This is a genomic window from Deltaproteobacteria bacterium (assembly GCA_020848905.1).
GTDB lineage: Bacteria > Myxococcota_A > Polyangia.
The window spans coordinates 57,672-115,342 of record JADLHG010000004.1 but is presented as its reverse complement, the minus strand read 5'-3'; the positions used below and the strand labels follow the sequence as shown (position 1 = coordinate 115,342).

Below are 57,671 nucleotides of genomic sequence, written 5' to 3'. Positions count from 1 at the left end.
GGCACGGTCGTCCTCGCCGACAACAAGAGCAAGACGGGCGTGTACGTGAACGGCGAGCGCATCGACGTTCGCAAGATCAATTCGTTCGACGAGATCACGATCGGCTCCTTCCGCATCAAGCTGGCGCTCATGGGCTCCGAGGAGGAGGACCACGGCTTCGGCCACGAGCGCAGCGCGACGGACACCCAAGGGGGGCTGCACCCCGACCTCCAGGAGGCGGGCGACGACGAGGGACGGACGCGCGTCCGGGCAGCGCCCGAGCCCGAGGAGGCCCGCACGGGGGCCACGGTTCCCCGCATCACGCCCGCCGCGCGACGGAAGAGCCCGTCAGCCGTCGTCGGTGAGAGCGACGCGCCCGCCCGGGGTCGCCCGGCCGAGCCCAAGGGGCGGACGCGCGCTGCACGAGGCGACCAGGGGGCCGAAGAGGAGTTCGCAGCGGATCCACGCACGCGCCGGGAGGGTCCGGGCAAGAAGGCCCGCCCCGCCGCGCGACCGCCAGCCGACGAGACGGACGAGCCGGCGGCCAAGCGTAAGAAGGGCCTTTTCGGTCGCGCGCGCCCCGAGGAGGACGAGGAGGAGCTGGCCTCGGACCACGGGCAGGACACTATGGCCGAGCTGGATCTCGGCCCGGCCCCCGCCGACGTGGCCCCACCGGGCGGCGCCCTCGGTGACGACGAGGACGAGGACGAGGCCTGGGTGCCCCCCTTCTCGCTGCTCGAGAACGTCGTGCGCGAGCGGTTCAAGACCCAGCTCTCGGCCGCGGGAGAGGAGATCGTCGAGGTCATTCGCTACCGCGACGGCGACATCCTCGACCTGATGCGCGCCGAGGCGGGCAAGGGCGTCTCCGTCGGCCACGACGACTTCACCCTGGTGGTGATGGAGCCCGACGGTCGCGCGCAGCTTTACTTCCAGAAGGGCTTCTCGGGCACGGTGGTGAGCGGCGGGAAGGCCCGGCCGATCAAGAAGCTCTGCGTGGACAAGTATCTGGTGAGCGAGAAGGACGAGCTCTACGCCGTCGAGCTGCAGGACAAGGACTACGCCCAGGTGATCCGAGACGAGGCGGGCTACCTCGTTCGGTTCGTTCGCCCACCGCTCGTTCCGCAGGCCCCGTTCAAGCCGCACTTCAGTCTGCAGGGGGTCCAGGCCTTCGTCGGCAGCCTGGCCTTCCACTTCCTAGTCTTCGTACTCCTCGGGTTCACCTCCTCGAGCAGCGAGGAGCTGAAGGTAGCGGACGACGCCGAGCGCTTCGCCCAGGTCGACATGAAAGACCTGAAGATGGAGAAGCCGCCGGAGGAAGAGAAGAAGCCGGATCCCGAGCCGGAGCCGGAGCCCGAACAGCCGCCCGAGACGGTGCCCGAGAAGCCGAAGAAGATCGAGCAGCCGAAGCACACGCCGAAGAAGCCAGTGAAGGTGGTCCGGCAGCCGGAGCCGAGGGAGCCCTCCCCTCCCCGCCCGAGCAAGGAAGAGCGGGCGCGCGCGGCAGCGCAGCAGAAGCAGGTCGGGAACGTGCTCTCGGCCCTGCAGAACATCAAGCCCGCGGGCGGCCCCGGCCGCGCCGACCTGAAGTCGCTCGCCAGCAACATCTCCGCGGTGCGGGCCCCCTCCGGCACGGCGTCCGACTTCAAGGTCTCGGGGGTGATCGGCAAGCTTCCCGGCAACGCGGTACGACTCTCCGGCGGCTTCGGCGGATCGGGCGGCCGCGACACGAAGGTGGGAACGCAGCTGCTGCGCGGGTCGAACGTGGGCTCGATCAAGGCCATCGCCGGCACCGGGACGCGCGTACGCGGCCGGGTCGGCAAGGCGCCGACGCGCGCTATCTCTGCGACGGGCGGCGTCCTCTCGCGCGAGGCGATCCAGAAGGTCGTGGCCGAACACATGGCCGCCATCCAGGCCTGCTACGAACGCCAGCTCATCCACAATCCGGGGCTAGCCGGAAAGGTCGTCTTCGATTGGGTCATCTCCACCTCGGGCAGCGTGTCCTCCGCGCGCATGGTGTCGTCCAGCGTGGCCAACCCCGCGGTGGCCTCGTGTATCTTGGGTGAAATCCGTACCTGGCACTTTCCCCAGCCCCAGGGGGGCTCGGTACAAGTTCGCTACCCGTTCGTCTTCCGCATCCAGGGCTTCTAGCAGACCGGGGCTTGCGCATGGCTAAACGCTTTCGGACGCACACGCTGGCGGTGGTTGCAGCGCTCGTCGCACTTCCCACCGCGACGCTCGCCAAGGGTACGGATCCCGACTGGGAGGAGACCGACAAGCTCCCGGCGGTTCAGAACCGGCGCTACCGCATGGAGCACGAGTTCAACCTCGGCATCGGAGTGCTGCCCGTCGACGCCTTCTACAAGGGTCTTACCGCGTCGGGGGGCTACGCGTGGCACATCACGGACCTCTGGGCCGTCGAGGGGCGGGGTTACTACTCCCAGAACTTCAAGACCTCGCTCCGCGACAAGCTGGAGAACAACTTCGGCGAGCCGCCGAGCAAGTTCGCCCAGGTGCGCTGGTACGCGGAGCTCGGCCTGCTCTTCAAGCCGCTCTACGGAAAGCTCGCCTTCCTCAACAACCAGCAGGTCTACGGCGAGGTCTTCCTCTCCGCCGCCGCGGTGGTCTCGCGCATGGACGGCGGGAAGGCCACGGAAGCCGAGCCGCAAGGACAGGGGCCGCGCATGGCCTTCGGGGGCGCTCCGGGCTTCGGGTTTCGCGGCTGGCTGAGCGAGCGGTGGTCCCTCCGCTTCGACTTCCGCTCGCACATCGTCGCCGCCGCGGGCGAGCTCTACTACCCGATCACCCTCACCCTGAGCCTCGCCCTCTCCACCAGGAGCGACCTATGATCGGGCGAAAGACCGCCGCGGCGACAATCCTGCTGTCAGCCGTCCTCCTGGCGAGCGCACCCGCGTCCGCCGACGTGACCAGCGAGCAGGGGGGCGAGCTCTACTCCATCGAGCGCCGAAACCTAATGGGCAGCCACGAGATCTCGTTTCTCGTCGGAGTCCTGCCGATGGACGCCTTCGCGAAGGGCCTGACCCTCCAGGGCGCCTACACCTATCACTTCAGCCACCTCATCGCCTGGGAGATCCTCGGCGGCACCTACTCCTTCAACCTCGACACCGGCCTCGAGAAGCACCTGAAGGAGACCTTCGACGTGCAGCCCGAGAAGGAGGGGCAGCTGTACGCCATGCTCCAGTCGAACTTCGTCTTCAAGCCGCTCTACGGCAAGCTGGCGCTGGCCAACGACCGCTTGCTCGCGACGGAGCTCTTCTTCGAGGTGGGTCCGGCGCTCGGGTTCTTCACCGCGGCGATCCCCGTCGGCTTCAACGCCGGCGTGGGGCTCCGCTTCTTCCTCGGCAAGTACTTCTCGCTGCGGTTCGACATCCGCGATTACCTCTTCTTGCCCGACTTCAAGTCGGTGAAGAACCATCTCTACCTGTCTTTGGGGCTGAGCCTGACCTTCGGCTTCGCCGACGAGGTGCCCCATGAGGAATAGGCCCACCCTCGCGCTGCGCCTCCTCCCGGCGCTCCTCCTCGGCGCGCTGCTCGTCGCCGCGCCTACGCCGGCGCGGGCGCAGAAAGCAGCGGCCCTCTTCGCGCGGGCGAAGGAGGCCTTCGACTCCCGGCAGTACGCTCGGGCGGCGCGCCTCTGCTGGCGCTACATCGCCACCAACAAGGAAGCGGCCGAGAAGTACGAGAGCGCGCAGTTCTTCCTCGCCGCGTCGCTCGAGAAGCTCGGCTTCTATCATGGCGCCGTGGAGTACTACTTCCAGGTCGCCAACAACCGGCGCACGCCCGAGCTCCTCCCGCGCGCCATTCGCGCGCTCGAGGCGCTCAGCCTCTCGCGGCCGATCGACGAGAGCCTGATCCTGCGGGATCTCGTCGGCGACACGGACTTCGGCGACCTCCCCGACGACCTGGCCGACTTCGTGAACTACTGGCAGGGGGTGAGCAACCTCCACCGCGGCCTCGACGACTGGGCCGGTGAGCGCTTCAACAAGATCGGCCGCCAGGGCTACTACTACTTCGCGGCGCTCTACGTCGCGTCGGTACGGCTGCTCCACCCGAGTGACGACCAGCGCAAGGAAGCCGCCGTCACCTCGTTCGCGCGCCTCTTCGGGCCGCTCGACCTCGGCTCGGCCCTCGAGGCGGTGCGTCGCCGGGGAGAGGGCGACAGCAAGCTCGGGTACGCGCTCAAGTCCCTCATCAACGACGACAACATGCTGGCCGTGCAGTACGGCAAGCTCCCGAAGGGCTGGGAGGACGAACTGACGATGCTCGGGCTGGCGCGCGTGGCCGCCGAGACGGGCGCCCTCCTCGACCGAGCCAAGGAATCCGACGAGGAATCGCTCGGTCGGCCCTTTGCCTACAACGTCGAGATCGGCGGTATGCCGGTCTACCGCCGCGCCCCGCGTTTCGAGGCCCGCGCCGGGGCGATCCGAGCCGTCGCGGCGCGCCTGCTCCCGGTGCGGCAGATCCGGGGCCAAGCCCTCCACGCCCTGGCCCGCCTGCTCTACGAGCACAAGCGCTTCGGCGCCGCGTACGAGACCCTCGGGCAGATCCCGAAGAACACGGAGCTCAGCTCGGAGATCCTCCTCGAGCGCGCGTGGGCCAAGTACAAGGCGGGCGACCCGCACCGCGCGATGGGACTCCTCTACGCGCTCGACGCCCCGGTCTACAAGGCCCTCTTCGCCCCGGAGAAGTACGTCCTCCGGGGGCTCATCTACCGCCGCTTCTGCCACTTCCGCGCGGCCAAGATCGCGGCGCGGCGCTTCCGGATCCACTACGCCAACACCCTGCGCGACATCCGCCAGGGCGACGAGGTGCGCGACATCGGTCGCGTCCGTGCGGCGGCGCTGCGGCGCGTGCAGTCGCGCAAGCTCCACCTCTTCGCTCGCGCGCTGCGCGAGGAGATCCGCAAGCTCGACCGCCAGGAGGAGGAGTGGGGGAAGATCGGGCTGCTCAAGAACCTGCACACGCTCTATCGCCGGAAGGACGAGCAGGCCCGCGCCGAGCTCGACCGCTCGCTCGACGTCTCGGCTCGCGAGGTGGCCGAAGAGATGCTGAACGCCGAGGAGCAGGTCAACCTCCTCGAGTACGAGGTCGGCCAGGCCATCTTCCAGCGGGTCGCGGACACCACCGGCGTCGCCCGCGGTCAGAAGAAGGCGGCTAAGGTGCCGGTCTCCTCGGAGCGCATCTACTACCGTTTCGGCGGCGAGTACTGGACCGACGAGCTCCCCAACTACAAGTTCAACATCGAGGACCGATGCGTAGAGTAAGACGAGTCCTGGGCCTCCTGGCTCTGCTCCTCGCGCTGTCCCCCCTCGCCGCGTGCGGGCCGGCGGTGCGCCGCGTCTCCGTCGAGAACATGGTCGAGCGGCTGAAGCGGGACGTCGGGAAGGTCCGTTTCGCCATCCGCACCACCAAGACGTTGCTCGCCCGGGCCCGCGGGGCGCGCTACTCGCCGGAGCTCTACAACCGCCTGGCCGAGCTCTACGTCGAGGAGGCGCGCTACCACTACCAGATCGCGTACGAGCAGCAGCGCAGCAAGTCGCTCGGCGTCGTCTCGCTGCAGGCCCGTCTGCTGAAGAACCAGGCGATCGCCACCTGGCGGCGGCTCCTCGCCCTCTTCCCCGAATACGTGGACGCGGACAAGGTCTACTTCTTCATGGGGCACGAGATGCGCGAGCTCGCCGAGTACGAGGAGATGCTCAAGACCTACCAGGAGCTCGCCGACAAGTTCCAAAAGAGCGAGTACCGGCTCGAGGCGCTGCTCGTGATGGGCGACTACCACTTCGACAAGGCGGACCTCGACTCGGCCGAGAAGTACTACCAGCAGGTGCTGGATTCGCCCGAGACGCGCGTCCACGCGATGGCGCGCTACAAGATGGCCTGGTGCAAGGTCAACCGCGCCGACTTCAAGGCCGCGCTCAAGCTCTTCGAGGGGTCGATCGCCGCCGCGCGCCGCTGGGTCGCCGTGGCCGGTGGCAAGAGCCAGGCAGGGACGACCAAGATCGACCTCCGCCGCGAAGCGCTCGTCGACTCGGTGTACTGCTACACGGAGGTTCACAAGCCGGACAAGTCGCTCGAGTACTTCCGCGACCGCGCGGATTCGAAGACCACCTACCTCGCCGCGCTCGACAAGCTCGGCAACCGCTACTACGTTAAACAGAACTGGAAGGCCACGGCGCAGGTCTACCGCGAGATCCTGTCGATGACGGGGGACGTGGAGGACGCACTCGAGTACGCGCACCGACTCTTCGAGTCGGTGACCCAGGGCAAGATCTACGACCACGGCGCGCAGGACGTGGAGGCGCTGGTGCGCGTGGTCCGGCGACGCTTCTACAACCACGCGCTGTCGGCCAAGGAGCGCACGCAGCTCATCGACACCTTCGAGAAGTACACCCGCGACATCGCCACGCGCCTGCAAGACCTCGCGAACCAGAAGAAGGAGGACGAAACCTACCTCGCGGCTGCGCACGCCTACCAGGCCTACCTCTCGTTCTTCGACAAGCACAAGAACGCGACCGCGGTGCGGCAGAACCTGGCCGAGTCTTTCTACGCGGCCAAACGCCACCTGGCCGCCGGGCAGTTCTACGAGAAGGCCGCCGAGCACATGAACGGCAAGGAGCACAAGGACGCCGTCTACACCGCCGCCGTCGCGTACTTCGAGGCGCTCACGGGCAAGCACGAGCTCAGCCGATTGCAGGTCGTGCAGGGCCGAGCGGGGCTGCGTCGCGTGGGCCGCATCTACGTCAAGCGCTACGCGAACGAGCCGAACATCGGGCAGGTGAAGTTCAACATCGCACGCACCTACTACGACGCGGGCGAGTTCGACGAGGCGACGCGCCTCTTCACCGCGCTCATCGACCAGTTCCCGACCAGCAAGGAGGCGCCGGTGGCAGCGCACCTGGTGCTCGACGGGTACCGCACGCAGGAGGACTACGAGGGGCTCATCGAGGCGGGCAAGGGCTTCCAGCAGACCGCGAGCCTCGGCGACTCCCAGTTCAAGAGCGAAGTGGCCGCGATCATCAAGGGCGCCGAGGACTCGCTCCTCCGCACCGAGACGCTCGCCGCTGGTGACGAGGGGGGCGAGGGAACGGAGCAGCTCGAGCGCATCGCGAAGAAGTACGGCGGCGCGCTCGGCGAGAAAGCGCTGCTGAACGCCTTCGTCACCGCGCGCGGGGCGAAGGATCCGGAGAAGGTCTTCGAGGTGGGCGACAAGTTCATTCGGGCCTACCCAGCCTCGGACAAGCTCTCCGACGTGCTGGCCACCATGGGCAAGATCGCGATGGACTCGCTCCAGTTCTCGCGGGGCGTGGCGTACCTGGAGGCGGCCGCGCGAAGGAGGAGCGGCCCCGCGGGACTCGAACTCTACAAGGCCGCCGCCACCATCCGCGCGGGACTTGGCGATCGCTCGAAGGCCGAGGGGAGTCTTAACGTGCTCCTGCGCGCGGGGATCCCGAGCGAGGAGAAGGCCCAGATGGCCGTGAAGGTGGCGCGGCTCCACACGCTCGCCGGGGACTGGAGCGCGGCCGCGGGCGTCCTGCAGCGCGCCGCCGCCGCCGGCGCTTCCTCGGCGGAGCTTCATTATCTGCTCGGGTACTCGCTCTTCCGCCAGGGCAGCGACGCCCAGGCGCAGGACGCGCTGACGCGCGCCATCAACCTCGGCAAGGACAGCTCCGGCGACGCGCAGGAGGCCGCGGCAGCCTCGCAGTTCTATCACGCGGAGATCGCGTACAAGGTCTTCGAGAAGGTGCAGCTCAGCAGCGACCTGAGCCAGCTCGGGCCTTCGCTCCAGAGCAAGATCGGTCACCTGACCCAGACGAGAAACCTCTACCGCGCGGTGGTGCAGATGGGCAGCGGGGTCTGGAGCGTCGCGGCGCTCGGGCGTCTCGCCAACGTCGAGGCCATGGCGGCCGCTTCGCTGCGCAACCTCCAGCTCCCGGCGGGGCTCCCCGCCGAGGCGGCGAATCAGGTGCGCACCGCGCTCGCCAGCCAGGCCGCCCCGCTCGAGAGCGAGGCCAAGGAGGCGATCCGGCAGTGCGCCGCCACCGCGAAGAAGCTGAAGGTCATGTCGCTGGCGGCCAAGGCCTGCCTCTCGGGCAAAGCGCCGGCGGGCGACCCGCAGGCCGGCCTCGAGCTCCCGACCGTCAACCTGGTCGAGCCCCAAGGCGCAGCGCCGCTGCAGCGCGCACTCGCGGCCAATCCGAAGGACTTCGACGCCACGGTGAAGCTCGGCAAGCTCTACCTCGCCGCGGGCAACCTGCACATGGCCCGACTCATCCTGGGCAAGGCCCTCGAGCTGCGCGAGACGGCGGAGCTCGAAAACTACGTCGGGGTGGCCACGGCGCGCCTCGGCGAGCACCAGGCGGCCTTCGAGCTCTTCGCCAAGGCGCTGAAGGAGGACTCCGGCTTCGCACGTGCGCGGCTGAATCGGGCCTCGCTCCTCGCGAAGTTCGGCTACCGATCCGAGGCCCAGGCGGAAGCCGCCAAGGCCAGAGGCCGTCAGGGGCTCGGCGAGAACGACCCCGGCCTTCTGCCCGGCGCCGCCCAGCAAGGCGGGGGAGGAACGCCATGACGCCCTGTCGGCACCTCGCGCTCGCCGCGATCCTCTTCGCCTTCCTGGCCGCCGGCTGCGGCGGTCCGCGCATCTCCCACACCGTGGACGAGGGCAAGCTGAAGGACATGTCGCGCCAGGGGCAGCTCTGGATCTACGACGCCGAGAACGAGATCGTGGTCGCGCTGGATCGCATGGACGAGGCCCGAGACGAGCTCGCCGAGCTGAAGCAGAAGATGAAGGAGGCGGAGAAAGGCGTCGAGCGGGCGGAGAAGCGCGGGCGCGGGTCCGCCGTGGAGGTCGCGGAGGGCTGGCTCGTCTACCTGGAGGCCATGGAGAAGTGGGCCAAGGCGAACATCGCGCTCCACGAGCTGGGGGTCATCGTGGCGCGCGGAGCCGTGGAGCTCGCGAAGGCCCAGGTGATCCAGCGCGAGGACCTCCTCGGGGGCAAGGATTTCGCCGTCGTGACCTTCCAGGAGCAGTACAACGAGCTCAAGGCTGTCTACGACAAGCGAACCAAGGCGGTGACCCGGCTACGCAAGGAAGCTCGCCGGAAGGAGACCCGCTGGTGGACCCTGCGGCGGCGCTTCACGGCCCAGACGGGTGATCACGACTCGGGCTTGTGGATCGATTGATGTCCGGGGCGAGGGCGCGAGGCATGGAGATGCGCGAGCAACGTAGCAGTCCTTTGACGCCGCGCTGGCGGCCGGCCTTCGTGGGGACGCTGGCGCTGGTGCTCCTCGGCGCCGCCCCCACCGCGGCGCAGGTGGGCAAGAAGCCCGGTGGCGCCCCCCCCGCCAAGCGGTGGGAAGGGATCAAGGGCATCAGCGGCAAGCTGACCAAGTACACGCAGGAGGGGCGCGGCAGCGACCCCGTTCCCAAAGAGAGCGACGTCACCGAGAAGGAGGGTGCCGACGCGCTGCTGCCGACCACAAACCTCGAGAACCGCACCCAGCTCGAGGCGGAGCTGAAGCGGCTCAAGCAGGCGGCCGAACAGAACCCGCAGGACCTCGCCGTGCAGCGCCAGCTCGGCGGCGTCTCGCTGCGCCTCGGGGACCTGGACACGGCCCTCCCCGCCTTCCGCCTCGTCGTGGCCCAGAAGCCCGATGACGCGGCGGCGCGACTCGAGCTGGGGGTGGCCTTCTTCCGCCGCAACCGGCTACGCGACGCGGCGGCCCAGTTCCTCAAGGTGACGGACCTCGCGCCCAAGATGTACCTCGGCTGGCTCAACCTCGGGATCACGAACTCCCGTCAGGGACTGCCCAAGGAGGCGGTCTACGCCTTCTCCGAGGCCGCCAAGCTGAAGCCCGACTCCGCGGAGCCGGCCTTCTACCTGGCCGAGGCGCACGCGCACTCGATGGATCGCGACCGCGCGGAAAAGCAGTATCGCGCCGCACTGGCCCTCGATCCCAAGTACGTCGCGGCGCACAACAACCTGGCCAACCTGCTCCTCTTCTCGGGCAACTCCAAGGAGGCGCTCGCGAGCTACGACCGCGCGATCGCGCTCACCCCCACCGATGCCGACCTCCACTACAACAAGGGGGTCTGCTACTTCCGCATGGGCCGATTCGCCGAGGCCGTCGCGGCGTACCGCCAGGCGACCAAGCACAAGAAGAACTACGCCAGGGCCTACAACAACCTCGGGGTCGCCCTCGGACGCCTCGGCCAGCGCCAGGGCATGCTCGCCGCCTTCCACCAGGCGCTCAAGGCGGACCCCCGCTTCGCCTCGGCGATGCTCAACCTGGGGGTCGCGTCGCTCCAGCTACGCAGGTGGAACGACGCCATCCGGCTCTTCAAGGACGTGCTGATCATCGATCCGAACATGGCCGAAGCCCACAAGCTCCTCGGCGAGGCGTACCTCCGCACGGGCAAGATCAACGAGGCCAAGGGCGCCCTGACCCGCGCCATCGAGCTCCGTCCGGGTGACGCCGACGCCCGGCGCGTGATGGGACTCGCGCTCGCGCAGAAGGGGGATTCGGCCCGTGCGATCCGAGAGCTCGAGGTGGCCGTCCGGGCCAAGCCCACCGATGCGCAGGCGCGGCTGGTGCTCGGCCAGCTCCTCGCCGCGGGGGGAAACGCGAAGGAGGCCATCGAGCAGTACAACGAGGCACTGCGCATCGAACCCAAGAACGCGGACGCGCACTTCGCCCTCGCCGAGGTGCTCTTCGCGATGGGCAAGCAGACCACGGCGATCATGCACTACGAGGCGGCCGTGGCGGCCGATACCCGGCACGCGGGGGCGCAGTTCCGGCTGGGCGAGGTCTACCACGGGCGCAACGAGTTCGAGAAAGCCATCACCGCCTACCGGTCGGCGGCGTCCGCGGATGCCGCGCTGGCGGCCGAGGCCCACTACAAGATCGGGGACGTGTACTTCCGCCTGAAGAAGACCTCCCTCGAGATCGGCGAGTACCAGCAGGCGCTGCGCATCAACCCCAAGCACGCGCGAGTACGCATCGCGCTCGGTTTCGCCTACGGCCGCATGGGGATCCTCAAGAAGGCGCTCGACCAGCTCGACCAGGCCGTGAAGCTCGAGCCGACCGAGGAGCTGGGCCACTACTATCGTGCGACTATCCTCTACAACTCGAGTCGCGTCGAGGAGGCCATCGCGTCGTACCAGCAGGTCGTGAAGCTGCGCCCGCGCTTCGCCGAGGCGCACTACCATCTGGGACAGATCTACGCGGAGCGCGGAGAGCGGGAGAAGGCGCTGGCGCACTTCAACTCGGCGGTCGCCGCGAACCCGAAATACGACGCGGCGATCCTGGCCCGGGCGAAGCTGCAGAAGGCACCGTAGGCGAACGCGCAACCCATGCACAACGGCACGCATCTCATCAGCGACCTCGACGCGCCCGCCCTCGCGGTGCAGAGCTATCGCGTGGAGGTGGTCCGTGGACCTCAGGCCGGAGAGAGCTGGGAGGTCGGAGAGCAGGTTCGCGTCGGCAAGGGGCCCGAGAACGAGGTGGTGCTGGTCGACGCCACGGTCTCGCGCAACCACCTGCTGCTCGAGCGCAGCCCGCAAGGCTTTCGCGTCCGGGACCTGGGCAGCACGAACGGCACGTTCCTCGACAACGCGCGCATCGTCGAGGCCTTCATCCGCCCGGGGATGGAGCTCCGCGTGGGCGAGGTGCTGCTCAAGCTCAAGGCCGTCCACGAGGGGCTGTCCATCGAGCCCTCGGGCGAGCCGACGTTCGGCAACCTCGTGGGCAAGTCGGGGCCCATGCGCAAGATCTTCGCGCTGCTGGGTCGCGTCGCCCCGACCGACGCCACGATCCTGATTCTCGGCGAGACGGGGACCGGCAAGGGGGCCGTGGCCCGCGCGATCCACGACCGTAGCCCGCGCTCGGGGGGGCCGCTCGTCACCGTGGACTGCGGTGCGATCTCGCGGAACCTGATCGAGAGCGAGCTCTTCGGTCACGAGAAGGGCTCCTTCACCGGGGCGGTGGCCCTGCGGCGGGGCGCGCTCGAGATGTGCAAGGGCGGCACGCTCTTCATCGACGAGCTCGACGACCTGCCTCTCGACGTGCAGCCCAAGCTCCTCCGGGCGCTCGACGAGCGCGAGATCTGCCGCGTGGGGTCCAACAAGCCGATCAAGCTCGAGCTGCGCGTCGTGGCGGCCACGAAGAAGGACCTGCGACGCGAGGTCGCTGAGGGGCGATTTCGCGAGGACCTTTACTTCCGGCTGTCGATCGTCACCCTCGTGCTGCCGCCGTTGCGCGAGCGACTCGAGGACCTTCCGCTCCTCGCCGACCGCTTCCTGACCCCCGAGAGCGGGTGGGACCGGCTGCCGCGGCCGCTGAGGGATCGCCTCACCTCCTATCATTTCCCGGGCAACGTGCGCGAGCTCCGCAACCTGCTCGAGCGCGCCTCGTACCTGGAGGGCTTCGACGCGCTCGACCCGACGGCGTTCCCCACCGAGATGCGCGGGCCGGGGGCTCCGGACTCGGAGTTCAAGCTCACGGCCGACTACATGAAGCCCTTCAAGGACGCGAAGGACGCCCTCATCGAGCGCTTCGAACGCGAGTACCTCAAGCGCCTGATGGCGCGAAACGACCACAAGGTGGCCCGGGCCGCTCGCGAAGCCCAGATCGACCGCAAATATCTATATATGCTCCTCAGCAAGCACGGACTCGAGCTGGCTGGGGACTAGTCGCGACCCTGGAGATAGCATGCACGCACCTACGTATCGGTTGGTCCTCGCTCTCGGCTTCGTCACGCTCGCGGCGGGCGCCTGCTCGTCGGACCCGGAGAAGAAGAAGTGCCCGCCCAAGGGCATCGGCGTGGAGGCCTTCGAAGGGGTCAGCGCGACGGATCAGGTGGCCAAGTACAAGGAGTACGACTGCGCGGAGCCGCAGATCTGCCCCGACGTGGGCGGACGCAACGTGCGCTACCCCGTGGATCCCGCCGAGGCTCCCGGCGAGGTGTCGTTCCTCCTCACGAACTGCGCCACCTCGGGCCCCAAGCTCGAGATCTCGAAGGTGGTGGTCTACGGCGACGACCGTTGCTTCTACACCGAGGGAGAGGTGGCCGAGAAGGCCGTCGACCCCGGCAAGGACTCCGTGGTGCGGGTGAGCTACAAGCCGACCGCCCCCGGCAAGGACGACGTCGAGCTCCACGTGAAGTCCAACGCGAAGAACTTTCCGGACTTCAAGCTGGTCGTGTGCGCCGAAGGGGTCGTGAAGAGCAAGGACGCTGGCGTGGCGGCGGCCGATGGAGGGCCGCCGACGCGGCAGGACGCCGGCGGAGCTCCCGCCGTGCAGTGCAAACCCACGGGGCTCCGGCTGAACGGCAAGTGCCACAAGGAGTGACCGCCGCCGAGGAGGATGGACCGCGGTTCGTGTGACCATGTTCGAGGCCTGCGTGAGCCTTCCGCGCTACCGGCTGTGGCTGGTCCCGTCGATCCTGCTCTGGTCGACCATCGCACGCGGCGCGGACCCACCGCCCGTCGTCCAGATCACCACCCTCACGAACGTCCCCGGGCTCCTCGGGCCGCTCCACCAGGAGCTCGGCCGGACCTCTCGCTTCCGGCTCCTCCCACTCTCCGCGCTCATGCCGCTGCTCCGGCAGCACGACGAGCACGGCAAGGTGCTCTCGCGAGGACGAGCGCTCGTCGAACAGGGGCGCGCCGCCGTGGTCTCTCTCGACAACGAACGAGCCCGCGAGCTCCTCAGTCGTGCCCTGACCACCCTGGAGGGGGGGTTCGTCCGCTACTACGAGCCCACTGAGCTGGCCCAGGCCTACGTCCTGCGCGCGGTGGCCGCCGTGCAGAGCGCCCGGCCAGACCTCGCGCGGCGAGACTTCGTGGCCGCGCTCCACCACGACGGCCTCTTGAAGCTCGGGCCGTACTATAGCCCGCAGGTTCGCGCCGCCTTCTCGGAGGCCTCCCAGGGCCTTCCTCCTCGGCCGCCCCCCTCGGCTGACGAGCTCCAGCGCCTCACGGCAATCGCCCGGTCACGCTTCGCCGTGGTGATCAGCGGCGAACAGTCCTCGGATGCGGGGCAGCTCATGATCAAGGCCGCGCTCTTCGAGAGCCAGCTCCGCCGCTACACCGACGTGGAATCCGCGCTGGTCGAGACGGCCGATCGGGGCGCCGGACGCCAGCAAGTGCGCGAGCTCGGCCGGAAGGTGCGCGACGTGGTCGAGCGCCGCTTCCCCGTGGAGCTCAGCGTACCGGTGCGCCCAACGAAGCCACCGCTGCTGCCGCCCCCCATCCCCCCGCTCCCGGTCAAGAAGCGCTGGTACCGTCGCTGGTATACCTGGGCGGCCGCAGGGGCCGCCCTCGCCGCGTGCGCCATCGCCGTGCCGCTCGCCCTGCGACGCGAACACGTCGACCTGAGCGTGAAGTGGCCCGTGGGGAGATGACCGTGTGGCGCGCGGCACGCCCCTCGCGGGCTCGGCGGGCCTCCCGACCCTGGACGCTCTCCGTGGCGCTCGCGGCGCTCGCGACGGCGCAGGCCGGTTGCACGGCGGGAGTAGGCGAGCTCAGCGTCTCGATCCTCGTCTCGAGCGAGCCGGACGAGGACCCGCTGTCCCGCATCGCCGCCTTCGTGCGCGTGCGCGTGGACGGCCCGGCCGGGCGCGCCGGCCCCGAGGTCTTCCCGCTCCGTGCCGGCGGCGGCACGATCTACGGCGTCCCGACGGGGGAGTCGCAGGTCGTCACGGTGGAAGGGCTGGGACCCGAATCGAACCCGGTCAGCAGAGGGCGCACGGTGCCGATCACCCTCGGCCCGGGGGCCAACCGCGTGGCGCTCTTCGTGGGACTCATCGACACCTTCTCGCACGTGCCGCGGCGCTTCGACGACGGCCGCCCCACCGGGATGCGAGAGGCGCGCGCCTTCCACACGGCGAATCTCCTCGGCGACGGCTCGGTGCTGATCGCGGGCGGGACCGGCGCGGCGTGGCGTCCCGAGGACGCCGAACGCCCCCTCGGGCTGCGGACCGTCTCGCTGGTAGATGGCAACGCGCTCAGCGCCGACGACTCCACCTGCGGCGGGAGCGACCAGCGCTGCCTCCGCGGCGAACGCGTGGCCCACAGCGCGACCCTCCTGCCGAGCGGCAACGTGCTCATCGCGGGAGGCCTCGGAGGTAAGGTGCCCGTCGCGTCCACCGAGGTCTACCAGGCGACGAGCCGCACGATCTACCCGGGTCCGCCGCTGCGTCAGCCGCGCTTCGGCCACGGCGCCGTGCTCAGCGACCAGCGCGTCCTGGTCGCGGGGGGCCAGGGGACGGCGGGGACGCTCTCCTCGGTGGAGACCTACGACCAGGGTCAGGTGAACCCCGCTCCGCAGCTCTTGCAGGCTCGCCGCGCCTTCGCGTCCGTCGCGCTCGCCGACGGAACCGTGGTCGCCATCGGCGGCCTCGACGACAAGGGCGACGCGCTCGCCACGACCGAAACGCTGGCTCCGGGGGCGGCCCAGTGGCGCGCCGGCCCCGCTCTCCGCGTGCCGCGCGCGTACGCCACGGCCACGCGGCTCGCCGACGGAGGCGTGCTCGTCGTCGGCGGCCTCACCAAGGGCGGGCAAGCCACCGCCTCGGTGGAGCGGCTGGACCTCGCGGCCTCCACGAGCCGCGAGCTCGGCGAGCTGAAGCTGCCGCGCTGGGCCCACACCACGACCGCCCTGGCCGACGACCGCTTGCTCGTGGTCGGCGGGTTCGCGTCGAGCCTCACCGGATCGCCCGTCGACCTGGTAGAGGAGCTGGTGCTCGGCAGCGCGACCGGCCTCAACGTCCTGCCCCGCTACCGGCTCCGCGAGGCGCGCGCGGGTCACGCGGCCACGCTCCTCCCCTCGGGACTCCTCCTCGTGACGGGCGGCCTGAGCGCCGAACGCCCGACCGCCTCGGCCGAGGTCTTCGTCCCCTGAATCACCGCCGCGGGCGAAAGAGCTCGTGCGCCGCGCCGAGCGCAACGATGCGGTCCGCCACGCGCAGCGCGTTGGCCTCGATGGTCAGCGTGTTCGGCACGGCACCGCTCGTGGGCATGAAGCTGCCGTCGGTCACGAAGAGGTTCGGCGCGGTGCGCGAGCGGCAATCCACGTCCAGCACCGAGCTCTCCGGTTCCGCGCCGAAACGGCAGGTGCCGCCCTGCAGGAAGTAGGTCTGGCGCCCGCGCGCGCTGACCCGCACGTCGCTCGCCTTCATCGCCTTCAGCACCCCCACGGCGCGGTCGACCAGCACCGAGTTCACCTCGCGGTCCATCGCGTGCTGCCGCACCTCGAAGCGCGCCACGGGCAGACCTCGGCGGTCCTTGACCTCCGGATCGAGGGTGACCCGCGACCCGGCCGTCGGGAGCGTCTCGGAAAAGACCTCGAACTCGAGCGCCCGGATCTCTCGGGCGCGCCGCCGGAGCGCGTCCTTGAGCGCCTTGCCCCACAGAGGCTCCGCCCGGCCGAGCACGGCGAGCTGCTCCGCGGCGTGGATCGGATTGTAGTGCGGCAGGAGGAAACCCACCGTGCCCCCCTTGCGGGGTCGGTCGGTCCCCCGGTCGAGCACGTAGAGGTCCTGAAACGAGCGGTTGACGAACGGCTCGCGCCAGTCGATGGCCGAGATGCGCGGGTCGTCGCGACGAAACTCGGCCTCGCCGCCGCCGAACCCAGCGAACATCAGGTTCCGCCCGACGAGTCCCGTCTCGTTGGAGAGGCCCTCGCGATGGGCCGCCCCCCGGGAGAGGAGCAGCAGCCGCGCCGACTCCACGGCCGAGCACGCGACGACGACCACCGCCGCGCGCAGGCGCTGCTCGCGTCCCTGCGGGTCGAAGTAGCGCACCCCCACCACCCGGCCCGAGGCGTCGGTCTCGAGCCGGTGCACCATGCACAGGGGCCGGATCTGGCAGCGACCGGTCGCGAGCGCCTTGGGCAAGAGCGCGGCGAGCGCCGAGGACTTGGCCCCCGTCTCGCACCCGTAGCTCCCGCAGAAGAAGGTGCGCCGGCACGCGGCCCGCCCCTGCCAGGCCTCGGAGAGGAGCGCGCGCGGGGTCGGGTAGCTGTGGAGTCCGAGCTCGGCGCAGGCGCGGTCCACGAGCTCGGCCATGCCGTTTTCGGGGAGCGGCGGCAACGGGTACGGACGACGCCGGCGCTCGAAGGGGTTTCTTCCCGCGACCCCCGAGATGCCGAGCTCCACCTCGGCCCGCTCGTAGTAGGGCTCGAGCGCCTCGAAGGTGATCGGCCAGTCGGTGAGCGTGCTCCCCTCGACGGGCCCGAGGAGCGACCGCAGCCGAAGGTCCTCGGGGTGCAGCCGATAGGTGAACCCGCTGAAGTGCACGGTCGCGCCGCCCACGCAGTTGGCGGTCCACGCCTCGTTCGTCTTCCTTGCGCGGCCGTCGGCCTCGACCTTGACGTGCGGCTCCTCGGTCACCGCCGGGACGAAGAAGTCCCGCCGCGAGGTGCGAAGCTCGTCGCGAAGGAAATCCCGCGCGTCGTAGGCCGGCCCCTTCTCGAGCACCACGACCCGATACCCGGCGCGGGCGAGGGTCATCGCCACGGGCGCACCGCCGGCGCCGCTACCGATCACGCAGGCGTCCACCTCGCCCCCGTGCGCCACGTCGGGTCCGAGCGGCGTGGCCCAGCGCGCCTCGGTCATCCCCGTCCCCGGTAGGGGCAGCGCGGACGCGGCTCCATGGGTTCGAAGCGCACCACCTTCCAGCCCGCCTCATTGCGATTTCCACCGTAGACCGGGTCGCTCAGAAATCCCTCGAGCACCAGCGACACCAGCACCCGCATGAAGTGGCTTCCCGTGGCCGTGCGGCTGAGCCGGAGCCGTTGGAACTGCCGGAGCACGCCGTCCTGCGCCTCGGGAGCCAGCTCCGCGAACGGGCGCCCCTGGCGTCGGGCGAGGCCGTCGATGCGCTTCAGCGCGACGCTGAAGTTGTGCCGAAAGCTGTTCGCCGGCGGCACCTGGAGCTGCGACTCGATGTACGCGGTCACGCCCGCCTCGGTCGCGCCGGGTTCCTCGTCCGTGGGCAGCACCCGCGCGCACACGGCCTCGAGCGTGCCCCGCTCGTGGGGCGAGAGCGGCGCAGGCGTCGCGTCCGCGGAGACCGGGGCGCACTTCGGACCGGGCGCAGGAGGCGCTGGCCGTCGCTTGCACCCTGCGACCCCGAGGAGCGGGAGACCCGCTGCGTAGCGGAGGAAGACGCGCCGTCGCATGAGGGTCGATCATCCGAGGGTGCGGTCGTCGCGTCAAGGCGTTCGACGGACGTTCGGCGAGCGGCGATCCACGCGGCGGCGTGCTCGCGGCGGGCTGTTCGTGGCACCCCGGCTCGCTTGCCCCGACGGAGCCGCTGCCGTACACTGCGAACGATGCGGCCGGTCGCCCTCGCCTTCGCTCTCCTCGGCCTCGCAGGCTGCCTGCCCACCACCTCAGAGGCCTCCTTCATCAGCGGGCGCGACGAGCTCCTCTGCGACGGCGTGTACCCGGTGTGCAAGGGCAAGTACGCCGGCTGCGTGCTGCGCGAGGAGCAGTACCTCCGCGGGAACTTCCCCGGCTCGCGCAAGTTCCTCGTGGAGACCACGCCCGGCGACTGGGTGATCCGGGTGCTGGTCTTCCTCGAGGAGCGGCTCTCCCCCGGCACCGAAACGACCGTCTCGTGGTTCGAGCCCGGCTGCGCGGACCAGTACCGCTACCAGAGCTCCAAGGACAAGCTGACCGGCGACATCTTCGAGAAGGCGGGCCGCGACCAGGTCCTGGAGATCGAGCACGCGGTCACCGAGCCCGGGGACCACCTGATGGAGATCTACTCGGACGCCACCTGCCGCTACGACCTGCGGGTGGAAGTCGTCAAGAAGCAGTGACCACCCCCCGGCGGGCCGGCCTTCGTCCTCTGCAAAATCCAATATTTAGCTCATCTCAGAAGGCCACACCCCGCAGGTGGGGGGTCCATTCTACGACCCCCGTGCACAGCTATCTCATTGCCTTCATTAGCTCTTTCCCCGAGGCCTCCCCGTTCGCCCAAGAGTCTGTGGAGCAGACTCTACAACCGGACGTGGCGTCGCCCCCCCGCGACGCCCGCGCTCGGCCCCCTGCCCTACAGGATTTCGCGCACTTGAGAGGCATGGCCGGGTTGGCCCGCGCTTCGCATTAATCCCCCGACGGATGCACTGTCTGACTCACCAAGAAGGAGGAGCCACCATGGTACGGAAGCTTCTGGTCGTTGCAGCCCTCGCAGGAGTTGGGCTGCTGGTACTGCCCTCGGGCACGGCGTATGCGGCGGGCGGCGAGTGTAGCGGCGGGAAGTGCGGGACCCCCGACACCTCGGGCGGTGGCTGCGGCTGCGGCTGCGGCGGATCGATCCTCGTCAACAACACGGACGAGGGCGACACCTATCAGTACGCGGACGACTTCGACGCCGACGGCGCCGAGGACGACTTCGACAACTGCCCCTTCGTGGCCAACAAGGGCCAGGCCGACGCGGACGGCGACGGCATCGGTGACTCGTGCGACGCCTGCCCCAAGGCGGCGGACCCGAAGCAAGCGGACATCGACGGTGACGGCATCGGCGATCAGTGCGACACGGACCAGGACAACGACGGCAAGCTGAACGCCGCCGACAACTGCCCGCTCGTCTCCAACATCGCGCAGATGGACGGCGACAAGGACGGCAACGGCGACGCCTGTGACACCGACGACGACAACGACGGCGTCCTCGACGTCAAGGACAACTGCCCGCTCGTGGCCAACCCGGACCAGAAGAACACCGACCCGAACCTGTACGGCGACGCCTGCGACGCCGACCAGGACAAGGACAACATCCTCGACAGCAAGGACAACTGCCCGGCGGTCGGGAACGTGGACCAGAAGGACGCGGACAAGGACGGGATCGGCGACCTGTGTGACCCCGACCAGGACAACGACGGCGTGGTGAACGCGAAGGACAACTGCCTCGCCACGGCGAACCCGGCCCAGGTGGACGCGGACCGCGACGGCAAGGGCGACGCCTGCGACAACCGGTTCTGCTACACCGTGGGCCGCGACGAGCAGAACTGCCTCGACCCGACCACGACCTTCAAGCTCTACTCGCCGGACTCGAAGGTGAACACGGGCGACCCGCTTCGCCTCCGCCTCTTCGCGAACCGCGCCGACACGGCCATCCGCTACAAGTGGATCGTCGAGTCGAAGCCGGCCGGCTCCACCGCGACGGTCGAGAACCCCCAGGGTACGGTCCGTCAGTCGAGCCCCTACGAGTACTTCTACCTGAAGGGGAACGTCGCGACCTTCACCCCGGACAAGCCGGGTGAGTACAAGATTCGCCTCGTGGGCGAGATGGTCTTCGCGGACACGGTGAACGCGGCCTTCCCGAAGGCGAACCAGTACGTCATGACGGTGGTGGCGGCGGGTGAGTCCCAGGGCGGCTGCTCCGTGGGTGGCAACACGGCGGCGGGTGCGACCACGGGTCTGATGCTCCTCGGCCTGCTGGCTCTGGTCCTGGTGCGCCGCAAGCGGTAAGCTTGGTCCCGTTCGGACAGTGCTCCACCCCTGCCGGCCCGGCTCCCCGGGTCGGCAGGGGTTTTTTCGTTGTCGGTCCTTCGCCCACGTTGGGCGGAATCCAGCCTCGCGAAGACGCGTCGTACTCGAGGAGGTCTCGATGAGAAGGATCTGGGCAGTCGTGCTTCCGGTCTGCGTGGCGTGTTCCGATGCCGGGCTTCAGCCCCTCGACGACACGCAGCAGAAGGTCGTGGACGATCGGCTCGACATCACGGGGGACGTCTGCACCGCCGACCCCACGGAAGCCGTCTTCCCGGTCAAGATCCTCTTCATCGTGGACTGCTCCGGTTCGATGCAGTTCACCGATCCGTCGAACGCCAACACCACCACCGACGCGCAGGGCAACGCCATCAACGCGCAGGCCGAGTGCATGGCGAGCTGCCAGGGCACGGGGGCTGTCCCCAACTGCGCGCAGCTCTGCGCGGGCGCCGCCAACCCGGGCCGCCAGACGGCCGTGCAGAAGGTAGTCGACCGCTTCAAGAACAACCCGGCGGTCTCCTTCGCGATGGTTCGCTTCAACGGCCGCGTGACGATCAACGGGTCGGCCACCTCCGGCTCCGAAGGCTTCACGAACAACCCGGCCGTGCTGAACACCGCCATCGCGGGGCTGGCCCAGGCGGACATCACCACGGACTACCAGGGGGCGCTCACGTCCGCCTACCAGCTCCTCGAGCGGGACATGGTCGAGTCGAACCCCGTAGACCGCATCCGCACCAAGTACGTCGTGATCTTCGTCTCCGACGGCGCCCCGGACCCCGTCTGCAAGGAGGGCTGCGGTAACGACGTCCAGGACCTCGGGATCCCGGGCGTGGTGCTAGATAGCTGGTGCGACGTCCCCCGCGACCGCTGGTGCGACAACTTCAACGTGAGCGGCCAGCTCTGCAAGAACATGCAGCAGTGGTATCCGTCGATGGCGGAACCCTGTAAGGCCTACAACACCGAGACGCAGATCGTGCAGAAGGTCACCGAGATCATCGACCTCGGCAAACAGTACGGGGTGGGCGAGATCCGCATGCACACGGCCTTCCTCTTCGTCGCCGGCCTGCCCCAGGTCATTCTCGACCTCTTCAGCGCCGACCCGGTCAAGTCCGAGCGCGTGCTCCGCGCCATGGCCAAGGCGGGCGGAGGTCTCTTCCGCAACTTCACCTCCGGCCAGTCGATCGACTTCCTCGACATCAACTACTCGTCGGTGGCGCGCCCCTTCGGCATGACCAACTTCATCGTCACGAACCCGAGCGCGCGCCCGTGGGTGAACAAGCTGGTGGTGGACTCCGACGGTGACGGGGTGGACGACCTGTCCGAGTTCGAGGCGAAGCTCGAGATGAACGAGCAGTCCGCGGACAGCGACAACGACGGCTACAACGACAAGCTCGAGCTCGACCGCTACAAAGCCGGCTTCGACCCGGGCAAGGCCAACATCCCCGCCAAGCCCTGCCCGCCCTCCGAGCGCGTGGACCTGGACGGAGACGGCCTCAATAGCTGCGAGGAGAAGATCGTCGGCACCGACCCCAAGGTGCCCGACACCGACCGCGACCGCATCCCCGACGGAGTCGAGTTCTTTGCGGGGACCGACCCGACGCGGGACGACAGCAAGCTGGACGTAGATTTCGACGGCAAGCTCTCCGGCGAGGAGATCAACACGCACTCCAGCCCGACCGTGGCGGACCCCGAGGTGCACGCCGAGCTCAAGTACCTCTACGACGTGCACGAGCAGGCCGAGAGGCCGGACCGGAGGCGCTGCTACGACTTCAGCGTCAAGCAGGTCCGGCTGGTGACCACCCTCGGCAAGAATCGAGCGGGCAGCTTGGGGTACAATGAGATCATGATCTACTTCGGTGAAGGCCCCGCGGACGACCCCCGCGACTTCGGCAACTTCAAGGCCGCCTGCGTGCGCGCGCAGTACGTGACGCCGAACTTCAAGTTCCCGGCCGACGGCAAGGTGCACGTCCCGGCCGCGAAGTTCATGCCGCTGCACGAGCTGATGAAGGCGCGTGCCGATGCGGCCTCGGACCCGACCAAGGACCCCTGCGTCGGAGCGCCCCTCCCATGAGGCTCCGCTTCCTGGCTCTGCTCGGGGCGACGGTCTCCTCGTTCCACCTGGCCTGCTCGGAGGTGGACCTGGTCCGCAACGTCGACATCTCCACCGCGGTCTACGACAACCGCCTCGAGCTCACGGGCAACTTCTGCACCTCCGATCCCTCCGACCTGGTCTTCCCGCTGAAGGTGCTCTTCGTCATCGACACCTCGCAGAGCATGAACATCAACGACCCGATCGACGCGACGATCCTCGACACCACCGCCAACACCGGGCGCAACCGCGCCATCCGGCAGGTGATCACGAAGTTCATCGACCTCGGAGTGCAGGTCACGAACACCTACTGCAACACGGGCACCGCCGGCTGCGAGAAGGGCAAGGTCGGCTGTGGCCCGTGCGGCGCGGCGGGTCTCTGCGTCGGCCCCGACTGCTGCAAGGCGCCCCCGTGCAAGGGCGTGGCCGCGTGCCCTCCGCCGACCCAGACGAACGGCGTCTGCGCCCCCACCTGCGACGTGAAGAAGCCCGGGTGCACCTCCGGCGAGAAGACCTGCCCCGATTGCCCCAATCCGAACGACCAGTGCATGAACGGCATCTGCGGCAAGCACCTCGACCCCGGCGTCGAGTTCGCGCTCATCCGGTTCGGGTCGGCCAAGCAGACCCTCACGCTGAATCCGAACGGCGTGGAGGGGTTCACGAGCGATGCGAAGGAGCTCGTGACCGCGCTGCCGCAGATCACGAACGGCGGCAGCGTCACCGACTACGAGGGGGCCCTGACGATGGCCTTCAACGTCCTGTCGCGCGACATGTCCGAGATGCAGCGCTCGAACGCCGGGGCCGTGGCCCGCAGCAAGTACGTCGTCGTCTTCCTCTCCGACGGGCAGCCGGACCCGCACATCAACGACGGCGACGACTGGGACACCATCCCGGCCGACCTCCAGAAGGACCTCCTCGGGCCCGGCGGCGATCCGAACGTGATGACCGAGTACAACGTGGACACGCGCATCCTCCGGCGCGTGAAGGAGATCATGGGGCTCAAGGCCATCTACCACGTCGGGGACGTGCGTTTTCACTCGGCCTACCTCGCCGGTCAGAACCCCTCGTGGGCCCAGGAGCAGGCCACCTTCCTGCTCAAGCAGATGGCCGACGTGGGCAAGGGGACCTTCCGCAACTTCCCTAACGGCGAGGAGATCAACTTCCTCCACGTGGACTTCTCGACGCTCCGGCGCGTCTACCGGCTGAAGAACTTCATCGCCACCAACCTGAACGCGCAGCCGGCCGACGGGGCCGTGATTCCGGACAGCGACGGGGACGGCCTGAGCGACAAGGCCGAGCTGAACGCCGGGACCAACGCCGCCTCGCTGGACACCGACGGGGACGGGTTCAGCGACACGCTCGAGCACTTCTTCCGCAGCTCGGGGTGGGACACCCTGGACCCCAAGGATGCCGACTGCTCCATGGCCGCGAGCGACGCGAACGGGGACGGCAAGCTGGACGATAGCGACGGGGACGGGCTCTACGACTGCGAGGAGCGCTTCCTCGGCACCAACAAGGACCTCTTCGACACCGATGCGGACGGGATCCCCGACGGCGTCGAGGTCCGCTTCGGCACGAATCCCACCGACCCGAAGGACGTGGAGGGGGACCTTGACGTGGACGGCATGCCCTCGGGAGACGAGATCCGGCTGCACACCGACCCTCGCGCCGACGACGCGTCGCATCGCTCGCGCGCCAGCTACCGGTACGACGTGCAGCGCACCGGCACGGGGATCCAGCTGCAGGGCCTGACCTGCGCGAAGGACGAGGATTGCCCCAAGGGGACCTGCGGACAGGGGTACTGTCGCTGCGCCGACGACGGAGGCTGCTCCACCGTCGCGCCGTGCAAGACCGATACGGAGTGCCAGCGCCCCGGGGAGACCTGCAAGCAGGGGGCGTGCACGAGCAAGTGGACCTGCCAAAAGGTCCCCGACGTGCCGGGCGAAGAGAAAGCCTGCGCCCGTCAGGCCCACATCACCTGCTACAGCTTCCGCGTCGAGAACGTCCAGCTCGTGACCCCCAAGGCCGGGCTGACGGAGACGGAAGCGGGCTGGAACAACATCTACCTCTACTTCGGCGAGGTGCCGTTCGACAACCCGGAGGACTACGGCAACTTCACCATGGCCTGCGTGCGAGCGAACTACCAGATGTCGACGGGGGCGAAGCTGCCCGCTACGGGCAAGGTCAGCGTCCCCGCGTCGGCGTGGAAGATCCCGACAGCCTTCAACGCCACGACGGACTGCCTGTGCCCCGACGGCTCGACGGGCACCTGTCTCAAACGGTGAGCGGAACGGCGCGAGTGCGCTAAACTGAGACGTATCGATTAACCGATTAACCTCAGCCTAGGAGACTCGATGGGACGGCTACGAACGTTCCTCCTCGTGACGGTGGCGTGCGGCAGCCTCGCGGCCTGCAAGAGCAGCGGCAGCTCGGGGGGCGACGGCGGCGCGGAGGATGACGGCGGAGGCGGCACCGGCACGTGCACCGGCGGGGTCGACAAGTCCATAGACCCCGACACCGCGATAGACCTCGCCGCGACGAAGGCGGAGAAGGGCTACGTCTGTCCGCAGGGGGACCAGGACTACTACAAGATCACCGTCCCGCAGGGCCACAAGCTGGCCCACATCAAGCTGACCAACACGGCGGCGCTGCCCGTGGTCAACCTGACCTACCTGCTCCTCGATCAGAACAAGAAGACGGTCGCAGCCGCGCCCACGATCACGGGCAAGGTCTTCGACGTGGCACACTGCGTCCCCGGCCCCGGGACCTACTACCTCATCGTCAAGGACGACGGCGACGACGCCCGCGACGGCAAGAACCCCTACGAGCTCTCGTACACCACGGAGGCCGACAAGGACGCGAACGAGGACAACAACACGCAGGCGGCCTCCAAGCCGGCAGCCGGCGGGCCGCGCACCGGCTACATCTCGTGCGCGAAGGACGTCGACTTCTTCGACGTCACCGTCGCACAGGACCAGCTCCTGGAGATCAAGCTCACCACCCCGGGGCCGACGCCCGTAGATCTGAAGTACGTCATCTACGACGCGAACAAGCAGAAGGTGGGCGAGGACGCCGTGGCCGACGGGCAGAGGGCGGCGACCAACCTGACCACGGTTCACGCCATGCCTGCCCCGGGGAAGTACTTCATCGCGATCCAGGACGCGGGCGACGACGACAGCGACGTGGCCGTCGCCTACACCCTCTCGCTCCAGACGCGCGCCGAGCAGGACCCGCAGGACAAGGGGAAGCGAAACGACACGGTCGCCACAGCCACGGTGCTGGGCGCCGACAACGTGGACACCTCCATCACGGGGCAGATCGGCTCTAAGGCCGACGTGGACTACTTCAAGGTCAACGGCCTCGGTGACCTGAGCGAGAACAACCCGGGCGTGATCGAGATCCAGGTCACCTACAACGGGGCCGCCCTGGTGAACCCGTCGGTCGAGCTGATCTACGGGCACCAGGGGTCGCCCTGCACCAAGGACGCCTGCTGCTCGGTCATCAAGGGCCCGAAGCCCTCGTGCACGAGCTCGCTCGACTGCGTGCGGTACAGCTACAACTGCGTGGCGAAGGGGGACATCTTCTGCACCGACAACGCCTGCGAGGCGAACCCGACCTCTCTCTGTGCGACGGACAAGATGTGCGCGGGCGCGGTGGCGTGTCTGCCGGACAAGGTCTGCGGCGTGCAGCAGGTGGTGCGGTTCGACGAGAACCCGAAGGACACGACCGGTGCCATGGTGCGGACGGCGCAGCCCCTGCTCCACCCGGGCCCCTGGTACATCCGCGTCAGCGACCACAAGAGCGACGCCTACGAGTACGGCAAGAACTACACCCTGACCGTGAAGGTCCGCCGCGATCCGGACGGCGCGAAGGAGCTGAACAGCGAGTACTTCCCCGACGTCTTCATCTCGCCGTCGCTCACCAACCAGGTGCGGGCCATGCACGTGGCCGCGGCGAAGAAGAAGAACATCCACATCTCCTCGGGTGCGGCCGTGACGGGCTACATCTCCTACGAAGGGGATCAGGACTGGTACGTCGTGGACAACCCGTGTACCGCGGGGGACTGCGTGCTCAGAGCCGACTTCAGCACCGGGCCCGGCTGTCCCACGGGTGCCGACGGCAAGGGCCTCGAGTTCATCTACGAGTTCCGCCACGACGACGGCAAGGTCCTGCACTCCTGGCCCAAGGCCCCGGCGCCCGGCAAGTCCGGCTGCTTCGGCAACAACTGCGACGGGTGCTTCTTCGCGCGTTCGAAGGACAAGTACTTCCTGGTCGTAACCGACAGCGGCCACAACAACTGGTCCTGGAGCTGCAGCTACACCATCTCGCTGACGGTGGTCTCTCAGAGCTGCACCGCGCCGTGCGCCACGTACCAGGGCGAGTGCTATTCGCCCTAGACGCCTGTCCTGCGGCAGCGGTTCTTCACCTGGAACTAGCATAGGAGACGCAAGCGATGCGACGATTCCTAGCCTTCGGCCTGGCCGCGACTGCGACGGGCCTGCTCGCGACGGGCTGCGGTGAGAAGGCGCCGAGCCGGGGGGACGGGGGCGGCCTCGCCGACGGTCTGACCCGCACGGATGGCGGGGGACCACCTCCCGGCAAGGCGCTCAAGTTTCTGAAGAAGACGGTCGACGAGGACCGCGGCGGCACGCAGGCCTACCTGGGGAGCAACGGCTCCGTGATGGGGGTGGGCTACTACAAGAAGCTCCCCTCCCCCATCACCGTCACCTGTCCGGCGAGCGGAGGAGGCGGCGGATCGACGTCGAAACCGCGGCCCGCGGCCGACGTCATGTACTCGCACTTCAACGGCACGGATTGGGGCGCTCCGGTGAAGGTGGACCAGTACATCGGCTCCGACACCTTCGGGCTGTCGGTGGCCATCGACGCCTCGGGGAAGATCTCGATGGGCTACGTGGCCGGGGCGAACAACCAGAACCGCTGCGACAGCGGGGACGCCATGGTCGCCACCTCGACGGACGGTCAGGCCTTCTCCAAGTCGGCGGTCTTCACGCGCGGCGGCACGGGAGACACCGTCGGGCACTGGATGGGGATCGCCTACGACGCGAGCGGTCAGCTGCAGTTCGTCAACCGGGACGTCCATTTCGGCTACTACGAGCAGGACGGGGACCAGAAGGCCGACGTGCGCTACGGACCGACGGGCGAGGCGATCCTCCCCGGCAAGGGGGGCGGCCTCTACAACGTGCTGCTCTTCAACCAGCGCGCGCAGCCCGTGGTGATGTACCAGAAGACGATCCAGGGGGGCGCGGGCGGCGGCATCGAGATCGCCGTGAAGGAGGGCACGGCCTGGACCGTGCGCGGCGTGGCGAGCGGCAGCAACGTGGAGCGCCCCGACTTCGACACCGACGGACGCGGCGTGTTCGGCATCGCCTACTACTCGCAGGGGGACAAGTCGCTGCGGTACCTCGAGTCCACCGACACGAAGACCTGGGCTCCGGCGGCGGTGGTCGACACCAGTCTGACCAACAACGGTCACTTCTCGTCTTTGGCCTACGACTCGAAGGGCAACCCCGCGATCAGCTACTACCGGTGCGGCCCCTCGACCAGCGGCTCGTGCGACCTGGCCAACGACGCCCTCATGTTCGCCTATCGCGTGAACGGGAGCTGGAAGACCTACGAAGTGGATACGGGCGAAGCCTATCGCTGCGGCGTCTACACGTCGCTCGCCTTCACCAAAGAGGACAACCCCGTCATCGCCTACCAGTGCGTGGCGCTGAAGAACCAGGGGAATGAGTTCGTGGACACGCTGAAGGTCGCGCGAGGGGTCTGGCAATGAGGCACGCTCGCTTGACCATGCTCTCCGCGCTCCTCCTCGTTGCGGCCTGCGGCGGCGGCGCGGCGTCGGGGAATCGGCTCTTTGGCAGCGCCGAGACCCAGTACGATCTCGTCTTCGATGCGGTGCAGATCCATCGGCAGGAAAGCCGGGGCCAGATGGTGGCCATGATCGTGACCTACCTGCGCGGACCGGGGACGAACAAGCAGGCCATCCCCGTGAAGGTCGTGGCCAACGCCCCCGTGGCCGAGGGGCAGGAGAAGGACCTGATGAAGGAAGGGGCCCTGACGCGCGTGATGCAGGACGCCTCGCAGTTCTCGGAGATGAAATCCGGGAAGGTGATCTTCGATACCCTCGGGGGCGCCGGCTCCGCTGCGAAGGGGCGCTTCTACGTCACCTTCGTGAAGGGGAGCACCTTGAACGGCGAGTTCTCCGGGACAGTCGAGCTTCTGCAGTAGTCCCCGCGCGCGCCCCGAGGCACTGGGGCGTTCTGCCGTAGCGAACTGCGCCGCACCGATTGCCCGCCCTGTAGCGCGATGCTACGCTGCAGAAAAATGCCTCACGCGTTCTTCACGCCATCGCGCCCGCAAGGCGCCGCCGGACCGTGGCGGACTCTCGGCGGGGGACACTCATGAGCATTGCGAAGAAGATCTCCTTCGTCGCTTCCCTCCTCGCGGCGCTGCTCCTCGTCGGATCGGGCTACGCCGGGCGGGAGCTGCAGGAGCGCGCGCTCGAGCGTCAGGTCGAAGCCCAGGCGACGGCCGTCGGCCAGCTCCTGGCCAGCGTCGCCGAAGCGGGGGTGCGCGACCGGGGCCAGCTCGCGCATATCGCTGACCATCTGGCGCAGCAAGGCAGCGTGGAGGTGATCTTCTACGGCGCCGACGGGCGCGCGGAGGTGCCGGTCCCCGAGGAAGAGGAGCCGGTGACGAACGCACGGGCGCGCCGGGTCATCGAGAGCAACCGTCCCGAGGGAGAGCTCTTCCGCAAAGGGGGACACGCGGCCTACGTCTACCGTGCTCCGCTTCATCTGCGCGGCAAGGCGGTCGGCGCGCTCGAGCTGCGGCTCGAGCTCCAGGCCCTGCGCGAGGGGCGGGGCTTCCACCTCGGCCTCGCCATCGCCGGAGGGCTCCTGCTCCTCTTCGCCCTGCTCGTGGGGATCTTCTCGCGTCGTGCGATCGGACGCCCCATCGGCCAGCTCATGGACGGGATGGACCACGTCATCCGCGGAGACCTCTCCCACGCGCTGCCCCTCGATCGCTCGGACGAGATCGGACGGATCGCCTACCGCTTCAACGAAATGACCTCCAGGCTCCGGGCCGCGCAGGACGAGATCCTCCAGAGCGGCGCGCTGAAGCTGGAGCTCGAACAGCGCCTCCGTCAGAGCGAGAAGCTGGCCACCATCGGGCAGCTCTCCGCCGAGATCGCGCACGAGGTGGGCACGCCGCTGAACGTGATCGGCGGGCGGGCGCGAGCGCTCGAGCGAAAGGCCGAACAGCCGGCAGAGGTCCTCAAGAACGCGAAGATCATCGCCGACCAGGCCTCGCGCATCACGAAGATCATCCAGCAGATGCTCGACGTGGCGCGGGCCCGAGCTCCGAGGCGCGGGAGCGTCGACCTCGCGCGCGTCCTCGACGACGCCCTCGCTTTTCTCGAGTACCAGATCCAGCGGGCCGGGATCGAGGTCCAGCGCGAACTCCCGCCGGGCCTGCCGCCCGTGATGGGGGACGCCGACGGGCTGCAGCAGGTGGTGCTCAACCTGCTCGTCAACGCGATCCAGGCCATGCCGGGGGGGGGGACCCTGACGGTTCGCTGCACGCTCGACCACCGCCGCAAGAGCGGCCTCGACCTCGCGCCGCCGCAGCGCTACCTGCAGGTCCTGGTGGCCGACAGCGGACCGGGCATTCCGGAGGAGACGCGCGCGCAGATCTTCGAGCCCTTCTACTCCACGAAGCCCCAGGGCGAAGGCACGGGACTCGGGCTCACGGTGGTTCACGGAATCGTCAAGGAGCACGACGGGTGGGTCGAGGTCGAGACGGCGCAGCCTCACGGCGCCGCCTTCCGCGTCTACCTGCCGACCGAACCGGAGGCCGCCGTCGAGGCGGAGAGTTCCGACGCGGAGACGCATTCGGCACCACCGCACCGAGGGGAGACCGACGCGGCCGCGATCGAGCGTCCCTCGGGGAGGGAGGCAGCTGCGGGGTCCTCGAGCTCGCCAGGTCGCACCTCACAGGCAGGGAGCTAGCCCATGACCGAACCTCTCCATGGCCGGCACACGATCCTCGTCGTGGAGGACGACGCGGCGATGCGCGAACTGGTCGTCGAGTCGCTGACCGAGGAGGGCTACGCGGTGCTCTCGGCGGGAGGGGGGCGCGACGGCGTGGCGCAGGTCAGGACCCACCAGGTCGATCTGGTCGTCACCGACATCCGCATGCCGGACATGGATGGCCTGGACATGGTGCGCGAGCTGTGCACGCTGCCGGCACGCCCCGACGTGATCACCGTGACCGCCTTCGGCAGCATCGAGACGGCCATCAAGGCGGTGAAGCTCGGCGCCTCCGACTACATCACGAAGCCCTTCGAGATCGACCAGCTGCTCTTGGCCGTCGAGCGCACGTTGCGCGAGCGGGGGATCCGTCACGAGCTGGCCCGCCTGCGAGAGGCGGTGGCCGACAAGTACCGTTTCGACAACATCATCGGCCGAAGCGCGGCCATGCAGGAGGTCTTCGAGCTCATTCGCCGCGTCGCCGATAGCCCCGTGAGCGTGCTCATCACCGGGGAGAGCGGCACCGGCAAAGAGCTCGTCGCGCGGGCCCTGCACTTCAACAGCTCGCGGTCGAGCGGACCGTTCATCGCCGTGAACTGCGCGGCCATTCCACCGAACCTCCTCGAGAGCGAGCTCTTCGGGTACAAGCGGGGCGCCTTCACCGACGCCACGACCGACCGCAACGGGCTCCTCGTGGACGCGAACGGCGGGTCGCTCTTCCTCGACGAGATCGGCGAGCTCCCTCCCCCACTGCAGGCCAAGCTCTTGCGGGTGCTCCAGGAGCGCGAGGTCAAACCCCTGGGGAGCAGCCGCAGCGTCCCCATCGACGTGCGCATCATGAGCGCCACCAACCGGGACCTGCAGGCCATGCTTCCCACGGGGCACTTTCGCTCGGACCTCTATTACCGGCTCAACGTGGTGCAGATCGCGATCCCGCCGCTGCGCGACCGCCCCGAGGACATCTTGCCGCTGGCCACGCACCTCCTCGCGCAGGCCGGCCGGCGCGCGAACAAGCAGGTGGAGCGCATCGACGCGCAGGCGGCGAAGCTCCTGCTCGCGTACGCCTGGCCGGGGAATGTGCGGGAGCTCGAGAACGTGGTCGAACGAGCGGTGGCGCTGAGCCAGACCCCGCAGATCGAGGTGGCCGACCTGCCGCAGCCGCTCCGCGAGCGGCCTGCCGACGACCACCTCGTCTCGGCAGCCTCCTCGCGCAACCTGACGCTGGCCGAGCTGGAGCGCGAGTACATCCTGCAGGTGCTCACCCAGGAAGAGGGGAACAAGAGCCGCGCGGCGAACCGGCTGGGACTGGACCGCAAGACCCTCTATCGAAAGCTCGAGGAGTACCGGAAGGACGACGACCCGGCGCCGTCGGGGCGGCGGTGAGGTGCGCGCCTACTGATACCGTCGCGCGCCGCGGTGATGCCGCCTGTTGTGCTTGACGCGGCGCTTGCCCGGCCGCTCGAGACCGGAGGGACGCCGCTCGCGAAGGGTCCCCGTGGCGGCGGCCACGACGGGCAGCCGCTGCTGCTGAAGCGGCCGCAGGTGGTGGTTGTTGTCGTTCGAGATGCGCGCGGTGCGGCGCCGGACGCGTCTGCCGAAACCGCCCGAGTAGCCCCAGGACCCGCCCGCCTTGCGTCCCGGGCGATAGGCTGCGTTGAGCGAGCCGTGGTGGCGGTCCTCCCAGCCCACGCTCCCCGAATAGGTCGTGAAGCCCGACCCGCCGTGCGTACCGAGGGACGAGATCGGACGGCCGCGGCTCCCGATGCGGCCCATCGAGTCGAGCGGCGACCGGAAGGTGTAGGTCTTCGGCTTGGCGAGCGAGTTTGCGGACGCCCCGTCGTAGGCCATCGCAGGGGCGATGGGGACCAGGAGGAGCGCGGACGCGAACGGCAGGAAAAAGCGACGTTCCATGCGTACCTCGAGCTGCGGCGTCTCGGCCCGCCCCGCGCAGCCCCTACCGGGTCGTCGCAGCGAGCGCCTGACTCATATAGCCGATTGTCGCATACTCTGCTAGACGGCACGCCCCCGGCGGCCGAAAAAGACGCCGCGCCGCGTTCAAGAGGACGAGAGCCATGCCGACCGCTCCCCCCGACCCCACCGCGATGGCCGCCGCCATCCGCACGCTGCTAGGCGCCGCCGGGCTGGACCCTACGAGCGAAGACCTCCGCGGGAGCCCCGAACGCGTGGCGCGGCTCTGGCTGGACGAGTTCCTCTCGGGCTACGCGATGGACCCGGCGCAGATCCTCGGGGACGCGGTGGTCGGGGAGGCCGATCCCGCGGAGGTGTTGCTCCGGGATCTCTCCTTTCACTCCCTCTGCCCCCACCACCTGGTGCCCTTCCGGGGGCGGGCCCACGTCGCGTACCTCCCGGCGGGAAGACTCCTCGGCTTCGGGCGCATCGCTCAGCTCGTGGCGTGCTTCACCCAGAGGCTCACTCTGCAGGAGCGGGCCACGCAGCAGGTGGCGCAGGCGCTCGTGGACCTCCTGCCGTGCCGCGGCGCGGCCTGCGTCCTCGAGGCGGAGCAGCTCTGCCTGGCCCTCCCCTCGGATCGGCACGAGGGAAGCCGGGTGGTGACCACGGCCTTCGTCGGGGACTACGCGGCGCGGCCCGAGCTGCAGTCGCAGTTTCTGGCCCGGCTCGGGCTGCGGTCGTAGGGGCTGCAGGGGGGCCGGCGCAAAGGACGCGCCCGGGACGGTCGGTCAGTCGCCGAGGAGATGCCCCATCCGGAGGCGCTTGGTTTCCATGTAGCGCTCGTTGTCCTCGTGGACGCCGATCTGGTGCGGCTCCCGGCGCTCCACGACGATCCCCGCCTCCTGCAGTCCGAGCACCTTGTCGGGGTTGTTGCTCATGAGCACCACCGACTGGGTCCCGAGGTCTCGCAGGATGGCGGCGGCCACGTCGTAGCGCCGCAGGTCCGGGGCGAAGCCGAGCGCCACGTTCGCCTCCAGCGTATCGGCCCCCTTGTCCTGCAGAGCGTAGGCCCGCAGCTTGTTCAGTAGGCCGATGCCCCGGCCCTCCTGACGCAGGTAGATCACGACGCCGCGCCCGACCTCCTCGATCCGCCGGAGCGCGAGGTGGAGCTGCGGCCCGCACTCGCAGCGACGCGAATGGAACACTTCACCCGTCAGGCACTCCGAGTGCACGCGGCAGAGCACGCCCGTCCCTCGGACGTCCCCTTTCATGACCGCCAGATGCTCGAGCCCCTCCGCGTCCCTGTAGGCGGCCATCGTGAAGGTGCCGAACTCCGTCCGGACACTGGCTTCCCCTCCACGGGACAAGGCGAACCGGTTGGAAAGCTGGGCAAGCTGGGCTGTCACGCGCATCGGTTGCATCCTCGCCGTACGGCCGAAGCATTCCCCGACACTTGATTTTCGTCAAGGCACAACACGCGTCGGCTGTGCATGTCGCGTCGGGTCAACTCAAAATATAAGCGGAGTCGGCCGGTTGTCAATCAGCCGCCGAGAAAGACGCTCGGGCGCGTTCGGCTGCGGGGGCGCGATTTGACAGCACCGCAAAAGCCAATGAATACTTACGAGCGCCGCGCGCAGGCCGGCCGGGCCAATTTGAGGTCCGAACGACCCGCCGGCGGCGCCGCCCGAAGCAACGCGTCATCGGGTGCAGCCCCGCTTGGTAAGGATGTATTCATGGCCATCCGCCCCATCTTGAGATACCCGGACCCTCGCCTGCAGAGCCAGTGCCGCACGGTCGGCGAGCGTCTCGACGGACTCGAGGCGCTGGTCCGGGACATGACGGAAACCATGTACAGCGCGAGCGGGGCCGGACTGGCTGCGATCCAGGTGGGTGAGCCGATCCGGCTCTTCATCGTGGAGAGCTCCGTGGCCGGGCTGGGACCCCAGGCCGCGCCGATGGTCTTCATCGACCCGGAGATCGTGGAGCTCAGCGCCGAGAAAGAGCTCGCCGACGAGGGGTGCCTCTCCTTCCCCGGAGTCTACGTCCCGGTCGAACGGTCCTACCGGGTGCTCACCCGTGCACGAAACCTCCGAGGGGAGCTCTTCGAGGTGGCGGGCGAGGGGCTCTTCGCGCGCGCCATGCAGCACGAGAACGACCACCTCAATGGTCGCCTCCTCGCGGACTACGTCGGCCGACTCAAGCGCCAGCTGATCCGCCGCAAGCTCGAGCGCGAAGCGGCCGCTCGATCCAGCGACTAGCGCACCGATGGCGGGTGCAGCTCGAAGGCGCACCGCCCCCCATCCCGACGCGCGCCGAGTGGTTGTAGCCACCTTGCTCGGGGCGCTCCTCCCGGGAGCCGGCCACCTGCTGATGGGCGCCCGCCGGCTCGGGTGCGCGCTGCTCCTCGGGGAGCTCGTGGGAGGCGCGGCGGCGGCGTGGCATCTGGCCTCGGGGCTCCAGCCCTTCGAATCACCGCAAGGGTCGTTTCTCTTCGGCGTGCTCCTGCGCGGCCTGCTCTGCTTGCACGGCTACGCGGCCATCGACCTGTCGTTTCGAGCCAGCGACGAGCCGGGGGGGGAGGGCCCCGGACGCCGGCTCGCGCTGCTCTGCCACCTGCTCCTTCCCGGAGCGGGCTATGTGGTGGCCCGTCTCTGGCTACGCGCTGCACCTGGGATAGGCATCAGCGGTCTCATCGTCGTGCTCGCGTCGCGCGGGCACCATCGCCTCCTCGACCTCATCTACGTCGGCGCGCAGCTCGCCCTGGCGGCCGGCCTCTACCACCAGCTCCGCCTCCGTGAGGCCCGGCGCCTCGGGGATACGCTGCCACCCCCGCCGCGCCCCGGGGTCCCTGCCGCCCAGATCGTGGCCCTCGTCGCCTTCCTGGGGGTAACCGTGGGCTGCGGGTACGTGGTGGAGCGACGCATGCCGAGCTATCCGTTCGAGGGGCTCACGCCGCAGGACGTGCGCGTCACGCCCTCGCGCCACGGCGTTCGCGTCCAGGTCCCACGCCTCGAGCTCTCGCTCATCGCCGCCGGCGAGGGCTGGTCGGCCGAGGAACATCGTCCGGGGATCCTTTTCGCCGCGCGCCATGCCCAGGGGGCGAGCCTCCTCGTGGGCGCCGAGCCCATCCCGCCCTTCGTGCGCGCCGACCGCTACGTCGAGCACCTGCGGCGCCGCATGGTGGACGAGGGGTTCACGCACCAACGGACGCTGCCCCTGCTCCTCCACGGGGTCCCCGCCGTGCAGCTTCGGTTCACGGGGATGCAGGGGCCTTCCCACCCGATCGACCAGTGGGCCATCGCGGTGCCTCGGCACGACTTCGCCTACGTCCTCATGGTGAACTGCCACCGGCGCCAGTGTCCGGCGCTCGCACCGCAGCTCGAACGCACGCGCGACAGTTTTCGCGTACCGTGAGTCAGGGCCGAGAACCGGCTCTCAGACCGACGCCCCCCCGCGCCGGGCCGCAGCCACCGAACGCATGACGCCTCGCACGCCGTGCAGGACCACGCGTCGGTTCACTGGCTTGGCCAGAAGCCCATCCGCTCCTCCGTCCCCGACCAGGCGACGACTCCCCTCCGCCTGCCGCGAGCTGAGCACCAGGATCGGCAGCCCCCGCAGCGTCGCGTCCTTGCGGCACTTCGCGATCAACTCGGCGCCGTCGAGCCGGGGCATCTCGAGGTCCGTCATCAGCAGGTCGTAGGGCCGGCGCTGAAGCTGCTCCCAGGCCTCCCAGCCGTCGCTCGCGAGGTCCACCACGTAGCCCGCGTCGCGCAGAAGTTGAGCCACCGCCTCGCGCACCGTGCGGGAGTCGTCCGCCACGAGCAGCCGCGGCGGCGAGAGCCGCGCCCGGTCGACCTCCGTCGCCAGGCTCCCCGCCCCCGCTCCCGCCCCCGGCGCGGGCCGGCGGGCGAGCTGAGCCAGGGTCATCACGTCGAGAACGAGCTGCACCTTGCCCGACCCGCTGACTGTGCCCCCCGAGAAGAGGGGCAGCGGGGCCAGCAAGGGTCCGAGGCCCTTGATCACGATCTCCCGCGGCCCGATGACGCGGCGGACGGCCACCCCGAAGCGGAACTCGCCCAGTCCGAGTACCAGGATCGCCGTCCGCTCCCCCGAAGGGTTCGAGGCGTCCCCGCCCCCTGGCGTCAGCGGAGAGGTACCGAGGACCTGCGACAACACGACGACCGGCAGGCGCTCCCCCCGGTGCTCCAGCTCCAGCCCGCGCCCCGCAACCGACCTGAGCTGTGGAGGCGCCGCGGCGACGCTCTCGAGAACGTGGGCGATGGGGATGGCGTAGACCTGCTCCCCCTCCTTGAAGAGCATGGCCTGCGTGATCGCCGTGGTCATCGGCACGCGGAGCGTGAAGCAGGTCCCGCCCCCGTCGCGCGTGCGCACTCCGATCGTCCCTCCCAGGGCCAGGACGTTCTGGCGCACGACGTCGAGGCCGATGCCGCGTCCCGCGTGCCGATCGGCCTTCGCCCTCGTCGAGACACCACTCGCGAAGATCCACTCCAGGAGCTCCTCGTCGGAGAGCGGGGATCCCGCGCCCACGTCGCCCGAGAACGCCGTGACGGCGCTTCGCAGGCGTCCCAGGTCGATCCCCGCCCCGTCGTCGGCGACGTCGAGCAACAGGAAGTCCCCCTGATGCCGCGCCGTGATCTCGACCACGCCGGCTTCGGGCTTCCCGGCCGCGCGCCGTACCTCGGGTGACTCGATCCCGTGCGCCACCGCGTTCCGCACCAGGTGGATCAGCGGGTCGGTGATCTGCTCCACGATCGACCGATCCATCTCGGTCGTCTCCCCCTTGGTCAGCAGCACGACTGTCTTGCCCTGCGCGCGCGCCATCTCCCGCGACGGACGCTGGAGCCGCGCGAAGAGCCACCGAATGGGCATCATGCGCACCTTCGTGAGATGCGCCTGGAGGTCGCGCGTCGTCCGGCGGAGCGCCTCGGAGTCCTCGAGCAGAGACGCGGTCGCCTGCTCGAGATTCGCGACCACGTCGGATAGCTCCCCTTCGACCTCGGAGAGGGTCGCAAGCGCGGGGTGTTCGAGGAGCGGGCGCAGCAACCCCACACCCCCGTGGAGGGTCTGCCGACTCGCAAGCAGGTCGCGCGCCAGGGCCTTGAGCACCTCCAGGCGACGCTCCACGCGCGTCCGGTCGATGACGAGCTGCCCGACGGAGTTCATCAGCTCGTCGATGTGAGAGACGTCCACCCGGATCAGATGGTCTTCGCCCCGCCGCCGATCGTTTCCCACCCGCCGTTCGCGCCCCGTGGCAACCTTCCCCGCGTCGCGAAGCGACACGACCCCCACCTCGCGCGCCTGCCGGCCGGTCGGCTCCTGCTCCTCCTCGTGCTCCGGGTCCGTGTCCGCCGCGGAGGCGCTCTCCGCGGCGCCGAGCCCCTGCCGCAGCCGCCCCAGCGCCACCTCGGGGGGAGTCGTCGCCTCCGCCGAGGCGTCGGTCCCCTCGACCATCCCTCGAATCAGGTCCGTGGCGCCGAGGAGCGCGTCGATCGCCGCGTCGTCCACCGGCAGCCGCCCGTCGCGGAGCGCGATGCAGCGCTCCTCCAGCAGGTGGACGGCGTGCTCCACGTGGCGGAGGCCCACGGTTCCCGCCGATCCCTTGAGCGTGTGCGCGCGCCGCAGCACCTCTTGCAGGCTGTCCGGAGTGCGCAGAGCCTGCAGGAGACTCGCGGTCATCACCTCCAGGTGCTCGTGCGCCTCGGCTGCGAAAAGTCGGCGCAGCAGTGCGGCCGTCTCTGGGTCCCAGTCCTCCTCGAACGCGTCGTTCTCCGCCCCTTCCGTTGCCTCAGCCTCGTACGGCGCGGCGAGCGCCTCGATGGCGTCGCGCAGGCGAGCTAGCTCCGCCTCCGAGCCCGCGCTGGCCACGCCCAGCTCGAGGATCCGGCGCGCGCTCGTCGCCAGGGCCGGAAGCCCGGACATCACCGCGGCGTCTCTCAGCGCCTCCACCGCACGACGTCGCCCCTCGGGAGAGAGGTCGGGGGAGCGGAGCAGGCGCAGCTGCGTCCGCGCCTCGCCGAGGAACACCTCGAGCAGCGACGCGTCGATCACGGGTCAGCCCGGTCGACCGGTCGGAGGGCCCGCCCCGCGGTCACGGTTCTCGGGGTCCCCCCCGGGCTCGTCACCCGGCCGCGCGCTCCGGACCAGTGCGGACTCTGGAGCGGCGCCGGCGCCCGGCTCTTCCACGGCCTCGAACGACGGGCCCCCACCCACCGCTCGAAGCGCCTCTTGCACCTCGCCGAGGAGCGCCACCAATCCCTCCTGGACGGGGGGAGCGTCTACCCCGGGCGTCGCCGCGAGCTCTCCCAAGGCCGCGAGCGCCCGGTGCAGCTCCTCGCGCTTCTCGTCGAGGAGCTTGGTGATCGCCGCCACGTCGGCCCGCTGCACCTTGAAGCGGGCGATGGCTGCGCCCAGCTGGCGCGCTGCCTCCGCCATCTGGTCCGCCGCTCGCGTGGTGTCGAGCGCCCCGTCGGCCGTGGCGCGCGTGACCGCGCGTATCTCCTCCATCGCGACCACCGCCTCCTGCGTGGCGTCCCGGATCAGGTCGATGAAGGCGCCGATGTCCTTGGTCGCGCTCGAAGAGCGCTCGGCGAGCTTGCGCACCTCGTCGGCGACCACCGCGAACCCCTTGCCCTGCTCTCCGGCGCGGGAGGCCTCGATCGCGGCGTTCAAGGCCAGCATGTTGGTCTGCGCGGCGATTTCGTCGATCAGCTCCACGATCTGGTTGATCTCGAGCGAGCGCTGCCCGAGCGCGCTGATGCGCTCCGTCACCCGGTCGAGCACCGCCGCCTGCTGCGCGGCGCCGCGGGTCATCGCACCGCTGGCCGCGATGATGCGGTCCGCAGCCGCCGTGACCGCGGCTCCCCCGCCTCGAACCTGCAGCACGAGCTTGCCGATGCTCTCGAGCATGTGGTTCATGGCCTCCATCACCGAGGCCATCTCCGCGGAGCCGACCCGGCCACGCACCGTCAGATCCCCCTTGGCCGCCGTCGAGACGAGCCCGAGGAGCATGATGACATCTCGCTCGAGGCGTTGCTTATCCTCGTCGCGGCGGATGAGCCCCACGATGCGATCGAGCATCGCGTTGAACGACCTGGCCAGCAGGTCGAGCTCGTCACCCGTCTGTCGAACCGACGCCCGCTGGTCGTAGCGCCCGAGGCGGATCGTTTCAGCAAGCCCCCCGAGCTCGCGGACCGGCTGGACGAGCGCCGTCCGGAAATACGAGATCGTCGCCCACGTCACGCCGAGACACAGGAGCAGGAGCGGCACGAAGGCCCAGACTAGGCTCCGCTGAAAAGCACGCACCTTGCGCTCGAGCTGCGCGGGGAGGAGGTTCAGCGTCGCCCCGACCTGACGGTGGCCCGCCTCGGCGGCTCGCGCGACCTCCCGCAGTGCGTCGTTCACGTCGGTGAGCACGGCCTCGTGGGTCCCTTCGAGGTCGGTGGCCGCCACGAAGGTCCACCGCGTGTTCGCGAGCGGCGTCGCGACGAAGACCGTTGGCTGTCCCGGGGTGCGCTCCCTGGGCACGAGCATCTCGACCAGTCGGTTGTCGGCCAGAAACCCGCCACGGTGGCGCGCCCGCGCCACCGACTCGGTCCAGCGCAAGCGCGCCAGATGGGCCGCGAGCGCGGGGTAGTGGCGAGAGAGCGGCTCGCCCTCCAGGTCGGAGGAAGGATGCACGGCGATGGTCCCTTCGCCACCCGCGCGGTGGTCGAAGAGGAAGATGAACCCGGCGCGACCGATGCGCTGCCGCCGGAGCGAGGTGGCAAAACCCGGAATGCGGTCCGGGTCGACGTCGGGGGTGGCGCCGCGGAGGAAGGCCTCGGCGATCTGAGCCGCCCCCATCGCGCTACGCTGCACGTTGATGCGGAGCACGGCCTCCGAGGCCTGCCGCGCCCGCCCCATCGCCGCATCGTTCGTGCGCTGGATGCCGTCGACGATGCGCTGGTTGCGCCGCTGCACCTCCGCAAACGACTGCTTCTGCTCCTCGGCGAGACGGACCAGGCTCTGTTCGGCCACCGCCCACGTCACAGCGATCGCCGCCACGGCGAGCAGGGTGAGCGCCAGGACGCCGAGGGCAGTCTTGAACATCAGGCTGCGCCCGCGCTTCCCCTCCGCTCCGGTTGCTGCGCGGTCAGGCATCGGCGCCCGTCACTCCGCGGAACCTCTGGCTCGCTTCCGCCACCTGAGCTCCGACGCGATCGAAGAGCTGCGCGACGTCGAGGAGCGGCAGTGGCCGAGAGGAGTCCTCCGCCGCGCCTCCCTCGGGGAGCCGCGCCACCGCCTCCACGCGACCCGCCAGCAGAATCGCCGGCTGACCGCCGTGCTCGACGAGCAGACCGGACTCGCCGAGCGCGGGGGCGCTGGGCCCCCGACCGTGCAGCACGCCGACGTCGATCACCGGCACCACGCGGCCTCCGACGTGGCACGCCCCGGCCACGGCAGCCGGCGCTCCGGGGATGGGCGTCACCGGACCGAGACGCACCACCTGCCGGACCAGGGAGAGATCGACTGCCATTCGCGTTCCGTCCATCTCGCAGATCACGGCATCCACGGCGTCTCCTGCCCTTCGCCGCCGGTGCGCCCGTCGGCCGTCACGATCCCGGCAGGTAGCCCGCGACGCTCTCGAGCAGCGCCTCCGGGTCGACGGGCTGAACCAGGTATTCGTCGGCCCCCTGCTTGAGGCCCCAGTACTGATCGCTCTCGCGGTCCATCGCCGTCACGACGATGATCGGCAGCCGCGCGAACTCGGGAGTCGCCCGGAGGCTGCGGCAGAGCTGAAAGCCGTTTCGCTTGGGCAACACCACGTCCAGGATCACCAGGTCGGGACGCTCCGCGCGAATCGTCGCCTCGGCCTCCTCGCCGTCGCGCGCCAGCAGCACGCGATGGCCGAGGCGCGTCAGCCTCTCCGCCACCAGGGGAACCACCGCCGGGACGTCTTCAGCGATCAAGATCGTCGCCATCGACGCTCAGACCGCGAGCGGCGCGACGCGCTTGCGGATCAACTTCACCGAGAGCAAGCGATAGAGCATCTTGCTGACGTCGAAGGACCCCATGCGGCTCTGTCGCACGATCTCCTTGACCGTGTTCCGGCCGTTGACGAGCTCCAGCACCGCCAGCTCTTCCCGCGTCAGCTTCCCGCGGCCCATACGGCTCAGCCCCTCGTCGTTGCGCAGGAAGACGAGATCGAAGTTGTCGATCTCGCGCTCGATGAGGTGCCACTCGTCCACCCGGCGAAAGCCCTCCATGAGGATGGTGTCGACGGGCATCGCGAGCGCCGCCTCCGCCGCCACCGGGGCGAGCTCGGGGGTGGCGCGGAAGGCGAAGCGTCCGAAGCTCCAGCGCATCAGCTCGTAGACCAGCTCGCAGGACTGCTGCCGCATCGCCTGCTTGAGGCTCGTCTCGCTCAGATAGCCCATCTTGACCAGCTGGTGGCCGAGGAGCTTGCCGTTGCCGCCCCGCGTGCTGAGGTACAGCTCGAGATCCTCCCGCTTCATCAGGTTGTTCTCGATGAGGAAGCGACCGAGGAGAAACTCCTCCGGCACCCCCGCCGCCGTGGCGAGCTCGATGTTCCCGCCGCGGAAGTACAGGTCCACGCGGGCGTCCCCTCGGGTGACCGTCAAGACCCCGAGCTGTTCCTGCTGATGCAGGAGCAGGAGCACCTCCGCGAGAGGGATGACCCGCAGGTCTCCCATCAAGACGGCGTCCCCCTCCCCCACGAGCTCCGGCGCAGCCGCCCTGAGCTCGCCGAGGAGCACCTCGAAGACCGCCGGCCCGAGTCCCTGCCGGGCCCACGCCACCACGTCGGCCTCCTCGAGCGCCGTCGCGTGGTTCGCCGCCGCCGCCACAATGGATCGGCCGACCGACCGACTCACCCCTTCGGCCAGGCGAGCGAGCGCGGCCTGTCGCGCGTGCAACGCCGCCTCCGCCGCGCTGACCGCCTTCTCCGCGGAGACCTCGGGCAGGATCCTCCCCTCCCCCTCCCCCGGCGAGGACGCCGCGTACTTCGCGAGCGTGTGTTGCACTACCGCGGTGATCGCCTCGGGAGAGAACGGCTTGGTGATGTAGTCGACGATCCCCATCACCTTGACGAACCGGTCGCCGACCTGATCCCCCTTCGCGCTCATCAGCACCACGGGCACGTCCCGAGTGCCCTCCTCTTGCTGGAGCGCCCGGCAGACCTGGTAGCCGTTCATCTTGGGCATCACGAAGTCGAGGAGCACGATCTGCGGTCGATGCTCGGCCGCGAGCTGCACCCCTTCGTCGCCGTCCGCCGCGGTCAGGACGGCATACCCGGCCTTGGTCAGCACGAGCTGAACCACCTTCAGGATGGTCGGGCTGTCATCGATGACGAGAACGGTTTCGCCGGACATGGGCAACCTATCGCGATTGCGAGCAAATCCTACATGCCGGGGGGGCCGGGGTCAAGGCGAGGCACCTGCCGCCGCGAAGGCCTCAGCGGCGCCCCCTCGGGGCCGATGAGAGGAGAGAGGCCTCGCGGGCTTTCGTGGTACGCTTTCAGCTGCCCGCACGGGGCCCCATTGAGCGCAGAACGTGGCGTCACCAGACACCTATCCTAGACTCTTCGGCAAGTACGTGCTGATCGGCCCGCTGGCTCGCGGGGGGATGGGAGAGCTGCACCTGGCGGTGGCCGGACGCGGGGATCTACGCAAACTTTGCGTCATCAAGCAGATCCTCGGCCACCTCGGCGACGAGGAGTTCACGCGCCGGTTCGTGGACGAGGCCAAGCTGGTGGTGCAGCTCAGCCACGGAAACCTCGTCCCGATCTTCGAGAGCGGCCTCATCGACGGGCGCTACTACCTGTCGATGGAATACATCGAGGGAAAGGATCTCCGGACGGTCTGGAACGCGATGGAGGGGCGACCCATGCCGCTCGAGGTCGCGCTCCACCTGGCGAAGGAGCTCTGCCGCGGCCTGAGCTACGCCCACAGCTTCGGCGACCTCCAGCTCGTTCACCGCGACGTCAGCCCGCCGAACGTGCTGCTCTCGTACTCGGGGGAGGTGCGGCTGACGGACTTCGGGCTCGCCTCGAGTACGATCAAGATGCAGAAGACGTCCCCCGGGGTGCTCTTCGGCAAGCTGGCCTACATGTCTCCCGAGCAGGCGCGAAACGAGGCCGTCGACGAGCGCGCCGACGTCTACTCGCTGGGTGTCATCTTCTGGGAGCTCATCACCGGACAGCGCCTCTTCCCGAAGGAGGGGAGCCAGCTCGACCAGCTGAAGCGCGTGGCGAACCCGCAGGTGCCAGCCCCGTCGAAGGTCAACCGCAAGCTTCCTCCGCCTCTCGACCTCATCGTGCTGCGAGCGCTCGCGCCGCGGCGCGACGACCGCTACGCCACCGCCGAGCTCTTCCGGCGAGAGCTGGCCGGATTTCTAGCCAAGCTGGACCCCACCACCGACGCCGCCGCGGTCCAGCGACTGCTCGCGCAGATCTTCGGCGCGGCGATCGACGACGAGCGACGCCAGCGGCAACAGCTTCTCGAAGAGATGACGCCGCGGATCCACGAGCTCCTCGACGCCAAGGTCTCCACCGGTGTGGCTACCGAGGGGGCGGAGGAGGAGAAGCTCTTCGTCGACGAGTCGACGCCCCCCCCCACGCTCGCACCGGGCACCATGCTCGGCGGCCGCTACCGCATCGAGGACCTGATCCGCGAGGGCGGGATGGGGACCGTCTACCTCGCGCTTCACGTGGACATCGAGAAACGGCTGGCGGTGAAGGTCCTTCATCCCATCTACACGCGCATGCCGGAGGTCGTGTCGCGGTTTCGACAGGAAGCGCGTGCGGCGAGCCGCATCGGGCACCCGAACATCGTGGAGGTCTTCGACTCGGGCATCACGGAGGACGGGAGCTTCTACTTCGTGATGGAGCACCTCGAGGGGCTCGACCTGGCCGACACGCTCGGTGAGGATGGCCCCTTCCCTGAGGAGCGCGTGACGCGCGTGGCGGTCCAAATCTGCCACGCCCTCGAGGCTGCGCACGAGGCGGGGATCGTTCACCGCGACCTGAAGCCCGAGAACGTCTTCCTGACCACGCGCGAGGGGGCCGTGGACTTCGTCAAGGTGCTCGACTTCGGCATCGCGCAGATGGGGCACCTCGAGGATTCGCGCCGGGTGCGCCTGACCAACCCCGGCATCGCGATGGGCACCCCCGAGTACATGAGCCCCGAGCAGGCGGCCGGCAAGGGCTGCGACCATCGCGCCGACATCTACGCCGTGGGGGCTCTGCTCTACGAGATGCTCGTGGGCGAGCCACCGCACGCCGGAGACAACCTCCTCGAGGTGCTGAACCGGAAGGCCACCGAGGAGATCCGCCCGCCGAGCGAGCACCGACCCGAGCTCTCCGGCGAGCTCGAGCGCATCGTGCTCTGGGCCCTCGAGCGCGACCCGGAGCGCCGCCCCCAGAGCATGGCGCAGCTGGCCTACGAGCTGACCAAGCTGACTAGCGGGCGTTCGGGCGCCGTGGCGTCGATGCTCGGCCTGCCCGACGACCCGCTCGGGACCGGCGCGTCCCCGATGGGGATCCCATCCCCTCGCGCGCTCGATCTGGCGCGCGAGCCCTTCGGCCCGGGCGAGGAGTTCCGCCCGGATCTGGCCGTCACGGCCTCCGTCAAGGCGCCGCCCCGCCACCGCGCCGCTCCGGCGCTACTCCTGATCCTGATCGGGCTCGGAGCCCTGGCGACCGTCGTGGCCCTGCCGCTCTGGAGTCGCAAGCCGCGGTCGGCCGGAGCGGGTACCGCGCCGCGCCCTTCCGCTCCCGTCGCGGTTGCCGAGCCGCGCTCCGCTTCCGTTCAGGCGCTCCGCGCGCAGGATGCAGGGACGCAGCCCTCCGAGGAGGCGTCAGCGACGCAGGTCGCCGCGTCGGCCCCCGTCCGCCCCAGCGGGGGTCGCGCACGCCTGTCCGGTACGAAGAGCGCAGCCGGCCGCAGCGCCACATCCAGCATGAGCGCGGGCCTGCGCCACCTGCGCGCGGGTCGCTTCGCCGAGGCGCGCACGGCCTTCGAAACTGCGCGCCGCTCCCCCAAGGACCGTGGGCGGGCCCTGGTCGGGCTCGCCGAGGTGGAGTTCCAGCTCGGCCAGTACCACGCCGCGCAGGTTTTCGCGCAGGTCGCCGCCTCCGAAGGAGCGGGACTCCAGGCCGATCTGATCCGCGGCAACATCTTCTTCAAGCTCCACGACTACAAGAACGCCATGCGCATGTACGAGCGCGTGCTCGGACGCGAGGAGGGTCACCGCGAGGCACGACGGAATCTCGAGGCTGCCAGGCGCCAGCTCAGGACGCGTTGATCCACCGTCGCGCGTCGCGGCGCGTCCCGCGATGGCTCGCGACGCCTTCGGTGTTCTAGTTCAACGACCCGCTTGATATCCTCTCGCGAATGGCGGCCAGCTACCCGCGCCTCTTCGGCAGCTACCTCCTCCTGCGAAAGCTCGCCGCCGGCGGGATGGGGGACCTGCACCTGGCCGGGCCGTCCTCGCTGGGCGGTCCCGCCCGGCTGCTGGTGGTCAAGACGATCCGCTCCACTCCCAAGAAGAACGACCGCCGCGCGCGTTTTCTCGACGAGAGCAAGGTCGCGCTCCGGCTCTCGCATCCCAACCTGGTGCAGGTCTTCGATGCGGGGATCGTGGACGATCAGCCCTACCTCGCGATGGAGTACGTCCTCGGGCGAGACCTGCGCGATCTGCTCGTGCGGTGCGGAGAGCTCAGGCGCCCGCTTCCCGTGGCCGCCTGCGTGTACCTGGCACAGGAGCTCTGCCGCGGGCTGAGCTACGCGCACGAGCACGCGGAGATCCGCCTCGTCCACCGGGACGTCTGCCCGTCCAACGTGCTCCTTTCTTTCGCCGGCGAGGTGAAGCTGACGGATTTCGGCATCGCCTCGTCGCCGCTGCGCAAGCCGTACACCGCCCCCGGCGTGGTCTTCGGCCGGCTCTCGTATCTCGCTCCGGAGCGGACGCGTTCCGGCCCTGTAGACGCCCGAGCCGACCTGTACTCGGTGGGGGTCATCCTGTGGGAGACCCTCACCGGGCAGCCGATGCGTCCGCGCTCGGAGACGAGTCCGCGTCCCCAGCTGGAGAGCGTCAAGCAGCCGGTCCTCGTGCCGCCGTCGAGCAGGCGCCCCGACGTCCCGGCCGCGCTGGACGCCCTCGTCCTTCGCGCCCTGCAGCCGGACCCCGACGCACGTTACCCGTCGGGAGAGGCGATGGGGGAGGCGCTGCGCGAGCTGCTCGGTCAGCTCGGGCCCGACTACGACGCCACGGCCCTGGCGCAGCTCCTCCGCGCCGTCTACGGCTCGGTGGTGGACGAATGCCAGCGCGACGCCGAGGGGCTCCTCCGCCAGGTCGCGCGACGACGACTCGAGCCCGTGACCACCCCGCCCGCGGCTGCTTCGCCAACGGGAGCGCGCCCCCGCCCTCCGCCCCGGGTTCCGCTCCCTCCCCGGCTCGGCGCGCGCCCTCCCCAGCTCGGCCCCGGCGCCGCGCCGAGCGTCGAGGTCGGTGCGCCGGGACGCCTGACGACCGACAACCTGAGCGGACAGATCCTGGATGGGCGCTACCGCACGATGCGCCTCATCGGCGAAGGGGGCATGGGGGCCGTCTACGAGGCCCAGCACACGGAGATCGGCAGACGCGTGGCGATCAAGGTGCTGCACGCGCTCTACAGTCGTGACGAGGAGGCCGTGCGGCGCTTTCGCGACGAGGCGCGTGCCGCGACGCGCATCGGACACCCGAACATCGTGGACGTGACGGACTCCGGCACCACGGCCGACGGGCGCGTCTACTTCGTCATGGAGCTCCTCACGGGGGTAGACCTCGCCACGGTGCTCGCGCAGCAGCGGACCCTCGCCACGGACCGGGCGCTCCGCATCGCGCACCAGATGTGCCGGGCCCTGCATGCCGCCCACGACGCCGGGATCGTGCACCGCGACCTCAAGCCGGAGAACGTGTTTCTCACCGAGCGCGACGGCGAGACCGACTTCGTCAAGATCCTCGACTTCGGCATCGCGAAGAACCTGGACCTCGCCGAGCGTGGAGACGCGCGTCTCACCACCCCCGGCATCGCCATGGGCACCCCCGAGTACATGGCGCCCGAGCAGGCCGCGGGGGAGGAGATCGACCGGCGCATCGACGTCTACGCCACCGGGGCCATGCTCTTCGAGATGCTGACGGGACACCTCCCGCACGAGGGGAAGAACCTCATGCAGCTCCTCAGCCGCAAGGCTCTGGAGCCGCCCACCCCGCTTCGCCACTACCGACCGGACCTCCCGGAGGCGCTCGATGCGTTGCTGAGCCACGCCCTGGCGACGGAGCGCAGCCACCGCCTCCCTTCCATGGAAGACCTCCGAAAGGCCCTCGAACCCTTTCTCGCCGAAGGCACGGCCCCCTCGGCGGGACTGGCCGTCGGGACCGCCCCCACCGTCCGTGCCCCCGCACTGCTCGAGGCGCCCCCTTTCCCTCCCGCCCACCAGGTGCTCCCGGGGGAGGTGCGGCTCTACGGAGGCCAGCTCTCCGAGAGCGGTGCCGCCCCCACCCTGGGGAGCGCCACCGGCGCCGCGCTCCAGGCCACGGACCCGCTCGGCACCCGGGTCGTGGCCGGACGCCGCTGGCCGCTCTGGACCACGCTCGGCGTCACCCTCCTCGTGGGCGGCGGCGGCGCCTTCGCCGCGATCTGGTGGCGCGGGCATCGCGAGGTCCCCACCGCGCCCATCTCCGACGCCGGCTCCCCGCGACGCGACGCGGGCCCCGTGCGCGACGCCCGTCCGCAGGACGCCGCCCCGCCGCAGAGTTGGCCGGCGGCGACCGCTCCCGAGCGCCCCAAGGTCACGCCGCAAGAGGTAGAGCGCATTCTAGAATGGGCGAGGCGTGCGGCCGACGGGAAGCGCTACCTGCGTCCCCCCGGGGACAACGTCAAGGAGCTCCTCGAACGCATCGAGCGGGACCACCCGGGACATCCCGCCGTGGCGCGCTTCCGCTCCCAGCTCGGGGCACGGATCGCCCGCCGGGCCAGCACCCTCCTCCGCAGCCGCCAGCTCCCGCAGGCGCAGCAGCTCTACCGTACCTGGGTCTCTCTCGACGACCAGGCCGAGAAGCCGCTGCGCGCGCTCGCCCAGCTCGAGCTCCTGCTGGGACGTCGAGCCCTCGGCCGGGGCCAGCTCAAGCTCGCGCGCCAGCACGCGCTCGCCGCGCAGGAGATCGTCCCCGGTCACCCCGGAATCCCGGAACTCCTCGGAGACCTCGCGGCACGCAAGCATCGCTACCCCCAGGCAGTGCGCCATTACGAGGCGGCGCTGCAGCTCGCCACGGCCAAACCGGTGCGCAAGGCGCTCGAGAAGAAGCTCGCCGCGGCCAAGCGCAAGGCGCGCTGATCAGCGACGCGTTGGTGGCGGATCGATCGTGCTCGCCGGGGGCTTCGAAGAGCCCGCTCCCAGCAGCGCGTCCAGCTCCCGCCGGAGCGTCACGAAGTCCGTCAGCCCCTCGAAGTCGCGCAGCACGCGTCCCGCTCCGTCGAGAAGCACCGTCCGCGGCACCTGGCGGGTGAGCCCGAACGCCGCCACGAGCTCCAGGTCGTCCGGTCGCGCCAGCGCCACGTCGAAGCGGTACCCCACGAACTCCACGTACGTCCGCACCAGCGAGGCGTCGTCCGCGGAGAGCGAGACCCCCACCACGCGGAGCCCGCGGCTCTTCCACCGCTCGTGGAGCTGCACGAACTGGGGCGCCTCGGCCTGGCAGCGTAGAGACCACGTCGTAAACATGGTAAGCACGACGGGTCCCCCGCGGAGCCCCGAGAGGGACACCTGACCTCCGCCGAGCCTCGGCAGGGTGAGCTCGAGAGGCCGGACGCGCCGGGGAGGGAACGGCTCGACGGGCCCCTCCCCCGTGCCGGCTCCCGGGCAGGCCCCGAGGCAGGACAACAGGACGACGGCCCAGAAGGATCTGGGTGCGTACGCGAGCAATCGGAACGTCATGTGCCCCGAAACGATGCCAGGTGCGGCGCAACCGCCGCACGATCCACCGCAAGCTGAAGCCCTGGACCCGGCCCTTGTCAACCTGGGATGGCCAGAGCTGCGCCAGAACCTGGCCCGGCTGTGCACCACCCGCCGAGGCGGCGAGGCGGCGGCGGCCCTGCTGCCGTCGCTCGCACGCGCGGAGGTGGACGAGCTCCTCGAGCTGGTGTCGGAGGCCCGCACCTTGCTCGCCGCGGGCGAGCCCCTCCCCTTCGGCAACACCTACGACCTGGCGCCGGCCCTCGCGCGACTGCAGAAGGAAGGGGCCCTGGATGGCCCGACGCTCGTCCACCTCGGCCAGACGCTGCAGTCCGGCGCGCACCTCTCGCGCTTCGTGCGCGCCCGCGCAGCCGAGGTGCCGTCGCTGGCTCGCGTGGGCCGAGGACTGCACGACCTGCACCCGGTCTACAGCGCGATCCTCGACGCGTTCGACGCGGGCGGGGCCGTGGCCGACCACGCCAGCCCGGAGCTCAAGCGGCTCCGGCGACGCGTGGCCGAGCTCCACCAGCAACTTGGTCGGCGTATGCGCGCGCTCCTCGAGTCGCCGCTCTGGACCCGGTGGCTGCAGGACCACTACTACACCCAGAGAGAAGACCGGTACGTCCTCCCCGTCCGCACCGACTCGGCCGGCATGGTGGAGGGGATCGTGCACGGCGCCTCCGCCAGCGGGGCCACGCTCTTCATCGAGCCACGCGAGGTCATCGAACACAACAACCAGCTCAAGGTGGCCGAGCTCGAGGTCGCGCGCGAGGAGCTGCAGATCCTCCTCGGCCTCGCCACGCTGGTGGGAGAACACCTCGAGGCGATCGCGGAGACCGAGAAGACCCTCGTCTACCTCGACCTGGTCGCCGCGCGGGCCCGGCTCGCCGAGCGGCTCGAGGCCGCGAGACCGGCGATCTCCGCCGACGGATCCCTCCTGCTGCGCGACCTTCGCCACCCGCTCATGCTCCTTGCGGGGTCCAAGGTCATCCCGAACACGCTCGAGCTCGCCGCCGGGCGCACGCTGATCGTCACCGGCCCCAACGCCGGCGGCAAGTCCGTCTGCCTCAAGGCGCTGGGGCTCTCCGCGCTCATGCTCAAGGCCGGCATGCACGTCCCGGCCGCCGAGGGGAGCTCGCTCCCCTTCTACTCGCAGCTCTTCTGCCAGCTCGGCGACGATCAGAGCCTCAGCGCGAACCTATCGACCTTCAGCGCCCAGCTCACCCGGGTGCTCTCCTTCGTTGCGCGCGCCTCCGCCGACACGCTGGTGCTCCTCGACGAGATCGCCACCGGAACCGACCCGGGCGAGGGAGAAGCGCTGGCTCAGGCGCTCCTCGAGAGCCTGGCCTCGCGCGCCACGCAAGCGCTGGTCACCACCCACTACGAGCGCCTCAAGGCCCTCCCGCTAGCCGACCCCCGCTTCGTGAACGCGAGCGTGGGCTTCGATCTAGAGCGCATGGCCCCCACCTATCGCCTGCACCTCGGCACCCCGGGCAGTTCGTTCGCTCTGCCCGTCGCGCAGCGGCTGGGGCTGCCCGAGGCAGTCTTGACCCGGGCGCGCTCGCTCCTCGACCCGGACGCAAACCGGCTCTCGGCCCTCCTCGCCGAGCTGGCCGGCCAGCGTGAGTCGCTCCACCAGCAGACCGAGAGCCTGGCGCGGGAGACCGCCGAGCTGCAGGCCGAGCGCGTCCGCCTCGAGCGCCAGCGGCGCGAGGCCGAGGAGCGTGCCCGGCGCGAGGTGGATCAAGCCCACCTCAAGGCCCACCAGGAGCTCGTGCGGGCGCGGCGCGATCTGGAGCGGGTGCGTGCGCAGCTGCGTCAGGTCCCGCCCGAGCAACCGGCCGCCGCGCAGCAGCTGAAGTCTCTCGACCAGCAGGTCAGCGCGGCGGCGCAGACGCTCCTTCGGCACGAACCGGCGCGCGTCGCGCCTCCGCAGAGCGAGCCGGTGCGGTCAGAGGCGCTGACGGTCGGTCAACGGGTCTTCCTCCCCCGCCTCGGAGAGCGAGCGGAGATTCTAGAACTCCCTCGCCGGGGAAAGGTGGCCGTCCGAGTCGGCGGCCTGCGTTCGCTCGTGGACCTGGCCGACGTGCACCTCGCCCCGCCTCCCGCGCCGGGGCCGAAGCCGCTCACCCCCCGGAGGCCGGCGGGCCTCGTCGTCGCCGAGACCCTGCGGCCGGAGGCGTCCACCCCTCTGGCCGACATCCCGAGCCTGGACGTGCGCGGCATGCGCGTGGACGAGGCGCTGGCGGCGGTCGATCGCTTCGTGGACGACGTCCTGCTCGCGGGCCGCGACCAACTGCGCCTCCTCCACGGTCAAGGGAGCGGCGCGCTCCGGGCCGCGCTGCGCACGCACCTCGGCACCTCCGATGCCGTCGAGGAGGTTCGGGCGGGTACGCGTCAGGAGGGGGGCGACGGGGTCACCCTGGTGCGGCTGCGCTGAGCCCGCGCGCGCCTCCACCCGAGCAAGGCGAGCGCCGCCAGCGCGAGTAGAGACACCTCCGGCGCCTCGGCCGTGGCGCAGCCGCAGCCTTCCTTCTTGCGCGGCAACCCGCCCCCATCGACCGTCGGCGCCGCGTCGCTCGGCTTACCCGCATCGCCTCCCGCGTCGCCCGCCGCGGGCCCATCCGGCTTCATCGCCCCGTCGGTGGCCGTGGATCCATCCAGCTTCACCCCACCGTCCGCCACGCGCCCGTCGCGACCGCCCGCGCCGTCCCGCCCGGCGTCTGCGACCCCCGCGTCCACCGTCGCCCCGTCCGCGGCCCCACCGTCCCCGCCGGCCTTCACCGCGTACAGGGTGGAGCACTTCAGAGTCGCCAGGCTGGCCCAGTCGCCCGCCTTGCCGTTCCAGTCGTCGGGGGGGGAATTGATCGTATCCCTCGCATTGTCCTTGGTGCCGTTCCCCGTGGACCACGCCTCCAGCCACAGGGCGGTCGGGCTCCCCAGGTCCGCGAGGGGAATGCGCCATTCGATGATCGATCCTCCGGCCGCGCTCGTCAGCGCCGCCTCCGCTACCTGACCCTGCTTGGTCCACGTCCCGGCGTTCCAGCGCCAGAGCTCCGTACGCGCCGCGCCGTACGGCGGCTGATCGACCCAGGTGGCGATCATGTACTCGGGCTTGTGCGGGTCGCTCACGGCCACCGACCGCTGCCAGGGGTCCTTCGTCGCCCCCATCGTATCGTTCGTCGTGTCTAGGTAGACGACGTACTTCCCCCACTTGTCCACTCCGAGGTCGCCCCGCACGGTGAAAGCTAGGTACAGCGACGTGGCGTCGTTCGTCACGAAGAGCTGGCGCAGGTCCATCGCCGCGTCCGCGTTGTCTCCCATCGGGTCGGTGGCCAGAGCCTGCCCGTAGCCGGCCTCGACGACCCCGTCGACGGTCATCTGCGCCTCGGCGCGGCCGACCACAAGGAGCACTCCCAGTGCGACAAGCGTTCTCGACATGGCATTCCTCGGTGCAAGCATCGGCGTGAACCTAGAGCACTCGCTGTTCTAGCCCCGACTCGGTCCCCCTGACAAGCGGCGGTAGCGGGCCGCCGACCTTCCCAAACCCTTTGCCAAAGCCCACCCCTGGGGCTACAACCTGACGCACTCCGCATGCGCCATACCATCGTCGCCATCGCAATTCTCCTTGCGGCCGCCCTTCCCGCCGGGGCCCAGCGCCGCCCCCTCACGCCCCTCGCCGGCGAGTCGCCGACCACCGGGATCCGGCTCGACGCCCCCTCGCTCGTGAGCAGCGTCGACGCCTCGGCCCTCGAGGCCAGCCCGGGCGCGCTCGGACTGCTGCGCGGCTGGAGCCTTTTTTTGCGCCACGCGGAGCTGCGGTCCGGAGGCCGCCTCGGTGGCACCGGCGACGCCCTCCTCGCCGCGGGGAGCCTCCCCTTCCTCCCCTCCGTGGTCCTCGGCGCTGGCCTCCAGTGGCTGCGCCCCGCCGACGCCGTCGGCTACGACGATTCGGTCAAGCTGAGCTTCGGCTTCGGCTGGAGCGCGGTGCCCCACCTCTCGCTCGGCATGACGCTCCACACCTTCATCGCCGACCGCGACGGCGCGCTCGACGGCCTCACAACTCTCGACCTTGGGCTCGTCCTTCGCCCGTTCGAATGGGCGGCCGTGGGCTTTGCCGTGCGCGACCTCACGACCCCGCGATACGACAGCCTTCCGCTTCAGCGGCTATACGACGTGGAGCTGGCCTTGCGCCCCCTCGCCACGCGCCGCCTCGAACTCGGACTGGGGGTCAAGATCGGTGAGCGACGCGGCGACGCGGATCCGCACCTGCGCGTCTGGGCCGAGCCGCTTCGCGGGCTCGCGCTTTTCTCGCATCTCGAGCTCCTCAGACGGGACTTCTACCGGACCGGAGAGCCGCAGCTAGACCTCCGCGCCACCGTCGGGCTCTCGTTCCAGTTCGAGCGGATGGCCTTCGCCGTCTCGACCGTCCTCGGCCGCCAGATGCCGCTCGGCCCCGGCGTCCTCGCCGGCGAGGATGCGCGCGGCACCTTCCAGGGCGCGGGGATCTCGCTGCAGCTGAACAGCGCGCGTCAGCCCCCCCTGCTCCAGCTCACGCGGCACCTGGTCCGCATCCCGCTGAAGGGACGCCTGGACGAGCGCAAGTGGGTCGAGCTCGTCGAGCTGCTCCACGCGATCGAGCGGCGACCCGACGTCGTGGCGGTAAGCCTCGAGCCCGACGGTTTCCAGGCCGGGTGGGCCCAGACCCAGGAGCTCCGCGCCTGGGTGTCGCGCCTGCGGCAGCGCGGCAAGCGCTCGTTCGCGGTGCTTCGCGCCCCGTCGGCGAAGGAATACTACCTCGCCGCCGCGACGGATCGCATCCTGCTCGACCCGGCCGGAGGCGTTCAGCTCCAGGGGCTCGCCATGCAGGGGCTCTTCCTGCGCGGCCTCCTCGACTGGCTCGGCGTCTCGCCGCAGTACGTGAAGATCGCCGAGTACAAGAGCGCGCCCGAGCAATTCACCCACCGCGCCTCGACCCCGCCCGCGCGGGCGATGCGCGAGGCCTTCCTGAGCGACCTCTGGCATCAGCTGATCCAGGACCTCGCACGCGACCGCCGCACCACGCCGGCGAAGCTGACGCGCCTCATCGACCAGGGGCCCTTCATCCCGCCCCACGCACTCTCGAGCGGCCTGGTAGACGAGGTGCTCGACCCCACCGAGGTGAAGCTCCGCTTGCGCCGCCTCACCGGCGCACTCCCCGTCGAGGGGGGCGCTCTCCGACGGGCTCCGGACCGCTGGCCCGTCGGTCCCGCCATCGCCATCGTGGCGCTCGAGGGCGACATCGTGCGCGGGAAGAGCGCGCACATCCCCTTCATCGACCGCGACCTGGTCGGCGACGAAACGATCGTCGAGGCGCTCTCCTGGGCTCGCGGCGCGCCGTCGATCAAGGCCGTCGTCCTGCGCATCAACAGCCCCGGCGGCTCTGCCATGGCGAGCGACCGCATCTGGCGCGAGGTGCGCCTGACCCGCAAGGTGAAGCCGGTGATCGTGTCCCTCGGGGACATCGCCGCGTCCGGGGGATACTACGCGGCCTGCGCCGGGGACCGGATCTTCGCGCAGCCCGCGACGACCACCGGATCGATCGGCATCTTCACCGGCAAGTTCGACCTGAGCGGCCTGCTGCGGAAGCTCGGCGTGAGCACGGAGACCCTCTCCCGCGGCCTCCACGCCCGCATGGACGCCCTGGATCGCCCCTATACCGAGGAGGAGCGGCGCTTCATCCTGGATCGCTTGCAGTACTACTACCGGGCCTTCCTCTCCGCGGTCGCGCAGGGCCGGCGCGTCACCGCTGCGCGCGTGCACGCCGTCGGCAAGGGACGCGTATGGACCGGAAGCCAGGCGCAGAGAGAGGGTCTCGTCGACGCGCGCGGTGGACTCATCGACGCCATCGAGGAAGCCCGTCGGCGCGTAGGCCTCGGGACCGAACGGCCGGTCCGCCTCGTGGTACTCCCCCGGGTCAAGGAAGGGCTCCTCGGCAAGGCACTCCGGCTCCTCTCCCGGAGTGAGAGTCGCGAGGCCGCCTTCCCCCTGCCCAGCGTGGCGGCGCAGCTGCTGCGGGGTCTCCCCGCGGTGCTCCTGCGGGTCGAAGCCAACGAGCCCCTGACCCGCCTCCCCTTCGACCTCTCCTATTAGATCGACGCTTCTATAATGGCCGTGCTCCGGAGCGCCTCCGCGGCGCCGGGCTGCGATCCCTCCGGCAGACCGGCCCCTCTCCAGAAGTCGACCAGGTCCTCAGGCATCGGGCACTCGACGCGGCGCGGCTCGCCCGTGGCGGGGTCCTCGAAGTCGGCCCCGAAGGCGTGCAAGGCGTGGCGCGGGAGGAGCAGCCGCTCGGCCAGCGCCTCGGTCCAGCCGTGATCCGCGTATTCGAGGAGCGCGTAGGGGTCCGCGCCGTAGAGCTTGTCCCCCACCACGGAGTGCCCGATGGCCGCCAGATGTACGCGGATCTGGTGCTGCCGGCCGGTTTCGGGCCGCGCCTCCACCAGGGCGAAGGCGCCGCGACGTTCGAGCACGCGATAGCGCGTCCGCGCCGGCTGTCCATCTCCCCGCACCGACCGCCGCACGCGGATCCCCGTCTCGTCGTCGGGGCCGAGCGGCAGGTCGATCACCCCCTCGGGCTCCGGCTGCCCGGCGACGATCGCCAGGTAGCGTTTTTGGACTCTCCGTTCTAGAAAGGCACGCTTGAGTCGCACCTCGGCCTCGACCGTCCGCGCCAGGATCATGAGGCCCGAGGTCTCGCGATCCAGACGGTGACAGATACGCGGGATGCGCCCCCCCGCGGCGTAGCGCTCTCGGAGGATCGCCGTCAGGGTGTTCCGATGGAAGCGGGCCGTCGCGTGCACCGGCAGCCCCGCAGGCTTGGCGATGAGCAGGAGCTGTTCGTCCTCGGCGAGCACCGTGAACTGCCGGGGGACCGACGGCTCGACGGGCGCCGGCCGCAGGAGCACCAGCGTCTGCCCCTCGCGCACGCGAAGCGACGGCCGCAAGGAGGGGCCGCCGAGGCCCGGCTGGGAGCGAATCATGGTCTGGATGCGATGGCGCGAGAGGCGCGGGATGCGAGCCCCGATGAAGCGATCGAGGCGCCAGCGGTGATGCTCGGGGCCTACCTTGAAGTGCAGGTGAATGAGCTCCCGCGACGCGCCCTCCTCGGTCATCGGCCGACCTCGGTCCCCCCCCCGGGGCGGAAGATCGGCGGGTCCGGGGGAGCGTCGAGCCACCCGAGGACGAGCGCCACGGCCAGCCCGAGCCCCGCGACGAGCGCCAGCAGGATCACGAGGCCGATGACTCGGCTCGCCGTGCGGCTGCGTCGCACGGGCGAGTACGCCACGGGACTCTCGAGCTCCATCGACCGCGCCGTCTCGATGGGATGCTCCTCCGACAGCTCCACGCTGCGCCTCGAGCCGCGCTCACCGCGCGCCACCGCGTCTCGGAAGACCGCCGCGGCTCCGCCGTCGCCGACCTCACGGGGGCTCGCTCCACGTCGCGGCTCCCGCCGCGGGGGCTCCTCGCCCCGTGAAACCGCCTCCCGCCGGCTGCTCGGGGGGCGGCTTCTCGAGGACCGCGGCGCCGACCCCGCCCGCGCGGCGAGAGGGACCTGGGGGCGAGAGCGCGCCACCGTCGGACGGAGGCCGTCCTCCTCGTCCTCCTCCTCGTCCGCGTCCGCGCGTGGTTCGGACCAGTAGGCGGAGGTCATCAGGCCGGGGTCGGACGCGGTGGCGTCGTCCAGGTCGCGCCCGAGCGCGACGTTGGTCATGGGGAGCTCGTCCTCGGCCGTGGCGGCGGGTCGCGGCGCGCGCCGGCGAGGCGACGACTGACTGGTCCGTGCGTACGCTAGCTCGCCGTCCTCCCGGTCCCGCTCCCGCTCCCGGTCCCGTTCGCGCTGCGCTCGCGGCGGCTCCGACCGGCCGGCGCGCTGCTCGGGGACGCTGCCCACGTCGAGCGGGTCCTCGTCGACGAACTCGGTGCGCTCACGGCGCGCCTTGCCGTCGCCCGAGACGCGTCCCGAGGGATCGTGCGGCGGGCTCTCCGGCGCCACGCCGCTTCCTCCCCCCGCCCCCCGCCGGCGCTCTGGGGGAAACACGCGACGCATGAGCTCCGCCAGCTCCGACCGC

Annotated in this window: 40 protein-coding genes (2 of these 40 cut by a window edge); 27 read left to right on the top strand and 13 right to left on the bottom strand. The window is 70.0% G+C overall.

All coding sequences use genetic code 11. The features are described from left to right. The 11 genes in view from IT371_01265 to IT371_01215 are tightly spaced (at most 37 nt apart) and all read left to right on the top strand, a layout consistent with a single transcriptional unit that may run on beyond the window. A protein-coding gene (locus tag IT371_01265; protein MCC6746255.1) for an AgmX/PglI C-terminal domain-containing protein crosses the window boundary here: on the top strand, positions 1–2,127 show its 3' portion. It extends 174 nt beyond the left edge of the window; only the last 2,127 of its 2,301 coding nucleotides appear in the window; its start codon lies off the left edge, out of view; its stop codon occupies positions 2,125–2,127. Between the two features lie 17 nt (positions 2,128–2,144). Next, the gene (locus tag IT371_01260) at positions 2,145–2,825 is read left to right on the top strand and encodes an outer membrane beta-barrel domain-containing protein (GenBank protein MCC6746254.1); all 681 of its coding nucleotides are present in this window, start codon (positions 2,145–2,147) and stop codon (positions 2,823–2,825) included. Further along, positions 2,822–3,478: an outer membrane beta-barrel domain-containing protein gene (locus tag IT371_01255; protein MCC6746253.1), complete on the top strand. Its 657-nt coding sequence runs from the start codon at positions 2,822–2,824 to the stop codon at positions 3,476–3,478. The genes IT371_01260 and IT371_01255 overlap by 4 nt, the downstream gene beginning before the upstream one ends. Continuing rightward, positions 3,468–5,261, top strand: a complete 1,794-nt coding sequence (locus IT371_01250) for a hypothetical protein (GenBank protein MCC6746252.1) — start codon at positions 3,468–3,470, stop codon at positions 5,259–5,261. Before IT371_01255 ends, IT371_01250 begins: the two co-directional genes overlap by 11 nt. Beyond that, the gene (locus tag IT371_01245; GenBank protein ID MCC6746251.1) at positions 5,249–8,563 is read left to right on the top strand and encodes a tetratricopeptide repeat protein; all 3,315 of its coding nucleotides are present in this window, start codon (positions 5,249–5,251) and stop codon (positions 8,561–8,563) included. The genes IT371_01250 and IT371_01245 overlap by 13 nt, the downstream gene beginning before the upstream one ends. Beyond that, on the top strand, positions 8,560–9,177 hold the full coding sequence (locus IT371_01240) for a hypothetical protein (GenBank protein ID MCC6746250.1): 618 nt from the start codon (positions 8,560–8,562) through the stop codon (positions 9,175–9,177). Before IT371_01245 ends, IT371_01240 begins: the two co-directional genes overlap by 4 nt. A 29-nt stretch (positions 9,178–9,206) precedes the next feature. Beyond that, entirely contained in the window at positions 9,207–11,333 is a 2,127-nt protein-coding gene (locus IT371_01235; protein ID MCC6746249.1) for a tetratricopeptide repeat protein, read from the top strand. 15 nt (positions 11,334–11,348) lie between these two features. After that, positions 11,349–12,686: a sigma 54-dependent Fis family transcriptional regulator gene (locus IT371_01230; protein MCC6746248.1), complete on the top strand. Its 1,338-nt coding sequence runs from the start codon at positions 11,349–11,351 to the stop codon at positions 12,684–12,686. Positions 12,687–12,705: 19 nt separating this feature from the next. Beyond that, positions 12,706–13,344: a hypothetical protein gene (locus tag IT371_01225; GenBank protein ID MCC6746247.1), complete on the top strand. Its 639-nt coding sequence runs from the start codon at positions 12,706–12,708 to the stop codon at positions 13,342–13,344. A gap of 37 nt (positions 13,345–13,381) precedes the next feature. Then, positions 13,382–14,398 carry a hypothetical protein gene (locus IT371_01220; GenBank protein ID MCC6746246.1) on the top strand — a complete coding sequence of 339 codons (1,017 nt, stop codon included), beginning with the start codon at positions 13,382–13,384 and terminating at the stop codon, positions 14,396–14,398. Then, positions 14,395–15,897 (top strand): hypothetical protein, encoded by a 1,503-nt coding sequence (locus IT371_01215; protein MCC6746245.1) that lies wholly within the window; start codon positions 14,395–14,397, stop codon positions 15,895–15,897. The genes IT371_01220 and IT371_01215 overlap by 4 nt, the downstream gene beginning before the upstream one ends. A gap of 1 nt (position 15,898) precedes the next feature. On the opposite strand, the gene IT371_01210 is transcribed toward IT371_01215, so the two are convergent. Together IT371_01210 and IT371_01205 are read right to left on the bottom strand one after the other, a co-directional pair. Beyond that, on the bottom strand, positions 15,899–17,611 hold the full coding sequence (locus IT371_01210; GenBank protein ID MCC6746244.1) for a GMC family oxidoreductase: 1,713 nt from the start codon (positions 17,609–17,611) through the stop codon (positions 15,899–15,901). Beyond that, on the bottom strand, positions 17,608–18,177 hold the full coding sequence (locus IT371_01205; protein MCC6746243.1) for a gluconate 2-dehydrogenase subunit 3 family protein: 570 nt from the start codon (positions 18,175–18,177) through the stop codon (positions 17,608–17,610). Before IT371_01205 ends, IT371_01210 begins: the two co-directional genes overlap by 4 nt. A 153-nt stretch (positions 18,178–18,330) precedes the next feature. Between IT371_01205 and IT371_01200 the strand changes: the two genes are divergently transcribed. The 9 genes from IT371_01200 to IT371_01160 all read left to right on the top strand — a co-directional run bounded on the left by IT371_01200 (position 18,331) and on the right by IT371_01160 (position 32,017). Beyond that, positions 18,331–18,822 carry a hypothetical protein gene (locus IT371_01200; protein ID MCC6746242.1) on the top strand — a complete coding sequence of 164 codons (492 nt, stop codon included), beginning with the start codon at positions 18,331–18,333 and terminating at the stop codon, positions 18,820–18,822. Positions 18,823–19,123: 301 nt separating this feature from the next. Continuing rightward, positions 19,124–20,473: a thrombospondin type 3 repeat-containing protein gene (locus tag IT371_01195; protein ID MCC6746241.1), complete on the top strand. Its 1,350-nt coding sequence runs from the start codon at positions 19,124–19,126 to the stop codon at positions 20,471–20,473. A 139-nt stretch (positions 20,474–20,612) separates the two neighbouring features. Then, entirely contained in the window at positions 20,613–22,562 is a 1,950-nt protein-coding gene (locus tag IT371_01190; GenBank protein ID MCC6746240.1) for a VWA domain-containing protein, read from the top strand. Continuing rightward, positions 22,559–24,865 carry a hypothetical protein gene (locus IT371_01185; GenBank protein MCC6746239.1) on the top strand — a complete coding sequence of 769 codons (2,307 nt, stop codon included), beginning with the start codon at positions 22,559–22,561 and terminating at the stop codon, positions 24,863–24,865. Before IT371_01190 ends, IT371_01185 begins: the two co-directional genes overlap by 4 nt. Positions 24,866–24,934: 69 nt before the next feature. Continuing rightward, positions 24,935–26,977 (top strand): hypothetical protein, encoded by a 2,043-nt coding sequence (locus IT371_01180; protein MCC6746238.1) that lies wholly within the window; start codon positions 24,935–24,937, stop codon positions 26,975–26,977. A gap of 56 nt (positions 26,978–27,033) precedes the next feature. After that, positions 27,034–28,374, top strand: a complete 1,341-nt coding sequence (locus tag IT371_01175; GenBank protein ID MCC6746237.1) for a hypothetical protein — start codon at positions 27,034–27,036, stop codon at positions 28,372–28,374. Positions 28,375–28,385: 11 nt separating this feature from the next. Further along, positions 28,386–28,829, top strand: coding sequence for a hypothetical protein (locus tag IT371_01170; protein MCC6746236.1), 444 nt, complete (start codon positions 28,386–28,388; stop codon positions 28,827–28,829). Between the two features lie 173 nt (positions 28,830–29,002). Next, entirely contained in the window at positions 29,003–30,613 is a 1,611-nt protein-coding gene (locus IT371_01165; protein MCC6746235.1) for a HAMP domain-containing protein, read from the top strand. Between the two features lie 3 nt (positions 30,614–30,616). Then, complete coding sequence (locus IT371_01160; GenBank protein MCC6746234.1) at positions 30,617–32,017, top strand: sigma-54-dependent Fis family transcriptional regulator; 1,401 nt, start codon at positions 30,617–30,619, stop codon at positions 32,015–32,017. 9 nt (positions 32,018–32,026) lie between these two features. On the opposite strand, the gene IT371_01155 is transcribed toward IT371_01160, so the two are convergent. Next, a complete protein-coding gene (locus IT371_01155; GenBank protein MCC6746233.1) occupies positions 32,027–32,545 on the bottom strand; it encodes a hypothetical protein in 519 nt (172 codons plus the stop codon). A gap of 161 nt (positions 32,546–32,706) precedes the next feature. On the opposite strand from IT371_01155, the gene IT371_01150 reads away from it, so the two are divergent. Next, the gene (locus IT371_01150) at positions 32,707–33,288 is read left to right on the top strand and encodes a GTP cyclohydrolase I (protein MCC6746232.1); all 582 of its coding nucleotides are present in this window, start codon (positions 32,707–32,709) and stop codon (positions 33,286–33,288) included. A gap of 45 nt (positions 33,289–33,333) precedes the next feature. Here the strand turns inward: IT371_01150 and ribA are convergent, their stop codons facing one another. Next, positions 33,334–33,966, bottom strand: coding sequence for a GTP cyclohydrolase II (ribA, locus tag IT371_01145; protein ID MCC6746231.1), 633 nt, complete (start codon positions 33,964–33,966; stop codon positions 33,334–33,336). Between the two features lie 312 nt (positions 33,967–34,278). On the opposite strand from ribA, the gene def reads away from it, so the two are divergent. Together def and IT371_01135 are read left to right on the top strand one after the other, a co-directional pair. Next, complete coding sequence (gene def / locus IT371_01140; protein MCC6746230.1) at positions 34,279–34,803, top strand: peptide deformylase; 525 nt, start codon at positions 34,279–34,281, stop codon at positions 34,801–34,803. 58 nt (positions 34,804–34,861) lie between these two features. Then, complete coding sequence (locus IT371_01135; protein MCC6746229.1) at positions 34,862–35,959, top strand: hypothetical protein; 1,098 nt, start codon at positions 34,862–34,864, stop codon at positions 35,957–35,959. A 21-nt stretch (positions 35,960–35,980) separates the two neighbouring features. Here the strand turns inward: IT371_01135 and IT371_01130 are convergent, their stop codons facing one another. From IT371_01130 to IT371_01110, 5 genes are all read right to left on the bottom strand, one after another. Beyond that, complete coding sequence (locus IT371_01130; GenBank protein MCC6746228.1) at positions 35,981–38,614, bottom strand: response regulator; 2,634 nt, start codon at positions 38,612–38,614, stop codon at positions 35,981–35,983. A 3-nt stretch (positions 38,615–38,617) separates the two neighbouring features. Beyond that, positions 38,618–40,705: a methyl-accepting chemotaxis protein gene (locus IT371_01125; protein MCC6746227.1), complete on the bottom strand. Its 2,088-nt coding sequence runs from the start codon at positions 40,703–40,705 to the stop codon at positions 38,618–38,620. Then, positions 40,698–41,081, bottom strand: a complete 384-nt coding sequence (locus IT371_01120; protein MCC6746226.1) for a chemotaxis protein CheW — start codon at positions 41,079–41,081, stop codon at positions 40,698–40,700. The genes IT371_01125 and IT371_01120 overlap by 8 nt, the downstream gene beginning before the upstream one ends. A gap of 76 nt (positions 41,082–41,157) precedes the next feature. After that, entirely contained in the window at positions 41,158–41,526 is a 369-nt protein-coding gene (locus IT371_01115; protein MCC6746225.1) for a response regulator, read from the bottom strand. A 6-nt stretch (positions 41,527–41,532) separates the two neighbouring features. Next, on the bottom strand, positions 41,533–42,936 hold the full coding sequence (locus IT371_01110; GenBank protein MCC6746224.1) for a response regulator: 1,404 nt from the start codon (positions 42,934–42,936) through the stop codon (positions 41,533–41,535). 181 nt (positions 42,937–43,117) lie between these two features. Between IT371_01110 and IT371_01105 the strand changes: the two genes are divergently transcribed. After that, entirely contained in the window at positions 43,118–45,868 is a 2,751-nt protein-coding gene (locus tag IT371_01105; protein ID MCC6746223.1) for a protein kinase, read from the top strand. Between the two features lie 89 nt (positions 45,869–45,957). Then, complete coding sequence (locus tag IT371_01100; protein ID MCC6746222.1) at positions 45,958–48,942, top strand: protein kinase; 2,985 nt, start codon at positions 45,958–45,960, stop codon at positions 48,940–48,942. Here the strand turns inward: IT371_01100 and IT371_01095 are convergent, their stop codons facing one another. Beyond that, positions 48,943–49,542, bottom strand: a complete 600-nt coding sequence (locus IT371_01095; protein ID MCC6746221.1) for a TlpA family protein disulfide reductase — start codon at positions 49,540–49,542, stop codon at positions 48,943–48,945. Here IT371_01095 and IT371_01090 point away from each other — a divergent pair. Continuing rightward, complete coding sequence (locus IT371_01090; protein ID MCC6746220.1) at positions 49,541–52,000, top strand: Smr/MutS family protein; 2,460 nt, start codon at positions 49,541–49,543, stop codon at positions 51,998–52,000. The genes IT371_01095 and IT371_01090 overlap by 2 nt on opposite strands. Here IT371_01090 and IT371_01085 read toward each other — a convergent pair. Continuing rightward, positions 51,958–53,001: a hypothetical protein gene (locus IT371_01085; GenBank protein ID MCC6746219.1), complete on the bottom strand. Its 1,044-nt coding sequence runs from the start codon at positions 52,999–53,001 to the stop codon at positions 51,958–51,960. The genes IT371_01090 and IT371_01085 overlap by 43 nt on opposite strands. Positions 53,002–53,154: 153 nt before the next feature. Between IT371_01085 and sppA the strand changes: the two genes are divergently transcribed. Beyond that, positions 53,155–55,692 (top strand): signal peptide peptidase SppA, encoded by a 2,538-nt coding sequence (gene sppA / locus IT371_01080; protein ID MCC6746218.1) that lies wholly within the window; start codon positions 53,155–53,157, stop codon positions 55,690–55,692. Here the strand turns inward: sppA and IT371_01075 are convergent. Further along, positions 55,689–56,714 carry an RluA family pseudouridine synthase gene (locus IT371_01075; GenBank protein MCC6746217.1) on the bottom strand — a complete coding sequence of 342 codons (1,026 nt, stop codon included), beginning with the start codon at positions 56,712–56,714 and terminating at the stop codon, positions 55,689–55,691. The two genes, sppA and IT371_01075, sit on opposite strands and share 4 nt — an antisense overlap. After that, positions 56,711–57,671, bottom strand: partial view of a serine/threonine protein kinase gene (locus tag IT371_01070; protein MCC6746216.1) — the 3' portion only. The gene runs 872 nt beyond the window's last position; the window shows 961 of its 1,833 coding nt (coding positions 873–1,833); its start codon lies off the right edge, out of view — the gene reads right to left on this strand; its stop codon occupies positions 56,711–56,713. The genes IT371_01075 and IT371_01070 overlap by 4 nt, the downstream gene beginning before the upstream one ends.

What these genes read in the sequence shown, in the direction of transcription:
- IT371_01195 (MCC6746241.1), top strand. Translation starts at nt 19,124, where the DNA reads ATGCACTGTCTGACTCACCAAGAAGGAGGAGCCACCATGGTACGGAAG.
- IT371_01245 (MCC6746251.1), top strand. Translation starts at nt 5,249, where the DNA reads ATGCGTAGAGTAAGACGAGTCCTGGGCCTCCTGGCTCTGCTCCTCGCG.
- IT371_01230 (MCC6746248.1), top strand. Translation starts at nt 11,349, where the DNA reads ATGCACAACGGCACGCATCTCATCAGCGACCTCGACGCGCCCGCCCTC.
- IT371_01155 (MCC6746233.1), bottom strand. Translation starts at nt 32,545, where the DNA reads ATGGAACGTCGCTTTTTCCTGCCGTTCGCGTCCGCGCTCCTCCTGGTC.
- IT371_01235 (MCC6746249.1), top strand. Translation starts at nt 9,207, where the DNA reads ATGCGCGAGCAACGTAGCAGTCCTTTGACGCCGCGCTGGCGGCCGGCC.
- IT371_01085 (MCC6746219.1), bottom strand. Translation starts at nt 53,001, where the DNA reads ATGTCGAGAACGCTTGTCGCACTGGGAGTGCTCCTTGTGGTCGGCCGC.
- IT371_01095 (MCC6746221.1), bottom strand. Translation starts at nt 49,542, where the DNA reads ATGACGTTCCGATTGCTCGCGTACGCACCCAGATCCTTCTGGGCCGTC.
- IT371_01220 (MCC6746246.1), top strand. Translation starts at nt 13,382, where the DNA reads ATGTTCGAGGCCTGCGTGAGCCTTCCGCGCTACCGGCTGTGGCTGGTC.
- IT371_01250 (MCC6746252.1), top strand. Translation starts at nt 3,468, where the DNA reads ATGAGGAATAGGCCCACCCTCGCGCTGCGCCTCCTCCCGGCGCTCCTC.
- ribA (MCC6746231.1), bottom strand. Translation starts at nt 33,966, where the DNA reads ATGCAACCGATGCGCGTGACAGCCCAGCTTGCCCAGCTTTCCAACCGG.
- IT371_01225 (MCC6746247.1), top strand. Translation starts at nt 12,706, where the DNA reads ATGCACGCACCTACGTATCGGTTGGTCCTCGCTCTCGGCTTCGTCACG.
- IT371_01215 (MCC6746245.1), top strand. Translation starts at nt 14,395, where the DNA reads ATGACCGTGTGGCGCGCGGCACGCCCCTCGCGGGCTCGGCGGGCCTCC.
- IT371_01185 (MCC6746239.1), top strand. Translation starts at nt 22,559, where the DNA reads ATGAGGCTCCGCTTCCTGGCTCTGCTCGGGGCGACGGTCTCCTCGTTC.
- IT371_01255 (MCC6746253.1), top strand. Translation starts at nt 2,822, where the DNA reads ATGATCGGGCGAAAGACCGCCGCGGCGACAATCCTGCTGTCAGCCGTC.
- IT371_01115 (MCC6746225.1), bottom strand. Translation starts at nt 41,526, where the DNA reads ATGGCGACGATCTTGATCGCTGAAGACGTCCCGGCGGTGGTTCCCCTG.
- IT371_01075 (MCC6746217.1), bottom strand. Translation starts at nt 56,714, where the DNA reads ATGACCGAGGAGGGCGCGTCGCGGGAGCTCATTCACCTGCACTTCAAG.
- IT371_01165 (MCC6746235.1), top strand. Translation starts at nt 29,003, where the DNA reads ATGAGCATTGCGAAGAAGATCTCCTTCGTCGCTTCCCTCCTCGCGGCG.
- def (MCC6746230.1), top strand. Translation starts at nt 34,279, where the DNA reads ATGGCCATCCGCCCCATCTTGAGATACCCGGACCCTCGCCTGCAGAGC.
- IT371_01190 (MCC6746240.1), top strand. Translation starts at nt 20,613, where the DNA reads ATGAGAAGGATCTGGGCAGTCGTGCTTCCGGTCTGCGTGGCGTGTTCC.
- IT371_01180 (MCC6746238.1), top strand. Translation starts at nt 24,935, where the DNA reads ATGGGACGGCTACGAACGTTCCTCCTCGTGACGGTGGCGTGCGGCAGC.
- IT371_01110 (MCC6746224.1), bottom strand. Translation starts at nt 42,936, where the DNA reads ATGTCCGGCGAAACCGTTCTCGTCATCGATGACAGCCCGACCATCCTG.
- IT371_01090 (MCC6746220.1), top strand. Translation starts at nt 49,541, where the DNA reads ATGTGCCCCGAAACGATGCCAGGTGCGGCGCAACCGCCGCACGATCCA.
- IT371_01200 (MCC6746242.1), top strand. Translation starts at nt 18,331, where the DNA reads ATGCGGCCGGTCGCCCTCGCCTTCGCTCTCCTCGGCCTCGCAGGCTGC.
- IT371_01175 (MCC6746237.1), top strand. Translation starts at nt 27,034, where the DNA reads ATGCGACGATTCCTAGCCTTCGGCCTGGCCGCGACTGCGACGGGCCTG.
- sppA (MCC6746218.1), top strand. Translation starts at nt 53,155, where the DNA reads ATGCGCCATACCATCGTCGCCATCGCAATTCTCCTTGCGGCCGCCCTT.
- IT371_01120 (MCC6746226.1), bottom strand. Translation starts at nt 41,081, where the DNA reads ATGGCAGTCGATCTCTCCCTGGTCCGGCAGGTGGTGCGTCTCGGTCCG.
- IT371_01150 (MCC6746232.1), top strand. Translation starts at nt 32,707, where the DNA reads ATGCCGACCGCTCCCCCCGACCCCACCGCGATGGCCGCCGCCATCCGC.
- IT371_01240 (MCC6746250.1), top strand. Translation starts at nt 8,560, where the DNA reads ATGACGCCCTGTCGGCACCTCGCGCTCGCCGCGATCCTCTTCGCCTTC.
- IT371_01160 (MCC6746234.1), top strand. Translation starts at nt 30,617, where the DNA reads ATGACCGAACCTCTCCATGGCCGGCACACGATCCTCGTCGTGGAGGAC.
- IT371_01210 (MCC6746244.1), bottom strand. Translation starts at nt 17,611, where the DNA reads ATGACCGAGGCGCGCTGGGCCACGCCGCTCGGACCCGACGTGGCGCAC.
- IT371_01100 (MCC6746222.1), top strand. Translation starts at nt 45,958, where the DNA reads ATGGCGGCCAGCTACCCGCGCCTCTTCGGCAGCTACCTCCTCCTGCGA.
- IT371_01260 (MCC6746254.1), top strand. Translation starts at nt 2,145, where the DNA reads ATGGCTAAACGCTTTCGGACGCACACGCTGGCGGTGGTTGCAGCGCTC.
- IT371_01125 (MCC6746227.1), bottom strand. Translation starts at nt 40,705, where the DNA reads ATGCCTGACCGCGCAGCAACCGGAGCGGAGGGGAAGCGCGGGCGCAGC.
- IT371_01205 (MCC6746243.1), bottom strand. Translation starts at nt 18,177, where the DNA reads ATGCGACGGCGCGTCTTCCTCCGCTACGCAGCGGGTCTCCCGCTCCTC.